Origin of the sequence: Rhodococcus sp. NPDC059968, from assembly GCF_042738615.1 — a bacterium.
Lineage (GTDB): Bacteria > Actinomycetota > Actinomycetes > Mycobacteriales > Mycobacteriaceae > Rhodococcus_F.
In genome coordinates this window covers 1-43957 of the sequence record NZ_JBHWUE010000077.1, presented here as the reverse complement: position 1 = coordinate 43957, position 43957 = coordinate 1, and the positions used below count along the sequence as shown (strand labels likewise).

General features: G+C 66.3%; 39 protein-coding genes and 3 pseudogenes. 16 read left to right on the top strand and 26 right to left on the bottom strand.

Annotation, left to right across the window (positions count from 1 at the left end):
- The coding region (locus ACFWAY_RS39700) for an FUSC family protein (RefSeq protein ID WP_378514420.1) at nucleotides 1-1239 on the top strand (1239 nt) is incomplete at its 5' end.
- Between the two features lie 166 nt (nucleotides 1240-1405).
- Here ACFWAY_RS39700 and ACFWAY_RS39695 read toward each other — a convergent pair.
- On the bottom strand, nucleotides 1406-1663 hold the full coding sequence (locus ACFWAY_RS39695; protein WP_378514419.1) for a hypothetical protein: 258 nt from the start codon (nucleotides 1661-1663) through the stop codon (nucleotides 1406-1408).
- 123 nt (nucleotides 1664-1786) lie between these two features.
- A complete protein-coding gene (locus tag ACFWAY_RS39690) occupies nucleotides 1787-1969 on the bottom strand; it encodes a hypothetical protein (protein ID WP_378514418.1) in 183 nt (60 codons plus the stop codon).
- Between the two features lie 111 nt (nucleotides 1970-2080).
- On the opposite strand from ACFWAY_RS39690, the gene ACFWAY_RS39685 reads away from it, so the two are divergent.
- Nucleotides 2081-2287, top strand: coding sequence for a hypothetical protein (locus ACFWAY_RS39685; protein ID WP_378514417.1), 207 nt, complete (start codon nucleotides 2081-2083; stop codon nucleotides 2285-2287).
- A gap of 533 nt (nucleotides 2288-2820) precedes the next feature.
- Here the strand turns inward: ACFWAY_RS39685 and ACFWAY_RS39680 are convergent.
- Nucleotides 2821-3444, bottom strand: a complete 624-nt coding sequence (locus tag ACFWAY_RS39680) for a thermonuclease family protein (protein ID WP_378514416.1) — start codon at nucleotides 3442-3444, stop codon at nucleotides 2821-2823.
- 770 nt (nucleotides 3445-4214) lie between these two features.
- On the opposite strand from ACFWAY_RS39680, the gene ACFWAY_RS39675 reads away from it, so the two are divergent.
- The 3 genes from ACFWAY_RS39675 to ACFWAY_RS39665 all read left to right on the top strand — a co-directional run bounded on the left by ACFWAY_RS39675 (nucleotide 4215) and on the right by ACFWAY_RS39665 (nucleotide 6016).
- Nucleotides 4215-4718 carry a hypothetical protein gene (locus tag ACFWAY_RS39675; protein ID WP_378514415.1) on the top strand — a complete coding sequence of 168 codons (504 nt, stop codon included), beginning with the start codon at nucleotides 4215-4217 and terminating at the stop codon, nucleotides 4716-4718.
- A 456-nt stretch (nucleotides 4719-5174) separates the two neighbouring features.
- The gene (locus tag ACFWAY_RS39670; protein WP_378514414.1) at nucleotides 5175-5639 is read left to right on the top strand and encodes a helix-turn-helix domain-containing protein; all 465 of its coding nucleotides are present in this window, start codon (nucleotides 5175-5177) and stop codon (nucleotides 5637-5639) included.
- On the top strand, nucleotides 5636-6016 hold the full coding sequence (locus ACFWAY_RS39665) for a hypothetical protein (RefSeq protein WP_378514413.1): 381 nt from the start codon (nucleotides 5636-5638) through the stop codon (nucleotides 6014-6016). Before ACFWAY_RS39670 ends, ACFWAY_RS39665 begins: the two co-directional genes overlap by 4 nt.
- A gap of 9 nt (nucleotides 6017-6025) precedes the next feature.
- Here ACFWAY_RS39665 and ACFWAY_RS39660 read toward each other — a convergent pair.
- Nucleotides 6026-6672, bottom strand: a pseudogene (locus ACFWAY_RS39660) (ScbR family autoregulator-binding transcription factor).
- Between the two features lie 629 nt (nucleotides 6673-7301).
- On the opposite strand from ACFWAY_RS39660, the gene ACFWAY_RS39655 reads away from it, so the two are divergent.
- Nucleotides 7302-7625, top strand: coding sequence for a hypothetical protein (locus tag ACFWAY_RS39655; protein WP_378514412.1), 324 nt, complete (start codon nucleotides 7302-7304; stop codon nucleotides 7623-7625).
- Nucleotides 7626-7814: 189 nt separating this feature from the next.
- Here ACFWAY_RS39655 and ACFWAY_RS39650 read toward each other — a convergent pair.
- A pseudogene (locus ACFWAY_RS39650) lies at nucleotides 7815-8047 on the bottom strand (phosphatidylserine/phosphatidylglycerophosphate/cardiolipin synthase family protein); the annotation flags it as partial.
- A gap of 969 nt (nucleotides 8048-9016) precedes the next feature.
- Between ACFWAY_RS39650 and ACFWAY_RS39645 the strand changes: the two are divergent.
- Nucleotides 9017-9766 (top strand): alpha/beta fold hydrolase, encoded by a 750-nt coding sequence (locus tag ACFWAY_RS39645; protein ID WP_378454839.1) that lies wholly within the window; start codon nucleotides 9017-9019, stop codon nucleotides 9764-9766.
- A 418-nt stretch (nucleotides 9767-10184) separates the two neighbouring features.
- On the opposite strand, the gene ACFWAY_RS39640 is transcribed toward ACFWAY_RS39645, so the two are convergent.
- The 4 genes and pseudogenes from ACFWAY_RS39640 to ACFWAY_RS39625 form a co-directional block, all read right to left on the bottom strand.
- A complete protein-coding gene (locus ACFWAY_RS39640; RefSeq protein WP_378514411.1) occupies nucleotides 10185-10583 on the bottom strand; it encodes a hypothetical protein in 399 nt (132 codons plus the stop codon).
- A gap of 200 nt (nucleotides 10584-10783) precedes the next feature.
- Nucleotides 10784-10910, bottom strand: a pseudogene (locus ACFWAY_RS39635) (transposase); the annotation flags it as partial.
- A gap of 134 nt (nucleotides 10911-11044) precedes the next feature.
- A complete protein-coding gene (locus tag ACFWAY_RS39630; RefSeq protein ID WP_378514410.1) occupies nucleotides 11045-12025 on the bottom strand; it encodes an NADPH:quinone reductase in 981 nt (326 codons plus the stop codon).
- Nucleotides 12026-12089: 64 nt separating this feature from the next.
- Entirely contained in the window at nucleotides 12090-12623 is a 534-nt protein-coding gene (locus ACFWAY_RS39625; RefSeq protein WP_378454842.1) for a PadR family transcriptional regulator, read from the bottom strand.
- 102 nt (nucleotides 12624-12725) lie between these two features.
- Between ACFWAY_RS39625 and ACFWAY_RS39620 the strand changes: the two genes are divergently transcribed.
- On the top strand, nucleotides 12726-14150 hold the full coding sequence (locus ACFWAY_RS39620; protein WP_378514409.1) for an MFS transporter: 1425 nt from the start codon (nucleotides 12726-12728) through the stop codon (nucleotides 14148-14150).
- Here ACFWAY_RS39620 and ACFWAY_RS39615 read toward each other — a convergent pair.
- The 5 genes from ACFWAY_RS39615 to ACFWAY_RS39595 form a co-directional block, all read right to left on the bottom strand.
- Nucleotides 14062-14493 carry a VOC family protein gene (locus ACFWAY_RS39615; RefSeq protein WP_378514408.1) on the bottom strand — a complete coding sequence of 144 codons (432 nt, stop codon included), beginning with the start codon at nucleotides 14491-14493 and terminating at the stop codon, nucleotides 14062-14064. The genes ACFWAY_RS39620 and ACFWAY_RS39615 overlap by 89 nt on opposite strands.
- Nucleotides 14494-14561: 68 nt before the next feature.
- Nucleotides 14562-15104, bottom strand: a complete 543-nt coding sequence (locus ACFWAY_RS39610; RefSeq protein WP_378514407.1) for a VOC family protein — start codon at nucleotides 15102-15104, stop codon at nucleotides 14562-14564.
- A 10-nt stretch (nucleotides 15105-15114) separates the two neighbouring features.
- Complete coding sequence (locus tag ACFWAY_RS39605) at nucleotides 15115-16998, bottom strand: FAD-dependent oxidoreductase (RefSeq protein ID WP_378514406.1); 1884 nt, start codon at nucleotides 16996-16998, stop codon at nucleotides 15115-15117.
- Between the two features lie 111 nt (nucleotides 16999-17109).
- On the bottom strand, nucleotides 17110-18045 hold the full coding sequence (locus ACFWAY_RS39600; RefSeq protein WP_378514405.1) for a helix-turn-helix domain-containing protein: 936 nt from the start codon (nucleotides 18043-18045) through the stop codon (nucleotides 17110-17112).
- Nucleotides 18046-18198: 153 nt separating this feature from the next.
- Entirely contained in the window at nucleotides 18199-20304 is a 2106-nt protein-coding gene (locus ACFWAY_RS39595; protein WP_378514404.1) for a 3-hydroxyacyl-CoA dehydrogenase NAD-binding domain-containing protein, read from the bottom strand.
- Nucleotides 20305-20523: 219 nt separating this feature from the next.
- Here ACFWAY_RS39595 and ACFWAY_RS39590 point away from each other — a divergent pair, with 219 nt between their 5' ends.
- The 3 genes from ACFWAY_RS39590 to ACFWAY_RS39580 all read left to right on the top strand — a co-directional run bounded on the left by ACFWAY_RS39590 (nucleotide 20524) and on the right by ACFWAY_RS39580 (nucleotide 24864).
- The gene (locus tag ACFWAY_RS39590) at nucleotides 20524-21726 is read left to right on the top strand and encodes an acyl-CoA dehydrogenase family protein (protein WP_378514403.1); all 1203 of its coding nucleotides are present in this window, start codon (nucleotides 20524-20526) and stop codon (nucleotides 21724-21726) included.
- A complete protein-coding gene (locus ACFWAY_RS39585) occupies nucleotides 21723-22922 on the top strand; it encodes a CaiB/BaiF CoA transferase family protein (RefSeq protein WP_378514402.1) in 1200 nt (399 codons plus the stop codon). Before ACFWAY_RS39590 ends, ACFWAY_RS39585 begins: the two co-directional genes overlap by 4 nt.
- 112 nt (nucleotides 22923-23034) lie before the next feature.
- Nucleotides 23035-24864: a sigma-54-dependent Fis family transcriptional regulator gene (locus ACFWAY_RS39580; RefSeq protein WP_378514401.1), complete on the top strand. Its 1830-nt coding sequence runs from the start codon at nucleotides 23035-23037 to the stop codon at nucleotides 24862-24864.
- Between the two features lie 21 nt (nucleotides 24865-24885).
- Here the strand turns inward: ACFWAY_RS39580 and ACFWAY_RS39575 are convergent, their stop codons facing one another.
- From ACFWAY_RS39575 to ACFWAY_RS39535, 9 genes are all read right to left on the bottom strand, one after another.
- Entirely contained in the window at nucleotides 24886-25914 is a 1029-nt protein-coding gene (locus ACFWAY_RS39575) for an LLM class flavin-dependent oxidoreductase (RefSeq protein WP_378514400.1), read from the bottom strand.
- Between the two features lie 54 nt (nucleotides 25915-25968).
- Nucleotides 25969-26742 carry an SDR family oxidoreductase gene (locus tag ACFWAY_RS39570; protein WP_268788901.1) on the bottom strand — a complete coding sequence of 258 codons (774 nt, stop codon included), beginning with the start codon at nucleotides 26740-26742 and terminating at the stop codon, nucleotides 25969-25971.
- Nucleotides 26743-26773: 31 nt separating this feature from the next.
- A complete protein-coding gene (locus tag ACFWAY_RS39565) occupies nucleotides 26774-27823 on the bottom strand; it encodes a 2,3-butanediol dehydrogenase (RefSeq protein ID WP_378514399.1) in 1050 nt (349 codons plus the stop codon).
- 36 nt (nucleotides 27824-27859) lie between these two features.
- Nucleotides 27860-29230 (bottom strand): NAD-dependent succinate-semialdehyde dehydrogenase, encoded by a 1371-nt coding sequence (locus ACFWAY_RS39560; RefSeq protein WP_378514398.1) that lies wholly within the window; start codon nucleotides 29228-29230, stop codon nucleotides 27860-27862.
- Between the two features lie 44 nt (nucleotides 29231-29274).
- Entirely contained in the window at nucleotides 29275-30909 is a 1635-nt protein-coding gene (locus ACFWAY_RS39555) for a flavin-containing monooxygenase (RefSeq protein WP_378514397.1), read from the bottom strand.
- 254 nt (nucleotides 30910-31163) lie between these two features.
- The gene (locus ACFWAY_RS39550) at nucleotides 31164-32207 is read right to left on the bottom strand and encodes a zinc-binding dehydrogenase (RefSeq protein ID WP_378514396.1); all 1044 of its coding nucleotides are present in this window, start codon (nucleotides 32205-32207) and stop codon (nucleotides 31164-31166) included.
- Between the two features lie 40 nt (nucleotides 32208-32247).
- Nucleotides 32248-32967, bottom strand: coding sequence for an SDR family oxidoreductase (locus ACFWAY_RS39545; protein ID WP_378514395.1), 720 nt, complete (start codon nucleotides 32965-32967; stop codon nucleotides 32248-32250).
- Nucleotides 32964-34028, bottom strand: coding sequence for a cyclase family protein (locus ACFWAY_RS39540; RefSeq protein WP_378514394.1), 1065 nt, complete (start codon nucleotides 34026-34028; stop codon nucleotides 32964-32966). The genes ACFWAY_RS39545 and ACFWAY_RS39540 overlap by 4 nt, the downstream gene beginning before the upstream one ends.
- 77 nt (nucleotides 34029-34105) lie before the next feature.
- The gene (locus tag ACFWAY_RS39535; protein ID WP_268788894.1) at nucleotides 34106-34564 is read right to left on the bottom strand and encodes a VOC family protein; all 459 of its coding nucleotides are present in this window, start codon (nucleotides 34562-34564) and stop codon (nucleotides 34106-34108) included.
- A gap of 222 nt (nucleotides 34565-34786) precedes the next feature.
- Here ACFWAY_RS39535 and ACFWAY_RS39530 point away from each other — a divergent pair, with 222 nt between their 5' ends.
- The 5 genes from ACFWAY_RS39530 (at nucleotide 34787) to ACFWAY_RS39510 (ending at nucleotide 40902) form a co-directional block, all read left to right on the top strand.
- Entirely contained in the window at nucleotides 34787-35713 is a 927-nt protein-coding gene (locus ACFWAY_RS39530) for a LysR substrate-binding domain-containing protein (RefSeq protein WP_378514393.1), read from the top strand.
- A gap of 89 nt (nucleotides 35714-35802) precedes the next feature.
- Nucleotides 35803-37248 carry an Nramp family divalent metal transporter gene (locus ACFWAY_RS39525; protein WP_378514392.1) on the top strand — a complete coding sequence of 482 codons (1446 nt, stop codon included), beginning with the start codon at nucleotides 35803-35805 and terminating at the stop codon, nucleotides 37246-37248.
- Nucleotides 37245-38147 carry an NAD(P)-dependent oxidoreductase gene (locus ACFWAY_RS39520; protein ID WP_378514391.1) on the top strand — a complete coding sequence of 301 codons (903 nt, stop codon included), beginning with the start codon at nucleotides 37245-37247 and terminating at the stop codon, nucleotides 38145-38147. The genes ACFWAY_RS39525 and ACFWAY_RS39520 overlap by 4 nt, the downstream gene beginning before the upstream one ends.
- Before the next feature lie 114 nt (nucleotides 38148-38261).
- Nucleotides 38262-39365: a mandelate racemase/muconate lactonizing enzyme family protein gene (locus ACFWAY_RS39515; RefSeq protein WP_378514390.1), complete on the top strand. Its 1104-nt coding sequence runs from the start codon at nucleotides 38262-38264 to the stop codon at nucleotides 39363-39365.
- A 169-nt stretch (nucleotides 39366-39534) separates the two neighbouring features.
- Nucleotides 39535-40902: an MFS transporter gene (locus tag ACFWAY_RS39510; protein ID WP_378514389.1), complete on the top strand. Its 1368-nt coding sequence runs from the start codon at nucleotides 39535-39537 to the stop codon at nucleotides 40900-40902.
- A 295-nt stretch (nucleotides 40903-41197) separates the two neighbouring features.
- Here ACFWAY_RS39510 and ACFWAY_RS39505 read toward each other — a convergent pair whose 3' ends face one another.
- From ACFWAY_RS39505 to ACFWAY_RS39495, 3 genes are read right to left on the bottom strand one after another with little or no spacing between them, the layout of a single operon-like run.
- Nucleotides 41198-41989 (bottom strand): 2-keto-4-pentenoate hydratase, encoded by a 792-nt coding sequence (locus tag ACFWAY_RS39505; protein ID WP_378514388.1) that lies wholly within the window; start codon nucleotides 41987-41989, stop codon nucleotides 41198-41200.
- Nucleotides 41986-42606: a cysteine hydrolase gene (locus ACFWAY_RS39500; RefSeq protein ID WP_378514387.1), complete on the bottom strand. Its 621-nt coding sequence runs from the start codon at nucleotides 42604-42606 to the stop codon at nucleotides 41986-41988. Before ACFWAY_RS39500 ends, ACFWAY_RS39505 begins: the two co-directional genes overlap by 4 nt.
- Nucleotides 42607-42617: 11 nt before the next feature.
- The gene (locus ACFWAY_RS39495) at nucleotides 42618-43823 is read right to left on the bottom strand and encodes a phospholipase (protein ID WP_378514386.1); all 1206 of its coding nucleotides are present in this window, start codon (nucleotides 43821-43823) and stop codon (nucleotides 42618-42620) included.
- Nucleotides 43824-43957 lie beyond the last annotated feature (134 nt).

Genomic DNA, 43957 nt, shown 5'->3' with positions numbered 1-43957 from the left:
ACCACGGCACTGGGATCGTGCCTGCAGAACAATCCGTCGGACGACCAACTCCGCGCTGCCCGACGCCTCGCCGCCGCGGCCGCAGACAAGTCCGACCCATCGACTCCGGCGGGTATCGCGACCGCCGTCGCGATGCGAGCAGTGCAGGCACACATCGCGATCCATCACATCACCCACAATGCCCTGCGCACAGAACCGGGGCCGAGGAAGAAACCGGACGAGGGCGAAGAAACGGACACCGGATGGAATCCGAGCACCAAAGCCGCGATCCAGGTAGCCGTCGCGACCAGCGCTGCAACGATTCTCGGTGAGCTCATCTCGCCCGACCGCTGGTACTGGGCGGTCCTGACGGCCTTCCTCGTTTTCACCGGAGCGTCTACCCGCGGTGAGATTCTCTCGCGCGCAGGCCACCGCGTCGTCGGCACCATCGCGGGAGTTCTTGCAGGAGTTGTGTTGTCCGCGTTGGTCGGAAACAACCAGCCATTGCAGCTGCTCCTGCTCGTCGTCTGCGTATTCTTCGCGTTCTACCTCGTCACGGTTGCCTACGCATTGCTCTCCTTCTTCGTCACCGTCATGCTTGCGATGCTGTACGGTTTGCTCGGCACATTCAGCATCGAGGTACTCGAACTGCGCATTTATGAAACGGCGGCCGGCGGAATCGTCGGAATAGCGGCGGCGTACTTCATCTTCTCCACCGGAACGAGATCGACACTGATCTCGAAGATCGACGATTACCTCGATCAGATGACTGCCATCATCGACACCGGTATCGGAGCCGTCGTCCAACCAGGCCACGAGACTGACCTCGTCGCCGACATCCGGAAGCTGGACAACGCGCTGAAGGACCTTGTCACGGCGGGCAAACCCTTGGAAATGGGACCGACGACGCGGACTCGTCGGGGAGCGAAACGGTTGTTGCGGATCATGACGGTCAGCAATCGGTCGTCTCATGCACTCGCCCGAGCGGGGGTGAGCGCCTCTCGCGGCGAACCGGACAGCGAACCGTCGCAGGCGACCGCGAAGGCGTTGCGCCAAGCAGCCGACGTCACTCAGGCAACCATCGCCGACGTCAAACGCGCACTCGCCGGCGAGCACGTAGAGCCTCCAGAGAAACTCACCGAAACCTCGGCACCTGATGTGATGCTGCAGTCGACCACCACGCCGGGGCCGGTTCGCAGCGCCGTCCGCTCGCTCGGCACCCTCAACCGCACGATGGGGGAGGCATTGACGCGTGTCTGATGGCGTCGTGCATACCCCCTCCGAAGCACAAAGCAAGCCAGTGGAAGGGGGAAGCGGCGGCTTGGATCGCGCGGCTCGTCCAGCGCGAATCGATGACCGTGACGGTATGCGGCTGCCTCGGGGGTGGGTGTCGGGTGCTGACAATGCCGGGCCTGGACCGCCCCGTTCAACGCATGGAAACGAGCACGATGACGGCAGTCAGCACGGCGACGATTAGTTCGATGGCCCCGAGGATCAGTGCGGCAACGGCCAGACCGGAGCCGGTTTCGTGTTTGCGCCCGCCGGTCTCGACGTAACCGATCGCGCCGAATACCAGCGCCGGGACGAATAGCCCTGTCAGGGCGCAGAACAGTGCAACGATCGCGCAAATGTTGGTGCGCTCGGGCGCCTCGATACTGAGGTTGGTCTCGTCGAATGCCACCACGGGCAAATTCCTCTCACTCATTGGTGCAGAAGGTACGGCCGGGTCGGACCACTGAGCCCTCGCCGCAACCGGTCACGCTGTCATGCGTGAACTGGGTGCCGGAGTCGCAGCGGAGGAAGGTGTTCACCGTGCCGTGGTGGGTGGGTGCCGTCGGTACTCGTGGCGGACGATGGCGGTGGCACTGACCGCCCATGCACCGATCCCGATGACGGACATGGTGGGTGACCATGTGGTTGCTGTCAGATAGATGTAGTACACCCCGGTCGCCGTGACGAGGCCGGTGGTCGGCGCAGTCAGTCGTGTCATTATTCTCGTTTCGCTTGGTGCTCTGCGATGTGCTTTCGATTGTGTCAGGGCATCGGTGTCGTCATGCGCCGGGATCGTGTGTTTGCTGGGGTTTGCTGATATGACTTCTGGATGCGAGTGCTGGCGGTGGCGGCGTTGGTCGCCGGAATGGTGTGCGTTCTGGTCGGGTCGTGGTGGTGGGCGGCCGGGTGGATAGTGGCCGGTCTGATCCTCAATGGTGTTGCGCGTGAGCAGGCCGCGAAGCGGTGGGCGGCGCGTGCGGCGGGTGTCCAGCCGCCGCGCCCCCTCCTCGAGTTGTTCGGCGGCTGGGGAGAGTAGCCGCCATCGCGCCGGGGATTGGGGCTGGCGTTACGTCCGCGCCGCGGAGTGGCGCCCCGATGCGCTTGCTCTGTGTCATTCATGTGAATGACAGAGGGGCGCAGGGGGAGTGCCCGAATCCCGCACCACCGATCCAGAGGAGTTCGTGTTCTGCGTGGTGCAGTGGGTGTCCGAGCGGACTTCGTTGCGTCTGCATCCACCGGAGCGGCCGGATTTTCCGAGGTCCGTCCTGGGCCACCCAGTCTCAACTGTTGAACGACGTCGATGGCGGGTGGGCCGATGCGTGGCTGAGCGCCACCCGGACGGCAGTTGGCGGCGGCCGGCGCCATGGACATGCTGCCGCCCGGCCCGTAAACGGTCCCCCCGAACCCGGAACGGGTATCGGCGGACGGATCGGCGCGTTCGTAAACGAACACGAACGCGCAGTGGGGCGCATCTCATGGTAGGCGCGCCCCACTGCCGGTGTTCGGGTTGAGCGAGCAGGTCACGCGGTACGGCGTGACTGCTCGATCGTCACCACCCAGCGGCTGGTTTTAGCTCGCGGCCCTCCACCGGTTGTGTCCGTCGGAACCGGGTGCGCAGACCATCGGAGTTCCGGTGCTGGTGACGCCGGTGCCGCCGCTGCAGAAGGCACCGGGTTTGACGACGTTTCCCGACGGGCCCGGGCTCGGTGCCGGGGTGGACGGTGCTGGTGCAGGGCGAGATTGCGGTGCCGGCGCGGGACTCGGTGCCGGGGTTCCGCCGTCGCAGGTCCACAGTCCGCGGTCGGCTGCGCGGGAGGCGGATTCGGCTTCGATCAACCGGTCCGATGTGCGCAAGTAGTCGACGGTGTAGGCGCGGGCAGCTCCTTCGCGGGCGGCCTTGATCGCGTAGTCACCGTCCATGTCGTTGTCGAGCGCGACGTAACGGTGGACCTGGCCCGCACTATCGGTGTCGGGTTGCGTCGACTCCGGGTTGAGTTGGATTGCCCGGCCGAGGAGGTGATCCTTCGCGAACTGGGTCGATTGGTCTGCCCAGCAGTCCTGGCCTTCGGGGGCGTCGATGCCGAGGACGGACACGGTGAGCGTCTCACCGCTGGTGGGGTGTCGGGTGACGATGGCTTCTCCATCGACGACCTCGACGACCTGGGCGGACCGGAATAGTTGCTTTCTGTGCACTGCGCGGGCGAGGCAGGAGGGGTCGCGACGGGGATTAGCTGCCGAAGAGGGTGCCCAGTTCACTGAGGTCGGGGACGATAGCGGCGGCGGGTGGTGCGGGGTCGACGCTGGGCACGGTGACGACGGTGGAGGTTTGTTGGACGGTGAATTCGGTGCCCCGGCCATTGCTCCAGGTGGTCCTCGATGCATGAGGCCAGTACGACGTAGGAGCCGTCGGGAATGTCGAGTACCGACTGGGTCGTCGTCCCCGGCTGGACCTCGCTCGTCTCGTAAAGAGTTTGACCGGCGATGAGGACTTCCCCGACGGGAGGCAGCACCCCGCCGGGGTCCGGGCGTTTGTGCGGGAAGCGTGGTGGTCACTGTAGCGATCGAGAGCACGGCCGGCCACTGTCGGGCAGTTGGGGAATGGGTCTCGGCGTTCGTCGACGACGACGACCCAGAGACCGTGGACGCGCTGCGCTCCGGCGGTGTGCGGGCGCAGTCCTTCGACCAGTTGTCCGGGCTGAGGGTGCGGGGAACTACGAGCGACGCTGACCGTCGCCAACCACGACCCACGGGCGGTGAAAGGGACGCCTCGCTACGGTGCGTCACCGTGTCGCCGACGCGGCACGGTGACGCAGGAAGCGCACTGAGCCCGATCTGCGTCGTAGCATCCGGGGGTGAAGCAACGACCGAAGTGTGGACGCCTGACGAAATCGGGTGCGCCCTGTGCAGCGTTGGTACGGCACTCGAAGCCGCTGGGGCAATTCGCGCCAGCGTGCCCCGCGCACATGAGCGAAGCCGAACGCAAGGCGGTCGCCGCGGATCCGTTGTGGACCAACGAGGGCCAGGTCCTGTGGGTGCTCGAGCGCAGTGCCGGGACCGATGACCTCGCACCCGTGTCGGCGATCGCCACAGAACTCGGCGGTCAGCCGCAGGCGGTGGTGTCCGCGCTGCGGAAACTGGCTGTCAGTGGGGCGGTTGCCGCGCATACCGTCGGTGGCCGCGAAATCTGGGGCACGGCCGCGCAGGTTCAGCGGATGGACGAGGCGAGGCGGCAGGCCGAAGCGGACCGGGCCGAGGCGGCCGAGCGAATCCACGAGCGAAATCGGGATCTGGAGGCGCTCAGATGCCGACTCGAGTCGAGCGTGGCGGGGCGAGGCATCGAGGTGACCAGCCTGTCCCGGATGTTCCCGAAAGTGTGGGACGGATCCCGTCTCGATCAGCTGATGGTGATGACCGACGATCCGGAGGTGGCAGCGTGGTTGCTCGGTAGGCTCGCCGATCCCGACTAGTGGCGGGTGCCCGGTCGGTGGCCGAGAGGAAACCGTCGCCACGGTGTCGGGGCGGTTGTGCGCCCATCACGAGTAATCGTGGTGGGCGCACCGTGATGTCGGGCGGGTGCACGCAAGCCCGCGCGCTCGCGCATCAGCTTCGCCGGGACGCCATCGTTCGCCCGGTGGCTGTGATCGCCTCACGGGTTTCGCGGATGCCCGCTCGCCTGGCTGGCACGTGTACGTTGTGCGGCCGGTAGCGCTGAACGGTGCGTCCTCTCTGCTCTGCTCGGTTGCGGAAGCACGCACCATGAGGGACCGGTGACCTGCCCGGGTTCCCGCGCCTGCTCGCCGACAGGCCGTGACGTGCTCGGGCCTAGACGTTCTCCTGTCCGATCGAGCCTGCGGTGGACGGTGTCGGGCGGGTGTGGGTATCCTGTAGTGGGATGATTCAAAATGAATCAGGAGGTGCTTGTTGTGGACACCATCGACCACAAGGCTGTCGCCGCACTCGATGCTGCGGCCGCCCGCCGCCGGGTCGCCGACCTCGACGTTCTGCGGGCGGTGGCCGAGGCGAACGCCGCCCACATCACCCAACGGGTGATCCATGAGCACATCGGAATCTCGCAACCGACGATTCATCGCATGCTGCGCACCGTGCTGGAGAACCCGGTCCTGCTCGATCGGACCCCGGCCGAGGTCATCGACCGCCGCGCCGCCGGCCAGATCAGCGATACCGAGATGATGCAGGTTCTGCTGGACTGGAACTTCACCTTCGGCCGGGTCCCGGTCAGCGGCGGCGTCTCGGCGGATGCGTACGAGCCCGGTAGCTGGGATGAGATCGAACGCGCCTACTACCGCGGACTGCTGACCGACGACGAGATCGGGCGGCTGATGGAGCGAAACAAGGACTCCCTCGAACAGGCGGCACGGTCTGCGTGAACTCTCCGGATCCGTTGCGCGGCAAGGTCGCCGCGCAGCTTATGGCTATGTCCGTGCCCGGTGGCCCTCTGCACACGAAATCCGACGCGAGCACGATGATCCGTTTCGCGGCATCCCCGGCCCGGCTGCGGTTCCGTCGCACGGTCATCGACCGGTATCTGGCGCGGGAAACTCCGCTGCGGGAGGGACGTTCGGCGATCCTCACCGCCGGCGCACCTGGAGCCTGGACAAGCAGCCTGCTCCGCGACCATATCCCCGACCTGGACGGGTACCGGAGCCTCGACGCCGGTATGGTCAAGGATCACCTGATCGAACAAGCACTCCGCGAGGGCTCTATCCTGCGTTCCGTTACACCGAGGATCCTCGACGCTTCCTGACAGCATCTTTCACGGCAGGCCCACCGTGGGCAGCCTCCGGGTGACGAATTGTCGAAAGTAGTCGACCTTCGGGGTGGTCACCAGCACCGGGAGCAGCAGATCCCACGCCATAGCCGTCCGCGTCGGCAGGGTGGCGGGGGTGTCGGTGGCCGTCGCCAGGAGGCGTGCCCCGGCGAAGAGTTCCACCAGGAGCCGACCGACTGCGTCCGGATCGGCGTCCTCGCGCAGGTCACCCTCGTCGATTGCTCGGCGGGCGAGGAGTTGGTAGGTGGATATCCAGGTCGCAAAGGTGTCCGTCTCCGAACTTCGGTAGTCGCCCATTTCGGTGATGAGGCGGAATGTTGCGCCCATCACCGGGTCGGTGAGGGCGGCGTCGACCGTGACGAAGGAGATGCCGATCATGGCCTCGAATGCCGGTGTGGGGGAGGCGAGGTACGGGGTGCACACGGCAGTGAACCGCCTCGTGCCCTCCTCGATGACGGCGCGGGCGAGTTTTTTTTGGAGGCGTAGTGAAAGTACAGGGCCCCCTTGGTGGCCAGGGCCTGGGTGAGGATCTCGCTCAGCTTCGTGTCTGTGTAGCCGTGGCGGGTGAATACCTCGGCCGCGGAATGGAGCAATGCGCGACGAGTGACTTCCGCCCGCTTCTGGGTGGCCATTCACCTGCCCTTCGAGTAACGAGATCATCTGGCCGGACGGCTGTCGTGAACCGTCCTGAATGGGGTTGAACGACGCCCTGCACAATGCATACCCGATGTGGAGGTTCGTCGCATGATGTTCGGCGTGTCCCCCTCTGTCGGGTCTCGCAGAAGATGACGCGCCGCCCGATTCCAGTCTTCGTCGGACTGGCCCCACGGGGTCGTCCCCAGGGGTGAGGCCGGACGGGCGACGACGATCAGGGCGGTGACCAGCGTCCGCACCCCGTTAGATCGAACACACTTTCCTAGATCGAACACACTTTCCGGTTTTATGTCGGGGTCCGTTGGACCCGACTCGGTCCGGCTCATCAGGTCGTAGGATCTGCTCAGCGGGCTGGGGCAGGCGCTTTCGGTCAGCTGGACCGGTGCGTTCTCGGCTGAGGAGTAGACCAGTCGGATGCGGGTATCCGATGGGCGTGCTGCCGCGTGACCTCGGAACGTCAAACCCCGCGACGGCCAGACCCTCCGGCCGCCGGACCCCTTCGGTCGGAGGGTTCACATCTGGCTCTGATTCTCTTGCTGATGGAGGCCGTGGGTCCGGATCGGATTCGACTCTCCGCGAACGATGGCTCCTGTAGTACCGGATTGCGGTGCCGGGGTCTGCATTCTGGCGGGAGGACGGCCGGTTGATCTCCGTGGCGCATCGACGGACCACTCGCAAGGAAGGGGCGGGTGGTTTGCCGAGTTCGAGTGTCGCGGCGGAGGTGGACCGTTTCCGGGCCGGCGAGGTGGACGCGCACACCGTCGATGAGGTCCTGCACCACTATCACCTCGCGGCGAAGGAACTGTGGACGGTCTGCTGGTCCGGTTCCGGCGCCCAGGTCGAGTTGACCGCGCGTTCGTTGGAAAAGCGCGTGGCCGAAGGCGAGAGGATCGACTGGTGGGAACGCGCCGCACCTCGCCGCCGGGAGTAGTTCCTGTTTGTTGGTGCTCTTTTCCGCTGACGCGAGGGTTCGGTGCCTGTGGGACGGTGAAGGTCCGTCGCCGTATTGTGGTCAGCGCCGCTCGCTCCCAGACTCGGGCGGTCTCGACCCCGCCGGCCGGTACACATTGCGACTCGCGATTGGCCGCCGGGGCAGGGACCGGCACTGACACGCCGGTCTGTAGGAGGGCTTCGTAGAGACGATGAGCGCCCGCTTACTGGTGGCGATCACGTTGGCCTGCGGGTTCGGCGACGACAGCACCCGGAGACCGGCGTCCACGTAGTGCGCGAGTGCAATCGGCAATGTCGCGTGTGCGCGCACCGCGGCCCGGGAGGCATTGTCGAGGACGTCGCCGGCACGCAGGGGCCGCAGTTCGGGTGCGTCGTGTCCCGCGTTCGGATGGCGCGGGTGATCTGCGGCCAGCGGCTCGGCCAGTGGAATGTGGTCCTATGTCTCGGACGGTAGCGAGGTCCGTGGCCCGCCGTGTCGAACTGGACGGAATGTCGATCCAAGGGGTTGCACCGCCCGTAGTACGCTGACCGCGGTTTGTGGGGTTCTCTACGGCGCTCGTCGTCACCGCCGAGGTCGAATCGAGGTTCGCCGCCCACCTGCGCGCACCCGGCGTATGCGTGACGACCGGGCGGACAGTGCCGATAGAGGCAACCGCCGAACCGCCGAATGTACCGTCATCGGCGGTGTGGTTCGGGATGTTCTCGGCCGAGTGTGTCTGCACGATGTCCTCACTCAGGGGGCAACCCCCGTCCCGTAGAGGTAGTCCGTTGACCATCTCCGCAACGGGACGGTAAGTGGGACATCACCAATGCGAATCCTGATCGTCCAGGGGCTGGTCCGTGTCACTCATGATTTGTGCGGGGTGACTGCTGTAAAAAGACTTTTTCGCAACGTCTCGATCAAAACCCAGCTGAGCACACTTTTTGCTCTGCAGAGTGCAGTCGGAGCGCCTCGATCGAGGATTTCGCGCAGGTAGGGACCGAAAAGGCAGTGAAGAGACGGCGCCGGCGACGTTCGGCGGGCGGGGTCTCCGGGGCGTAAGCACCCTCTGTAGGCAGCCCCACACAGCGGTTTCCAGCCTTGCGCGCCCACCCACGCACAACGAACGCCCCCCGTTCGGCGAGGGGCGTTCGTTGCTCTCGGCGCACGATCGCGAAAAGTAATCGAGAGATCCCTGCCGCGCTACGTAATACGCCGATAAGAGAGTTATTATGTCAACTGAAGCCCTCCATTATTTCATCAGATGCATTCCTTTCGTCGCACGGTGAGTACGGGGACTGTACGGTTCGACGGGCATCCGGGGTGTTGACCTGGTTATTTGCGGTTGAGGGCCGCCACCGATGTTCGAGTTTGATGCAAAGGGGAAGCGCGTGACTGTGTGCCTCGTCCACGGCAACCCCGAGACCGCCGCCGTCTGGAACAGATTGGCTCCGCTCCTCGATCGCGGACCCGTCGTACGCCTGTCCCCACCGGGTTTCGGTGCCCCGGTGCCCCCGCGGTTTACGGCCACGGTGGAGGAGTACCGCCGTTGGCTGGTCACCGAGTTAGAGCGCTTCGGGCAGCCGGTCCACCTGGTGGGTCACGACTGGGGCGGTGCCCACGTGATGAACGTCGCGATGACACGGCCAGAACTGGTGCGCAGTTGGGTGTGCGACGTCATCGGCCTCTTCGACCAGGATTTCCGGTGGCCCGATCGGGTGCAGGTGTGGGCGACCCCGGGAGCCGGCGAGGAGGCGGTAGCGGCGATGATCGACCCGCCGGTCACCGAACGTGCTGCGGCACTGGTGCAGAAGGGAATGCACCCAGACGTTGCCTTACCTGTCGCAGAGGGGCAGAACGCCGCCATGGGCGAGTGCATCCTTCGCCTGTACCGCGACGCCACCCAGCCGTCCATGGCCGAGCTAGGCCGCAATCTCGAGCGAGCCGCCGCGCGGCCAGGCCTGTCGGTCATCGCCACCGAGGACTCCTACGCCACCGACGAGCATCGTCGCCGCGCAAGCGCGCGCGCCGGTGCTGAGATCGCAGAGCTCGCCGGACTCGGCCACTGGTGGTTCACGCAAGACCCACAACGGGGCGCCGCGACCATCAATGACTTCTGGGCAGGAGTGGGACGACAGTGATACCCAGGATGACGATCAGCAACAAGCTCTCTGCGCGCTGTCAGCGTCGTCGCCGCGCCGGCGATCGCTGACCCCTCGCCACCCCCAGGCGCCCACTACGACGGAATCGAATATGCGGCTTTACCGGAACCGGGTGGAGTGCTTGCGCACCAGTTCTTTTGGGACAACCCCGCCAGGGCTCCCTGCCCCTATGTCTTTACGAACTCACGCAACGTATCTCCAGGATCGGGTTCAGTGGAACCCGCCGACCCGGTGGTGTGTGTCAAGCCGGCGGGGCGCCCACACCGCACCGTGTGACCCCCGATGATCATCCGGGTCGATGACACAACACCCAACCGGGCTGGCCAGCACATCAACCCGGCCGCCGCTAAGCCATGCCCCAATTGACGCGCGGATCTGGCCTGGGACACCACGGTGTTCACGATGGATCGTCGGGAACCGCCACAGACCCGAGCCGGACCGTCGGTCGGTGTCGGGAATCCAGTGCCCGGAGCCGGGCGGCGTCTTCGCTCAGTGCCTTCTGCAGGTGGGGTCGTACGTTCCAGTGCGAGCCTTGTTGTACGAGGTCGGCGGTGTTCTCGACGAGCCGCACCGCTCGGATGAGTAGTGGCTCCGGCACCCAGACGGTGGGAAGGTCATCGTCGTGACCTCGGGTCAGGACGCCGAGGGTGGAGAGGGGTATGGCGACGGTGCGGGGCAGGGTCAGCAGGTCGGCGACGGGTGCCTCTTCTTTGATGCTAAGGGCCAGTTCACGGGCGAGCGTGCGCAGTGCTTCCTGATCGAAATACTGACGCGCGGTGCGTTCTGTGATGCGCATTCGCTCCGCTACGCCACTCGTTCGGTGAGCAGATCCTCGAGTCGGTCCGCGGGGGACGGTCAGGCCGATTCGTGCCAGCTCACCACCGAGGGCGGACGCCGTCGTACTCACCCACGGGTCAAGTCCCGGGGCGTGGTGTACGAGGTCGCCGCGTGATTGCTCGGTGGGCGGTGGTGCCGGCGCGCATCGAGCCCGAGCTAGCGGCGAGCTTCGCTCCACTCGTCATGCTGCTCGGCGAGAACCGCTCCGACGAACCGGATCAGCGCGGTGCGGTTGGGAAGATCCGCCGTGGTCGGACCTCTGGCGGATCTCCTTCAGCCGCTCCTTAACCGGCCTTCGTGGGCATTGGCCGATTGGTGATATGGAGTCAGCGGTCGAGTCGGTGGAGAAGGCCGCTCGGGGTGCCTGCGACGCGGTGGTGGCATCCGACGTGCGTAGAGGACGCCCTTCCTGTCATTCGTTCAGTCCGGCACATCCAGCAGAATGCGGGTGTGGGTGCCGCGGTCGACGAGGTCGTGGGCGCGCGCGGCCTGATCAAGGGGGACGGGTTCGTCGATGGCGATCGACAGGGCGCCGTCCGCCGCTGCGGCGGTCAGTTCGGTGGCGGCCTGTTGTTTGGCCTCAGCCGAAAAGTCGTCACTGCCCAGCAAGCGAATGGTGATGTTGTCGAACAGCATCGGCCAGAACGGGAAGTTGGGCCGCCCCTCGCCGGTGCCGTAGGCGGCGATCACGGTGTTGTTCTTCGCGACCGCGGCGTCGAGGTCGACGTTGTCGGAGAAGGCGACCTCGACGATGCGATCGACCCCGCCCGGCGCATGATCGCGGATCTCGCCCGCGGGGTCGGGACCACCCAGTGCGACGACCTGCTCGACGCCGCGGCCGTGGGCGTTCTCGAGGTCGACGCGATGACGCACCGTCCCGATGACGGTCGCTCCGCCCCACGTAGCGAGTTGCGCTGCAAGACTTCCGACGCCGCCGAGCACGCCGTGCACCAGGACGGTGCTGCCCCGGACCGAGCCGTCACCGAAGACCGCGCGGTGGGCGGTGATGCCGGGGATACCCAGGCCGGCGCCGACATCGTCCCCGACGGTCTCGGGAAGAGCCACGGCCTGACCGGCAGGGACAACCGTGAACTGGGCTGCGGTGCCGAACGCGCGGTAGGACTGCGCACCGAACACCCAGACCCGTTCGCCGATGCGAGCAGAATCGACACCTGCGCCGACCTTGTCGACCACGCCGGCGCCGTCGCTGTGCGGGATGACCCGGGGGAAGGGCATCGCCGACCCCAGCCAGCCCCGACGCTTCTTGGTGTCGCCGGGATTGATCCCGGAACGGGTCACTCGCACCCGAACCTCACCGGGGCCGGGTTCGGGGGTCGGCAGTTCCCCGAATCGCAGCACCTGCTCGGCCGGGCCCTGCGTGTCGTACCAGACTGCCAGCACGGGGAGTCCTTTCTCTCGCACGCCACAGGAGTGACGCGCACGCGATTATGTTGCGGCGGACGTTCTACTTGGGATCGACTTCCGGTTCGGCAAGGATTTCGTGCAGCCAGGCTCGCTCGGCGGTACTGGTCGCCCGGGCCACTTGGAGCATCCCGCGGCGGTAGGGGTCACCGACCTCCTCGGCGCGCAGCGGTCGGTCGCCCTCGTAGAAGAAGCTGGCCGGTTCCTCGAGGAACGCCAGGCGCCGCCGCAGCACCGCCGCCCGAGCGGCGGGGTCGGGCAACCGGGACAGGAAAGCCAGGATGGTCATGAACTTGGTGTTGTCGGTGATCTCGTGTTCGTCCGGTTCCCGCAGGCGGCGCAGCAGTTCGCTCCGGCCGCCGGCGGTCAGGTGCAGCACCTGCCGTGGGGCCGCCGCGGAGCCGGGTTCGGCCCGCTGTTCCAGAAGCCCTTGCCGCACCAGGCGTTTGATCGCCGGGTACAGGCTGCCGTCACTGACCGGGCGGGTGTAACCGGACAACTGGGTGACGCGGCGGCGCAGCTCGTAACCGTGCAACGGACCGTCGGTGAGGAAACCCAGAATGGTCAACTCCAGCATGCTGCCAGAGTACACCTCGAAACGAGATACCTCGATACGAGGTATCGTTTGCCTGCGCAAACTCGGCGCCTGACTCTTCGACACCCCGGAGTGCACTTCCTCATGACGATCAATTCCGCTGTCCCCGACCCTCAGGGGCCGCCCGCCGCAGGCGACGCGGCCACCGACCACCCACTCCCGCGGGCCTCGATCGTGGTCGCGGCCCTTTCGACCATCGTCGAGTGGTACGACTTCACGCTGTACCTGTTCATGGCCACGGTTCTTTCCCGCGTGTTCTTCGGCGACGGACCGCAATCGATCCTCACCACGCTCGCCGTCTTCGCGATCGCCTACGTAATGCGCCCGATCGGAGCGCTCGTGTTCGGATACTTCGGTGACAGACTCGGCCGGCGCCCTGTCCTGCTCGGGTCGATGACTGTGATGACCATCGCGATGCTCGCGACCGCGCTGTTACCCACCCAGACGCAAGTCGGGTCCACCGCCGGCGTCCTGCTGCTGTTGTTGCGGTGCGTGATGGGGTTCTCTGTGGGCGGGGAGTACACCGGCGTGATGACCTACCTCGTCGAGGGTGCGGCTCCGGGCCGTCGCGGGTTGGTGGCGTCACTGGCTGCCGCGGCGAGTGAGATCGGTGGTCTGCTCGCCGCCGGGGTTTCCGCACTGACCGTGTTCTTCGTCAGTGGTGACGCGCTGGAGGAGTGGGGCTGGCGCATCCCGTTCCTGGTCGGAGCCGTCCTTGCGGCCGGCACCGTGGCCGCTCGGTCGATCATGCAGGAGTCCCCGGCTTTCGAGCGGTTGCGGCAATCCGGGTCGGTACCTTCGCGCCCGCTCGGCTCCATTCTGCGATCTCACCGGCCCGCGCTGTATCGAACGTTCGCGATCTCCGCGTTGGCCTCGGTGACCTACTACGTCGGCATCACCTACGTGCCCGTATATCTGACCACCGTGAGCGGCTATGACGAACGGTGGTCACTCGGGTTGACGACGATCGCGTCGGTGGCCGTCGTCGTGGTCACCCCGATCGCCGGAGCGCTGTCCGACCGCTTCGGGCGGCGACCGACCCTGATCGTCCTCGGCGTCCTTGCGGTTGCGTTGCCCGTGAACATGTTCGGTTTCATGGCCCACGGCCCGCTCGCCCGCGCGCTGACCGGCGCGGTGATCCTGGCCTGCATCGCCGGCGGCCTCGGCGCTGTCGGGGCCGCCGCGACTCCCGAACAACTACCCGTCGCCGGCCGGCTGTCTGGTCTGGCCGTCGGCACCGTCGCAACCACCATCTTCGGTGGCCTCACCCCGTACGGCGCCCAAACCCTGGTCCAGGCCAGCGGTTCGGTGATCGCCCCCGGAGCCATGGTCACCGCTGTCGCCCTGCTGGCTCTCCCCATCCTGTGGCGCATGCCCGAGACCGCACCCGGATTTCTCGCACCCGGCCAGCGGTCGGTTGTCACGATCTGTGAAACAACTCCAACTGGATGTTGTCCGGATCGCGGAAGACGACCACCGAGTAGGGGCGTGCGCTGTCCTTGTCGATGACACCCGAGTGCGGAACACCCAGCTCACTCAGCCATGCTGCCCAGGCGTCGAGGTCGCTCCGCTGGGGCACACCCCACGCGATGTGATCCAGGCCGACACGACGTTCGTCGAATGAGCCCGCGACGACAGCCGTGTGGTGGTGCAACCCGATGAGGAAACCAGTGCGCGGATCGATCAACAACACCGCATATCCGCCCTCCTCGTCGCCATGGTGAGGAGCGACGGTCGGCAATCGCTCGAGTCCGAAGACTCGGCTGTACCAGTCATCCGACGCCTCCACGTCGGAGACCGTCGGGGAGAAGTGGTGAATTCCGGTCGTGGGCGGTGCGTCAGAGTGCGACATTCGCGATCACCCGATTTCTTTGTGGAGCACCGACGACGTGCCGTTCCTGCGGAACATGAGCCGGAACATCACGACTCCTGCCGCCGACTGTCCGTGGACTCGGTGACCGGCGGCCGCCAGCGTCGTAGTTCGGTGCCGGCTTCGTAGGCCTGCGGGGAGGGGTAGGTCACCAGCTCGACCGTGCTTCCCCACGGGGTCCGGGCGTACAGGTACCGGTTTCCGGGTCCGGCGTCGCCGCCGGGCAGGTCGCCCGGGGCGCTGAGCAGCGTCCCGCCTGCCTTCTCCAGTCTGGTAGCAGCGGCGTCGATGTCGTCGACGTAGACGCAGAAGTGTTGGATGCCGAAATCGCTCGGCAGCACGGGCTCTCGCTGTTTCGTCCCGGAGTGGACGAACAACTCGAGGTTCGGGCCGTTGCCCAGCCGCAGCATTCGAATCGACTCGATCGCGGTTCCCGGTGGAACACCGAGGCCGGATTCGATGCCGGGACCGGCCAGCGGGGCATCGATCATGTCGTAGATCATCTCGGCGCCGAACGCTTCGGCGAAGAAGGTGGTGGCTTGTTCGAGGTCCGGCACGGTGATGCCGATGTGCTCGATAGCTCGGACGGTCATGGTGTTCTCCTCAGATTCGTGCGGCTGTCCAGAAACCGGACTGGGTGGCCTCGTACAGGCGGCCGCCGCGGAAGCGGGTGCCGATCGTCTGCACACGGTCGTCGTCGACGGCAGCGGACAACACTGTGGACGGGACCCGCGGCGTGGCCGAGACGACGGTGCCGGTCTCCGGGGCCGTCGCGCCGAGTCCGATGGTGACACCGTGTTCGGTGAGCAGGCCGGTGAGGTGTTCTCGCTCCATGTCGTTGGTGTCGACGCCGACGACGTCGTTCGGGGAGAGCAGGGTCGTGCGCTTGCCCTGCTCGGCGAGCCACAAGGCCGCGAACATGGCGGTTTCGGTCTCGCCGAAGACGGTGACGTCGTCGGCCGCGGGTGCGCGCCGCTCGGTGAGCATGGTGACGGCGTCGAGGCCGTCGTGGGTGGGGATCGTGCCGGTCGCCAGCAGCACCGAGTCCCAGGCATCGACGGCGAGCGTGGTGGCGTCGGTTCCGAGCCGCAGGGTCACCTCCGACCGGTCGAGCTCACCTTCGTAGAAGGCCACAAGGTTCTCGATCTCGGAGCGGAACGCACCTGGGGCGGACCAGGCACGGAGTTGCCCACCGATGTGGTGTGCACGGTCGACCAGCTCGACGTCGTGGCCCCGGGCGGCGGCGAGCAGGGCGGCTTCGCAGCCCGACGGGCCAGCGCCGACGACGAGCACCCGTCGCCGGATCGCGGCGGGACGTCGCGCTTCTGCCGCACGTCGTTCCTGGCCGAGGGCGGGATTGATCACGCACTGGGTGCGCTTGCCGTTGAACATCCACCGCGAGATGCATTCGTTGACCGCCAGACAGCGTCGCACCCGATCGGGCTCGCCCCGACGGGTTTTCGCCACCGTCTCGGGGTCGGCGAGCTGTGCGCGGCCCAGTGCCACGAAATCGAGTTCCCCGTCGCCGACGGCCTTGTGCATGTCGTCGAGCAGCCAGGTCAGGCGACCGACGCCGATCACCGGAACGGACACCCGCCTCTTGACCGCCTTCGCGTACCCGACGAGGGATCCCGGGGCGATCATCGGCAGCAGGGTCGCGGCCGTGTCGTAGTTGCCCGCACTGACGTCGAGTGCGTCGACGAGCGGGTCGAGCATCTCGCAGAACGCGAGCCCGTCGTCGAGGCTGAGGCCACCTTCGTAGGGTTCCTCGGCGCTGAGGCGGTACAGCAACGGGACGTCCGGTCCGATCTCCGCGCGGACGGCCTTGACGACCTCGAGCGCGAACCGGGCGCGGTTCTCGAGTGGGCCGCCCCAGTCGTCGGTGCGGTGGTTGGTGAACGGGGACAAGAACTGTCCCAGCAGGTAACCGTGGGCACCGTGCAATTCGACGGCATCGAAACCCGCGGCGACGGCGCGGCGGGCACCCTGCACGTAACGATCGATGAGTCCGGGAATCTCATGTTCCTCGATGGCCCGCGGCGGCGTGCCGAACGCACTGGTGATTCCCGCGGTCGGAGCGAGGGGTGGTTCGTTGCGCTCGGTGTTGCCCTGCGAGTTCTGGCGGCCGGTGTGATGGAGTTGGACGGCGATCTTGGCGCCCTCGTTGTGGACGGCCTCGACCAGATCCGACAGGCCGGCGCGGAACCGGTCGTGATCGATGCGGATCGGGTGGCCGACGGTGCGGCCGACTTCCCAGTCGATGGACGTGTTCTCGATGATGATCAGTCCGACCCCGCCGTGGGCTCTGGCGCGGTGGTACTCGATCAGTCGTTCGTCGACCTCACCGAAGGTGCTCGCGAACTGGGTGAAGATCGGGGCCTGCACGAACCGGTTGCGCAGGGTCATCTTTCCAATCCGGCCGGGCCGGAAGAGTGGGCCGTCCTGCGGCGCGCGCACGCCGGCGGGATCGGGTGTCGTGATCGTCATGGTGGTGCCTGCCTTTGCGTCGTTGAAATGAGGCGCTGATCACAGGCTGGCACGCATCCAGGGGCCGGTCTTGGCGTGGTGAGCACGAAACTTCACCGGAAGCGCACACCCTTACGCGGCAGTGGACTGCCGCCGTGCCTCGCGTGGTGCCACGCCGAATCGGGTGCGGTACGCGCGGCTGAAGGACGACGGGCTGTCGAAGCCGCTACGGATGGCGACCTCGGCGACCGGTAGCTCCGGTCCGGAACCGAGCAGCAGGCGCTGGGCGCGCTCGAGGCGGCGGCGTCGTAGGAATTCCCGGGCGGTCTCGCCGGTGCCCTGAAAGAGCATGTGCAGATAGCGCACCGATACCGCATTCGCCCGCGCGACCATGTCCAGCGTCAGATCCGGGTCTCCGAGGTTGCGGTCGAGGAAGTCCTTGATCTGCAACAGAAGGACTTCCCTGGAGTCACTCACATCGCCGCGAGTACGCGCGAGGGCGGAATGCAGCAGATCGACCGCCATCCGGCCCGCGGTGTGCGCCGTGTCGCGGTCGAGTATGGTCTGCCGCATCGACACGTCGAGCCACCCGGTCAGCAGTCGCAGGGTCGCCGAATCCTCGATCGTGCGCACGAACACGGACTCGAGGTCGGGGACCGCTCCGGCCAGTAACGCGCGTGGGACGAACATCGTGCTCTTGACGAGCGATGCGGCACTGAAACACTCGACGGGACGCACGCCGTCCCACAGAGCGGCAGTACCCGCGGGAACTTCGGTGCTCCTGCCCTGCTGTGCCAGGATTTCCGTTCCATGATGCACCATCAGGAGCGCAACGTATTCGCCAGGCGTGTCACGTATTTCGGGAGCACGACGACGTCCACTCATGCGCCCGACACGGCAGCCGACCACCCACGGTTCACCGAGATCGACACGGGTGGTGGTGGGCGCCACTGCGGGATCGAACTCCAGGTTCCACGGCAGATGACTCGTCTTGAACGGGTTACCCGGTCCGTCATCGACGAAGGTGCCAGTGGCCGAGGGGTTGTCGTGTGCGGATATGTCGCGCATGTGTTCATCACCGTTCGCCAGAGAGCCTATTGGTGTGAACCACATCATACCGCACGTCAACTATGGCGCCCACCACGGTGACTGGTCCGTGAGCGACCCAACGGAACGGGTTCCGCCCCTCCATCGAAGGACGGAACCCGTTGCAGCCGAAGATCAGAAGCTGGTGCGACCGGCGTCGACGAGTTGTGCGAGTAGTGGTGCCGGCGTCCACGTTCGACCGTGTACGTTCTCGAAGTCGCGGATCTTCTGCAGGGTGACGTCCAGGCCGAGGGCTTCGGCGTAGTACATCGGCCCGCCGCGGAAGGCGGGGAATCCGTAGCCGTCGACGTAGACGACGTCGATGTCGGAGGCGCGTTGGGCGATTCCTTCACCGAGCAGTGTGGCGCCTTCGTTGACGAGGGCCAGTACGCAGCGGTCGATGATTTCCTCGTCGGTGATCGTGCGGCGTTCGATGCCGTCCTCGGCGGCGCAAGTGCGGATGATCTCGTCGACCGCGGGGTCCGGAACCGGTGTGCGGCTGCCCTTCTCATACCGGTAGTAGCCTGCACCGGTCTTCTGCCCGAACCGTCCGTTCTCGCAGAGGGTATCGGCGACCCGCGAATACCGGATGTCTTTCGGCCTGGTCGGGGCCAGTCGCTTGCGCGCCGCCCAGGCGATGTCGAGGCCGGCCAGGTCCGACATCGCGCACGGTCCCATGGCGAACCCGAACTGGTGCAGAGCAGCGTCGATCTGCTGCGGAGTCGCACCCTCTTCGAGGAGGAATTCGGCTTCGCGGCGGTAGGGGGTGAGCATGCGGTTGCCGATGAAGCCCTCGCACACCTTCGACAGCACCGGGGTTTTCCCGATCTGCTGCGCGAGCGTCAGGCCGGTGGCGACGACGTCGTCGGCGGTGGCTTCCCCGCGGACGACCTCGACGAGTTTCATGATGTTGGCGGGGCTGAAGAAGTGCAGACCGATCACATCGGACGGACGGCTGGTGGCACGTGCGATCTCGTCGAGGTCCAGTCGGGACGTGTTCGACGCGAGGATCGCCCCCGGCTTGCAGACGGCGTCGAGTTTGCCGAACACCTCCTTCTTCACGGCCATGTCCTCGAAGACGGCTTCGACGACGAGGTCGGCCTCGGCGGCGGCGTCGAGATCGAGGTTCGGTTCGATCAACGCGATGCGGTCGCGTGCCTGTGTCTCGGTGAGTTTGCCCTTGGTGGTGGATGATTCGTAGGTCTTGCGCACCAGGGCCGTTCCCCGGGTCAGGGCGTCCTGGTTCTGTTCGATCAACGTGACCGGGAGTCCGCCGTTCGCGAACGCCATGGCGATCCCGCTGCCCATGGTGCCGGCGCCGATGACCGCCACCCGGGAGATCGGCCGCGCGGACACGGGGGGAACGCCGGAGAGTTTGGGGGCGGTCTTCTCCGCGAAGAACACGTGCCGCAGGGCCGCGGATTCCGGGCCCGCGAGCAGGCCGAGGAAGGCGGCCCGCTCGAAGGCGAGCCCGGCGGCGGTAGGAAGCCGGGTGGCGGTCTCGACGGCGTCGATGGCGGTGAGCTGGGCCAGACCGTTGCGGGTGCTGGGCCGCACCGTACGGCGGGCGGCGTCGAAGTCGACACCTGCCGTGTCGGCCGGCGGCAGACTGTCGACCACCGGTCCCGAGGTGCTGGTGTCGACCTGGGTGCGGAGGAAGTCGAGGGCGGCGCCGAGCGGGTCGCCGTCGAAGCAGTCGTCGGCTATACCGAGTTCGGTGGCCCGGGCGCCGGACACCGGCGTGCCCTGCCGGATCATCCGCAGCGCGGCCGCGGCGCCGATCAACCGGGGCAGACGTTGGGTGCCGCCGCCGCCGGGAATCAGGCCCACGTTCACCTCGGGCAGGCCGAGTTTCGCGTCCCGGTGGGTGATGCGGTAGTGGCAGGCGAGAGCGAGTTCGAGTCCACCGCCGAGGGCGAAACCGTGGATGGCGGCGATCACCGGTTTCGGTGAACGGGTAATGGTGGTGAGGACGTCCGGCAGGGTGGGGTCAGTGGTCGCGGCGGGGGTGCCGAATTGGCGCAGGTCGGCGCCACCGCAGAATCCCTTGCCCTCGCCGACGATGACGACGGCGCGTACCCGGTCGTCGGCGGCGGCACGGCCGACGGCCACGGCGAGACCGGCGCGGACGGTGTCACCGAGGCCGCTGACGGGCGGGTTGGCGAGGCGGATGACGGCGACGCCGTCGCGTACCTCGTACCGCACTGTCGGCGACGGCTGGTGTTGCTGGGACGTGCTCATGGACCCTTTTCCTCGGATGCTGATTGCGGGCGTCGTGGTCTACTCCGATATCGCCTCTCAATCGTGTCCGATTCCGCGGCGCCGTGGTGTTCCGATTTGGAACAACCGGATGTCCCCGCGCTGACCGATCCTGGAAGCACCCACCACACGCCGCACCCGGCGTACCGAGGCTCGCCGGCCGCGTGAGCTGACGATCAGTTCGATTTTCAGGAGACAACCGTGACCGCCACCGTGACCAGTGATCCGACAGTGCAGTTGGACGACGACGACTTCCGCGACATCCTGGCCCACACCCGGGCGTTCGTCCGGAACGTGGTGGTTCCACGTGAGCAGGAGATCGACGAGACCGACGCGATCCCCGCCGAGATCCGGGCCGCGGCCAAGGACATGGGCCTGTTCGGGTTCGCCATCCCCCAGCAGTGGGGCGGCCTCGGCATGAACCTTGCCCAGGACGTCGAACTCGCAATGGAGCTGGGGTACACCACCCTGGCTCTGCGGTCGATGTTCGGGACGAACAACGGCATCGCCGGGCAGGTGCTGGTCAATTACGGCACCGAGGAGCAGCAGACGACCTGGCTCGAGGACATCGCATCCGGCGACGTCGTCGCCTCGTTCGCCCTCACCGAGGCCGGCGCCGGATCCAACCCGGCCGGGCTGCGCACCAAGGCGGTACACGACGGCGACGACTGGCTGATCACCGGAGAGAAACGCTTCATCACCAACGCCCTGATCGCGAACCTGTTCGTGGTGTTCGCCCGCACCCGGCCCGCCGACGGTGACGGCCCCGGCATCGCCGTGTTCCTGGTCCCGGCCGACACCCCCGGCGTGCAGGTCGGAGGCAAGGACCGCAAGATGGGGCACGCCGGGTCCACCACGGCGACCGTGCACTTCGACGACGTGCGGGTGCGGTCCTCGGCTCTCGTGGGTGGCAGTGAGGATGTCGGCTATCGTGCGGCGATGACGTCGCTGGCCCGCGGCCGGGTGCACGTCGCGGCGCTGGCGGTCGGGCAGGCGCAGCGTGCGCTCGACGAGTCCGTCGCCTACGCGGCGACCGCCACCCAGGGCGGCACCGCGATCGGGGACTTCCAGCTGGTGCAGGCGATGCTCGCCGACCAGCAGACCGGCGTCATGGCCGGGCGGGCGCTGGTGCGTGACGCCGCCCGGGCATGGGTCGAGGGCACCGACCGGCGGATCGCCCCGTCGGTCGCGAAGCTGTACTGCACCGAGATGGTCGGCAAGGTCGCCGACCTGGCGGTGCAGATTCACGGCGGCAGCGGGTACATGCGCGAGGTCGCCGTGGAGCGGATCTACCGCGACGTCCGGCTGCTGCGCCTCTACGAGGGCACCAGCGAGATCCAGCGCCTGATCATCGGCGGCGGCCTGGTCAAGCAGGCCCGCAACACCACAGGCGCGCAACGATGAGCAACCAGCTACCCGGTCTACTGCCCCTCGACGGAATCACCGTCGTCAGCTTCGAGCAGGCCGTCGCCGCCCCGATCGCCACCCGGCACCTGGCCGATCTGGGTGCCCGCGTCATCAAGGTCGAACGCATCGGTGAGGGCGATTTCGCCCGCAACTACGACAGCGCCGTGCACGGAATCGCGTCGCATTTCGTCTGGCTCAACCGCGGCAAGGAATCGGTGACCGTCGACCTGAAAACGGCCGAGGGTGTTTCGATCGTCCGCACACTCGTCGGCCGGGCAGACGTCGTCGTCCAGAACCTCGCACCCGGCGCCATGGACCGGCTCGGTCTGGGCGCGGAGGAACTCCGCCGGGATCGTCCCGAGCTGATCGTGGTCAACATGACCGGCTACGGCACCGACGGGCCACTGAAGGACCGCAAGGCCTACGACATGCTCGTCCAAGCCGAGACCGGGCTGTGCTCGATCACCGGCACCCCCGAGACCGCCACGAAGACCGGTGTCCCCGCCTCGGATATCGCCGCCGGCATGTATGCCCTGACCGCCGTGCAGGCGGCGCTGTTCCGGCGGGAACGGACCGGCGTCGGCGCTGTTGTGGATGTGTCGATGTTCGATGCCACCGTCGAATGGCTCGGCCACCCGATGTACCTGCAGATGTACCAGGACACGCAGGTGCAACGGATGGGACTGAGCCACGCCTCGATCTCGCCCTACGACGCCTATCCGACCATCGATGGCCGGATCCTCATCGGCGTGCAGAACGACCGCGGCTGGCGGGCCCTGGTCACCGAGGTGTTCGACCGCCCCGACCTCGTCGAGCACCCGAAGTTCGCGACCAACATCCTCCGGGTCCGGCACCGAGCCGAGACCGACGCGGTCGTCGCCGAACACACCCGTCGGTTCGACACCGACGAACTCGACAAAAGGCTCGCCGCAGCAGGGGTGCCCGCTGCACGGCTGAACGACATGCGCGATCTCATCGACCACCCGCAGCTGTCCGAGCGCGACCGGTGGAGGCAGATCGACACCGAAGCAGGCCAGGTCCGGGCCGTATTGCCACCGATGACGTTCACCGACGTCGAACTGCCCATGGGACCGGTCCCCGCCCTGGGGCAGCACACCGACACCGTGCTCACCGAACTCGGCCTCACCGACGCCACGATCGCCGGACTGCGTACCGGAGGAACCGTCGGGTAGGCACCTCACTTCTCCGATACATCGTCGGTGTTTCATATTGGAACACCAGCGCATACTTGAACTGACCGAGAATGTGATGCGGAACACTGTTGTATCGGGTAAAGGGGAGCACATGGCTCAGCGCGCCGGCGGAGGCAAATCCGGTCGCGACGCCGGTCCACTCGATCAGGAGCGGATCCGACGAGCGAAAGAGGAACTCCTCACCAAGGGATTGCTGGACTCGGATACGTTGCACTCCGGTGTCCGAGAGGTCATCGACCGTAGCTGGCGACGGTGCATCGGCGAGGAAGTGCAGTCCGTTCAGCCGCCGCACCGGGGCAGCCTGGTCACCAATTCCGCTCTCGAGGAGGCTGCGGAGCCGGTGCTGGCGCGCTTGGCGGATCATTTGGCCGACGTGCGTGTGGCGATGTTTCTCAGTGACAGCAGTGGCAACATCCTCAGCCGCAAGGCCAGCGAACCGCGCCAGCGCTCTCGACTCGACAGCGCCTACGCTGCAGAAGGATTCGACTTCTCGGAGCGCACTATCGGCACCAACGGGATGGGGACCTCCCTCGCCGAGAGGCGTCCGCTGGTGATCCAGGGCAACGAGCACTTCAGCGAGCGATTGGCCGCGTTCTCCTGTGCCGGGGCCCCGGTCTTCGAGCCCTTCACCGGTCGCCTGCTGGGGACGTTCTCACTCGCCGCCAACACCGAGGACGCGTCCCCGCTGATGGGGGCGATCACTGTCGACGTCGGACGGCAGATCGAGAGCAACCTCGCCGCGACACTCGAAATGCACGATCATGCCCTGGTCCGGTCCTACCTCTATGCGAACCGGAACAAGCGCGATCAGGTCATCGTGATCAACGAGCAGACCATGTTCGCCAACACTGCCGGCCTGTCCCATCTGGGTCCGGGCACGCACGCCATGCTGTGGCATTACCTCAACGACAACGCTCCCACCCGGGACAAGTGCCGGATGCCGATACCGCTGCAGTCCGAGTGGCACGAGGCCGAGGTGGAGATGATCGACCGTGGGTCGGGATCGAGCCCCACCTACATGATTCGAGTGCTGCCGGAACAGGACAGCGGCCTGCGACTGGACCGGGGGGAGGCCGCGACCGCGCGTCGTCGATCGCCCACGGCGACGAGATCACCCCGACCGCCGGTGCATCCGGTGCCCGCGGTCGACGAGCAGCTGTCCCTGGTGGCTCGGCACCGCGAATGTCTTGCACTCGCCGGGGGTCCGGGCACCGGGAAGCTTCACACGGCCGCTGCGTTCCTGCGCACGCACTTCGCGCAGCAGGATCCCCACGTGGTCGATGTCGCAACGCTTCTGCCGGACGAGGGACCGCAATGGTTCGTCGCGGCGACCGCTGCCCTCGAGTCGGGACGGGCGGTGATCGTGCAGCACCTGCAAGACCTCGCCCCGCTGCAGGTGAATCGGGTCAAGGCGCTCATGCGTCCCGCGGAATCGCACGTTCCGGTGGTCGTCACCGTCGATGGGGACAGCGCCCCCGCGCACGTCAGTTCCCTGATCAGTCAGATGGCCACCACGGTGGCGTTGCCCGACCTCCGAGACATGAGCGAACACATCCCCGGCCTGATCGATGCGGTCTTGTCGGAACTGGAGGGTTCTGAGCACTCGACGAAATTCTCCTCCGAGGCGCAGCAATTGCTGATTCGCTGGAGTTGGCCCGGAAATCTCGCCGAATTGCGCCGGACCGTAGAGCAACTCGTCCGCCGTGTGCCCGGCCGGGTGATCCAGATTGCCGACCTGCCGGCTCAGATTCAGGGGGCGCGGTCCGGGCGTCGGCTGTCCATGATCGAAACCTCCGAACGCGAGACGATTCTGCGGGCTCTCCAACAGTTCGCGGGCAATCGCAGCAAGGCCGCGGAGGCATTGGGAATCGGCCGGACCACGCTGTATCGAAAGATGCAGGCTCACAACATCGAGGTGTGAGCCTGCATCCTCCGGGTCATCTCAGGTTCGGGCGCTGAGTTTCTCGGTCACCACGGGGATGACCTTGTCGGCCAGGTACTGGATGCGCGCCGATCCGGATTCGACGGACTCGCCGGGCAGTTGCGCCCAGTAGTGGAAGTCGCGGATCTGGGGATAGGTGGTCGCCAGTGACACCAGTTCGTCGACCGCCATCGAGGCGTCCATCAACCGGTAGGCGCCGGCGTCGAGGATGGACTGGGTGTCGGGGAATTGTGATGGCTGATTCGGGCCCTCGAACGATCCCCACTCGATGTATTTGTTGAGTTGGTATCGGGCGTGCTCGCCCACCTGCGACCAGACCCGCTCGGGATCGTCGGCGACGATCGCCCATTGACTCGCGTAGATCCGCGCGTCGGCAGTGTTTCCGCCATGGCGTTCGACGGCGTCCAGGTAGACCTGGCAGTGGTCGTTCGACAGGGTGATCAGGCCGTCGCCGAGTCGGGCGGCCCGATCGATGCCCGGCTCGGACTGGCCTCCGATCAGCAGCCGCGGCGACACTTCCGGGAGGGGTGTCACCGGAACTCCGGGCAGCGAGAAGCGCTTGCCGTCGAAGGGTTCTCCGCTGCCGCTCCAGGCGCGTCGGATCACGGCGATGGCATCTTCGAGTAGGCTCGGGCGTTGCTTGACCGTGCGCCCGAAGGCGGCGAATTCCATTGCGCGGTAGCCCAGTCCGACGCCGAGCTCGAACCGATTGCCGGTCAGCAGCGACAGCGCCGCGGCGTCCTCGGCGAGGCGCACCGGCTCGTGCAGGCCCGCGACGATGATGTTGGTGCCGATCCGTATCTTCGACGTCCGTGCGCCGATCGTCGCGGCGACCGTCAGAGGGGAGGACGCGTAGTCGTCGTCGGCGAAGTGATGTTCGCTCAGCCACGCGGAGGTGAATCCGAGTTGCTCCGCCCAGACCACCTGGTCGATGGAATCCCGGTAGAGACTGCCGAGCGGCTGCCGCCACTGGGCCGGGTTTCGGAAGTCGTACCAGAGGCCGAACGTCGGGACGTGAGATGAGGTCATGAGGGGCTCCACAACTGTGGGGAGGGATGACGAAGTGAGGGGTGGGCGAGCGAATCAGACGAAGAGCATGCCGCCGTCGATGAGGGCGGACTGGCCGGTCATGTAGTTCGAGTCCGGTCCGGCAAGGTAGGAAACGAACCCTGCGACGTCCTCGCCCCGGGACACGCGTCCGAGCGTGATGCCAGCGGCCATGGCCTTCATGGACTCACCCTCGCCGACATTGTTGATGGCGCCGAGGTCGCGGTCGACCTCCACCCACATGTTGGTGTCGACGATGCCGGGGCAGTAGGCGTTCACGGTGATGCCGTGCTCGGCCCATTCCTGCGCGGCCGCCTGGGTGAGGGCGCGTACACCGAACTTGGACGAGCTGTAGACGCCCAGCAGGGGGAAGCCCTTGTGGCCGGCGATCGAGGACGCGCCGATGATCTTGCCGCCGGTGCCCTGCTTGATCATCTGCCGTGCCGCCTCGGTGTAGCAGAGGAAGACGCCGCGGCCGTTGACGGCGTGAACCCGGTCGTACTCCTCCGGGGTGACGTCCAGCAGCGCTTTGGTCTGCGCGATGCCCGCGTTGGCGACGAAGACGTCGAGGGAACCGAGCTGATCGGCCGTGTCCACGACCAACTGCCGGACCGAATCATGATCCGACACATCGCCGGTCAGGGCAACCGATCGTCTACCGAGCGCTTCGATGCCCTTGCGGGTGACGTCGAGCTCGTCTTTCATCGAGGGCAGGTCCGAAACGGCGACGTCGTGGCCGTCCTGGGCGAGGCGCAGGGCGATGGCCTTCCCGATGCCGCGTGCGGCACCGGTTACATGTGCAACGGTCATTGTCATTCTCCTGTAGTGAAAGTGGGTGGGATCAGAGTGTGGGATCGACGAGCAACTTCATCTTCTGGCCGGCGCGCAGCGCCTCGAACCCCTGCTCGATGACACCGCTGAGGGGCACGGTGTCGACCCATCCGGTGGTGTCGTAGTGGCCCCGGGCCATGAGCTCTATGACGGCCCGGTAGTCGTCGCCGGTGTAGCAGATCGTTCCCTGGATGCGACGCTCGCGCAGAACAAGGTTGATCAGCGGAGTGGGCAGTGGCTTGTCGTAGATCGCCACGCTGATCAGTGGTCGGCGTTCGCCGACGCACTCGAGCGCCGAGGTGACCGCCGCGGCGACCCCTGCGGCGTCGAATGCGGCGTCGACACCGTCACCGTTGGTGCGGTCGGCGATGAGTGCGGACACGTCCTGGCTCGTCGGGTCGAGTGTCCGCGCGCCGAGCGCCTCGATCGACGCGCGACGGGTCGGTGAGGGCTCGACCACGTCGATCTCCGTCAAACCCATCCCCCGCAGCGCGAACCAGAGACCGATGCCGATGGGGCCGGCGCCGTAGATCAGCGCACTACTCTGGTCGCCCACCTCACCGAGAACGGCGGCGTGGTACGCGACGGCCATGGGTTCGACGAGGGCGCCCATCACCAACGGGATGCTCTCGGGAAGGGCGTGCACCTGGTTGCGGGGGACAACGGTGTACTCGGCCATGCCGCCGTCCGCCATGAGGCCGTGGAAACCCACCGACGTGCACAGGTTGTAGCGACCGGACTTGCACGGGCGGCACTCACCGCAGCGATAGACCGGCTCGATGGCGACGTGGTCGCCCTCGTGCACATCCGTCACACCTCTGCCGACGTCGGTGACGACACCGGAGAACTCGTGCCCGATGACGAGGGGCATGGCCTTGCCGGTGAGCGGGTGCGGGTCGGATGGCGGGATGAAGATCGGCCCGTCGTAGTACTCGTGGAGGTCGGTTCCGCAGATTCCGTTGCGGCTGACCCGCACCTTGACCTGCCCGTCTCCGGGTGTCGGCTCGGGAACGTCTTCGATCTCGAGCTTCTTGTTGCCGTAGTAGACGGCAGCGCGCATGACTACTCCTGGTGTCGCAGTGGTGGGGTCGGCCGCTCAGACGATGCGGACGAGTTTCTTGTTCGCGAACTCGTCGAGGCCGAAGCGGCCGAGTTCCCGTCCGATTCCGGAGTTCTTCACGCCACCGAACGGCAGATCCGGGGCGCTTCGGATGGTGGTGTTGACCCCGACCATGCCGACGTCGAGCCGGTTGGCGACGTAGTCGGCTTCGTTCTCGTCGCGGGTGAACACCGCGCTGCCGAGACCGTACGGTGAGTCGTTGGCCAACTCGATGGCCGCGTCCACCGACTCGACTTTGTGCAGCACGGCGACCGGGCCGAACAACTCCTCGTGGAAGGCGCGCATCGCCGGGGTGACACCGGAGAGGACCGTGGCCGGGTAGTACGCGCCGGGGCCGTCCGGGACCTCACCGCCGAGGTGAACGACGGCGCCCTTGGCGATCGCGTCGTCGACCAGGGCGGTCAGATCGGCACGGGCGGCGACGGACGCCATCGGGCCGAGACGGGTGTCCTCGCTCATCGGGTCTCCGGCCCGCCATTGCGCGGCCTGTTCGACGAACGCCGGGACGAACTCTTCCCACACCGAGGCCTCGATGATCATCCGCTTCGACGACGTGCATGCCTGGCCCGCGTTCCAGAACCGGCCGGCGACCGCGGCGGTGACAGCCTTGTCCACGTCAGCGCCGGGCAGGACGATCAACGGGTCGGAGCCGCCCAGCTCGAGCACACACTTCTTCAGGTGGCGTCCGGCATGCGCGCCTACTGCGCTGCCGGCTCGTTCGGATCCGGTCAGCGACACACCCTGCAGGTGAGGGTCGGCGATCATCGTCGCGACCTGATCGGTGGTGGCGAACACGTTCTGGTAGATCGGGGCCGGCGCTCCGGCCGCGTCGATGATCTCGGCGATCCGCAGCGCCTGCTGGGGGCAGGATCCGGCATGCTTGATCAGAATCGTGTTGCCCAGCAGCAGGTTCGGCGCGACGAATCGGGCGACCTGATAGTAGGGGAAGTTCCACGGCATGACGCCCAGCAGGGGCCCGATCGGCGCGGTACGCACCATCGCCCGCCCGGTGCCGGCGATGTCGAGCTCCTCGTCGGCGAGCAGTGCCGGCCCGGCGGTGGCGTAGTAGTCGTAGATCGAGGCCGACAGCTCCACCTCCGCCTCCGCCTGTGCGATCGGCTTGCCCATCTCGAGGGTCATCAACTTGGCCAGCTCGGTGGCGTGCTGTCGGTGTAGCTCGGCCACCTTCGCGAGCACCGCCGCCCGGTCGGCCAGATCGACCTCACGCCACACCCGGTAGGCGTCGGCGGCTCGTACGAGCGCCTGATCGGCGTCGGCGTCCGACATCGTGGCGAACTCACGCACCACGGTGCCGGTGGTGGGGTCGACTGTTGCGTACTTCGTCATTCCTCGTCCTTCGTTGCAGATCGAATCCGGCCTCGCAGGGTGTGTCAGATCGCCGGCTCGAGGACGTCGTCATTGGTGGTGTAACTCGGGTATCCGGCCGACGATTCGGACGCGAGGGTCGAGCGGTATTCCTTGAGTCCGCCCAGGTAGAACAGGACCGTGCGCTTCTTGCCCGGGATGTTGGCGCCGAAGATCCAACCGGCAGCCTTCGAGAACAGGGTCTGATTGGCGATGTCCGTGCAGGTCTGCGTCCATTCGGCTTCCGTGTCGGGCTTGACGTCGATCCAGCCCGCGTCGGTCGCCGAAACGTGACGGACGGCGTCGCCGATCCATTCGACCTGAGTCTCGATCGACGGGGGAAGGTTCGTGAACGGACCGTTGGGGCCGAGGATCATGAACATGTTGGGGAACCCTGCGGTGGTCATGCCGAGGTAGCTCGTCGGCCCCTCGCTCCAATGTTCCTTCAGGGTTTCACCCCCGCGGCCACGGATGTCGACGCGCACGTAGTTTCCGTCGACGGCGTCGAACCCCGTGGCGCACACGAGGACATCGAGTTCGTGGAGGGTGCCGTCCTCGGTGACGATGCCCTTCTCCGTCACCTTCGCAATCGGGTTCTCCTTGACGTTCACCAATGTGACGTTGGGGCGGTTGAAGGTTTCGTAGTATCCCGAATCGCACAGCGGACGCCGCGCGTACAGGTCGGTGGGCGTGAGCTTGCGGGCGGTCTCCGGGTCCTTGACGACCTCGGCGATCTTGCGGCGGATGAACTTTGCCGCCTCTTCGTTCGCGTCCTCGTCGGTGGCGATGTCACCGAACGTCTCGAACATGAACCGGAACCCGCCGCCCTCGTTCCACGCCTTCTCGTAGACGGCTTCGCGCTCCGCTTCATCGATGCTGAAGGTCTCCACGGTGCTCTCCACGAAACCCATGGCGGTGCTCGAGTTGTGGACCTGGTCCCAGATGGCGTCGAAGTTGTCGCGGTGATGCTGAATCTGCTCCGGGGTGAGCTCACGGTTACCGGCGGGCACGCTGTACTGCGGGGTGCGCTGGAACGACGTCAGATGCGCAACAATCGGGGCGCTGGCGGTAATCACCTGGTTGCCGGTCGATCCGTTACCGATGACACCGACCCGCTTGCCGGTCAGGTCCAGGTCCTCGGGCCACGCGCCGGTGTGCACCAGGCGGCCCTCGAACGTCTCGATGCCCGGGAAGCTGGGCATGTTCGTCGCGGACAGCAGGCCGAGGCCGGTGACCAGGAACCGGCACCGGTACGTGACGCCGCGGTCGGTCCGCACGGTCCAGGTGCCCGAGGTCTCGTCGAATTCGGCGTCGGTCATGCCGGTCTCGAGCTGGATGCACTCACGCAGGCTGTAGCGATCGACGACGCCGTTGAGGTACTCGAGGATTTCGGGCTGGGTCACGAACTTGGTCTTCCACGGGGTCTGCTCGTAGAGGTCGCGGTCGAACGAGTACTGGTAGACGAAGCCCTCGGAGTCCGAGAGCGCTCCGGGATACTTGTTCCAGTACCAGGTTCCACCGACTCCGCCGGCCTTGTCGATGGCGACGGCGTCGAGGCCCAACTCGTTGCGCAGCTTGTACAGCATGTAGATCCCGCCGAATCCGGCTCCGACGACGAGGGCGTCGAGCTCGTGGATCTGATCGTGGGCGGCTGCATCCATGGCACATGTTCCTTCGGTCTCGCGTGGTGTGGCGTGCGCCACTTGCTTGGGACCATCATGGAAGGGGACACAGGTGCCGCAGTTGTTCCAATTTGAAACAACGGCCGAACATATGCCGTGACCTGCGCCGATGCTTGAGTTGTGCGCTCGAATTCCTCGAAACGCCGATGGCCCGGGACGTTATTACGTCCCAGGCCACCGAAGTTGACAAAGTTGTCGAGCAGGGTGAATGGGCGCGCTCTCCGGTGCTGTGGCTAGTCGATGCCCGGTATGAGCAGGACCTTGCCGGCGTTGCTCCCTTGTAGGTCCAGGGCTTCCTGGAATTTGGACAGTCCCATCCGGTGAGTGACGAGCGAGTTCAGATCGAGGCGTCCCTGTGACACCAGGGAGCCGAGGACATCCCAGGTCTCCCAGAGGGATCGGCCAAAGCTGCCTTTCAGGGTGATGCCGTGTTTGATGACATACCGGGTGATGTCGAGGGCGAAAGGTTGTCTGGGCACTCCGATACACACGGCGGTGGCCTCGCGGCGCAACGACTGCAGAATGATGTCGAGGGCGCCGGGGGCGCCGGTGCAGTCGAAACCCACATCGAACCCGTGCCGGTCGGCAGCGTCGTTCAGGCACCATTCGACCGCCGCCGCATCGGATTCGAGGGCGACGGCGCCGAGGGATTCGGCGATGCCGCGACGGAAGTCGTTCGGCTCGATCACGACGACCCGCCTCGCCCCCGACAGGTGGGCGAGCTGAACAAGTGCCAACCCGATCGGTCCGGCGCCGGCGATGATCACCGAGCGCCCGGCGAGGGTGACCTGGCTGCGCAGCATCGCATGCACCGCAACCCCGGCTGACTCGAACAGGGCACCGGTCTCGGTGGGGACGTCGTCGGGCAGTACGTAGCAGGCGTGTTCGGACACGACGGCGCGTTCGGCGAACCCACCGTCGACGTGCAGGCCGAGGAGCGCCATGTTCAGGCAGTTGTGTCCTTGGCCGATGCGGCAGTGGTAGCAGTTCCGGCAGGAGATGTGGGATTCGAGGGCGACGCGGTCGTCGAGCCGGAGGGTCTCGACGCCCGGTCCGACCTCGATGACGGTTCCGGCGACTTCGTGGCCGAGGACCACTGGCGGCTCGAGGCCGAAGGCTTTCGCGGTGGCGCTGTAGCGGACGAGTTCGCGGTCGGTGCCGCACGGTGACGCGGCGGCGACCGCGATGCGGACCTCATTGTGCGCGACGGGGCGTTCCGAGTAGTCGGTGATGTAGTCGAAGCCTTCTGCGGGGGTGGTTTTGACGATGGCTTTCACAGCGTTCTCCCTGCGGATTGGCCACCAACGAGGAGCTCGCTCAGGCGGCGGCGATGCCTGCGGTCAGACCACCGCACACGTAGAGGATCTGTCCGTTGACGAATCCGGCCCGGGCGTCGAGGAAGAACCCCGCGGTGTGAGCGATGTCGTCCGGTTGTCCGATGCGCCGAACGGGAACGGAATCGACGATTTGCTTGGTGGTTTCGGGATCGTTCGCCTTCGTGAACAACTCCGTCGCGATCGGCCCGGGGCCGATGGCGTTCGCGGTGATACCGAGCGGCCCGAGTTCGAGCGCCCACACCCCGGTCAGGCCAATGAGTCCGGCCTTCGACGCGGCGTAGGCCGTGCGCAGTTCCTTGCCCAGTGCCGCCCGGGACGTCATGTTCACGATTCGCCCGAAGCCGGCGTCGGTCATCCCGGGCAGCAGGGCCTGGGTGCACTGGACGGCGCAGCGCAGATTGAGCGCGAATGCCGCGTCCATTTCCGCGAGAGTCTGCTCGCGCAGCGGTCCGGGGAAGACGGCGCCGACGTTGTTGACGAGCCGCGTGACGGGACCGTTGGCCAGTACCTCCTCGAGTGCTGTGGCGGTGGACGCGGTATCGGCGAGGTCGGCGAGCACACTCTTGCCGATCGGGGAGGGGTCGCGGTCGATGACGACGACGTCCCATCCGCGAGCCAGACCTTCCTCGGCGATGGCACGCCCGATGCCAGAGGCACCGCCGGTCACGAGTAGACGTTCGGGAGAGGAAGACACGTTCATACCGTCGCAATCGGGGTCAGAGGCGACCCGGTTGCGCCGGGTAGCCGAAGTGGGGGAGCGGTGAGCAAGAATCGGGAGCGGTGTTGCGCCCGGAGATGGTTCGCGAGGTCGGAGAGCCACCAGAGTTCACCGAGGTGCACGCCGAGCCGGAACAGGCATAGCTCGTGCAGCGGGAGAGCGGGGGCGTCGCGGAGTTCGGTGGTCGGGGGAAACGCCTCGACCGCGTAGTTGTCGGCGGCGATCGCGGCGACTCCGCTGTCGCGGATCCAGTCGTGTAGAGCAGGGTCGGAGCCGTCGAGGACCGCGCACACTCGGAGCGCCTCCGGAGTGGGGGTCCCCTGCTGCGCGAGCACGTGCCGAGCGAAGCCGGTGTGCAACACCAGCAGGTCGCCGGGTTCGACGACGACATCGTCGGCAGCGAGGACGCGTGCGAGGTCCTCGTATCCGACGGCGATCCGTTCCGCACCGAAGTGGGCCTCGAGGTCGACCAGGACGGCGCGGCCCTGCACGCCGTGCCGCGCCATGTGGCTGATGTCGACCGGACCCGCGTGCGAGGTGGACGCACGGCCGTCCTCGGCGCCGTCGAGGCTGCCGAGGCTGCCGATTCCGGCCCCGTGGGCTCCGTCCGGTCCCACGACGTCGACACCGGCGCGCCAGCCGTTGTAATAGACCCGCTCGGGCGCACCGTCTCCGTTCGCGTCGAACAACGCACCCGCGTGACCGAAGGCATCCCATTGCGTTGAGTACTGGGTGTGCAGGACCACGAGATCGTCACTCATCACGTCGGTCGCGCCGGAATGGGCAACGGCCATGTCGCAGTTGAAATTGACCGCCCCGGCCCGCAGTGTGGGTCGCACGACGGGCGGGAACCGGTTGGCGTTGAGTGCGGTGCCGCCGGGTAGGTCGAGTGGCAAGGACAGGCTGAACACGAGGCCGTCACGGACCTCGGCGATGCCCTTGCGGACCTGGGAGGGGCCGAGCAAGTTCAGCCGTCCGAGCACATCCTCCGGGCCGAAGTCCCCCCAGTTCGAACCTTCGGGTCGGTTCCGCCAGCGGGTCATCCTCTACCTCTCCTGCTGCAGTCCAGATCCTGCGGTGTCCTAGTCCGGAAGCGAGCACGTGCCGGTCGGACGGTGGCTCATGACTCGTCGTCGGGCTCCATGACCTGATGGATCTCGATCATGTTTCCCGCCGGGTCGGTCAGGAAGATCTGGTACCAGCCCTCGACTGACCAGATGCCCCAATCGTCGAACGGAATGTTGTTGTTGCGCAGGCGCTCCATCACGGCTTGGATATCGTCGGTGCGGAAGGCGACATGTCCGCCGATGAGGGGATTCACCGTATGACCCTCTGTCAGAGCGAGATACGGCTGGCGGCGTGTGGCATGCAGCTGAAGCTCGTCCTTGTCGCCGGCATCGTAGAAGCGCGCGCGCGTCGCCCACTCCTCGTCCCCCGAATCGCCGCTGTCCGCCGACCGAGACGTCGCAATCATCGGGGGGCTGGCGATCTCGCTGAGTCCGAGGGCGTCGGAGTAAAACTTGCCCAACTCCCCCATATCGTCCGAGGTCACGTTCACGTGGTGCAGGCGCAGATACATCGTGTTTCCTTCCTTCGTGCACGGTGCGCGACGGCTCCGTGAGTATTGGCCCCTGTGCTGGGTGTGCCTCGCCGGAACGCTCGGATGTGCTCTCACGGGAGTGACCGGTGGTGGCGAGTACCGCGCCAGGTGGCGCTACTCACATGATTACCCACCTGAACCGGCAAATCCAATACGAATCCTGTGGCAACTAATATCGTCAGAGTATTAGTGTGGCATTTCATGGACCTGCGTGACCTCGAAGCATTCATCGCGGTGGCCGAAGAGCTGCATTTTGGTCGGGCCGCGGCCCGTCTGCACATGGCGCAGCCGCCGCTGAGCAATCGCATCACCCAGCTCGAAAACGAGTTCCGGCTCAAGTTGTTCCAGCGGACGACGCGCAACGTGCGGTTGACCGACGCGGGGGAGCGGCTGCTCGGACCCGCACGGCGGGCGGTGAACCAGGCGGCGTCGGTGCGGGAGCTGGCGACCGCGATCGCGTCAGGCGAGGAAGGTCGGGTCCGGATCGGCTTCGCCGGTGCGTCGAGTCAGCGAGTGCTGCCCCTGCTCACCCGTGCGGTCCGGGCAGAGCATCCCGGGATCGATCTGGTCCTGCAGTCCCAGACGTACGTCTACCGGGCGTTCGACCTGCTCGTCGCGGGCGATCTGGATCTCGCGTTCGTCCGGATACCGGTGGCGCGTCCCGAACTCAGCTATCGGGTCGTCGAGGTGGAGGAGGTGCTCTGCGCGTTGCCGGCTGGGCACCGGCTCGCCGATCGCGACAGCGTGCGCCTCGAGGACCTGATCGACGAGGACTTCGTCAGCCTCCCCGAGGACAGCGGATCGATGCTCCGGTTGACCATGTACTCGATGTGCATGTCGTCGGGGTTCCGGCCGAAGATCACCCAGGTGGCGCCGGATTCGAGCACGGTGCTCGCCTTGGTTGCGGCGGGCGCCGGGGTGACCATCACGCTGAGCTCGGTCTGTCAGGCGCAGAGCGTCGGGATCATCTACAAGCCGATCGAGGGCACCGAGCCGACTCACCTCTTCCCGGCTCTCGCCTGGCGAACCGACAACACCTCGCCCGCCTTGCAGCGCGTGCTCGCGGTCGGGGAAGCCGCCCTGCCGACACCTGATCTCGATTCATACGGTTTGGATATGAACAATTGAGAAATGAGTCTTGGACAAGATAGATCGTGAGCCGATAACTTTCTTGCGTGTGGCGGGCATCACGCTTCGCCGTTCGAGGGAGTTGGATCATGGTGAAAGCAATGGCGGACAGGGCAACGACGTACCCGGGGTCGGCAGGCGCGATGGACGGCGGCACCCTGCCGGCCATGCCGACGCGGGAGCTGCCCGCGGCGCCGCGATTGCGGAAGATCATCGGCCCGGGCGTCGTCATCGCGGCCGTCGGGATCGGCACCGGCGAGTACCTGCTGCATCCGTTCATCACGAGCCGGGTCGGTCTGACCTTCCTGTGGGCTGCCGCGATCGGACTGGGCCTGCAGTACTTCATCAACACCGAGGTCGCGCGCTACACCCTCGCGACCGGTGAAACGATCCTGACCGGATTCCTGCGGCTGTGGCGGGGCTGGGCCCCGCTGTTCATCGCGATGACGGTCATCCCGTTCGCCTGGCCGGCATGGATGACCAGTTCCGCGCAAATGCTCACCTTTCCCCTGGGCGGCGGCAACGTTCAATGGATCGCGATCGGCGGTCTCGTCCTGATCGGCGCTGTCCTGACCTTCTCACCGGTGGTGTACAAAACGGTCGAGAAGCTCGAGATGTTCAAGATCATCATGGTGCTGCTGTTCGTAGCATTCGCCGTCGTCCTGATCGGATGGCAGCCGTGGACCGACCTCCCCCACGCCACCGTCCAGGGCATCGGCCGACTGCCCCAAGAGGTACCCGTCGGGGTGCTCATGTCGGCACTGGTTTTCGCCGGCGGCGGCGGCGCCGTGAACCTCGCGGTCAGCAATTGGGCACGGGACAAGGGCTGGGGCATGGGAATACACGCCCCGCGCGTCGTCTCCCCGGTGACCGGCGAGGAAGAGGCCGGCACCGCAACCGGCTACCAGTTCGAGATCACCGACACCAGCATGTCCCGGTGGCAGCAGTGGTGGAAGTCCGTCCGCATCGAGCAGTTCGTGACGTTCTACCTCGTCACACTGGTTTCCATCGTCGTGTTCGCGCTGTTGGCATACAAGATCATCGGCGTGGGCGGCTACACCGGTCCCGCCGACCTCGGATTCATCAAGTTCGAGGGCACCGTACTCGGCGAGCAATACGGCGAATGGCTGAAGGTCCTGTTCTGGACCATCGGCGCCGTCTCGCTCGTGTTCGCCAACCTGGTGGTGGTCGACCTCGTCGCCCGCATCACCTCGAACATCCTCGCCACCACCTATCTGCGCGACCACACCACCTGGACCGAGGCCAAGACCTACATGGCCGCCGTCTGGGTGATGGTCGGGCTCGGCGCAGGAATCCTCGCACTCGGCCTCGATCAACCCCTGGTGCTGATCGCGATCGCGGCCCTGCTCAACGGGCTCGTAATGGTCGTGTACTGCGTGCTCATCATCCGAGTCAACGGAGCGCTCGACCACCGGATCGGCATCTCACGTCCCCGGCGAATCGTGCTCGCCGTGGCCTCCGTCGCCTACGCCGCCTTCACCGTCTACACCATCGTCACCTGGATCCAATCATGAGAGCAACGGACAACAGCATGAATGCAACCGAAAAGAACCTCCCCACAGTCACGTTCGTCGGAATCGGCGCCATCGGCCTACCGATGGCCCACCGCCTGGTCTCCCGCGGCTACGACGTCGCCGCGGTCGACCCGAATCCGGCAGCCCGCACACGAGCCGAAGCCGACGGCATGCAGTCCTTCGACGACATCGCCGCGACCCCGGTCAGCGACATCGTTCTGGTGCTGGTCGCCACCGGTCAGCAACTCCTCGACACGGTCAAGGCCGGAACCGCGAACCGGCAGGTCGATCACCAGACCTGGGTGATCTGCTCGACCGTCGGACCGCGCGCCGCGAAGGAGGCAGCGCAGATGCTGACCGAATCCGGCGCCGCGGTCATCGACGCGCCTGTCACGGGCGGTGTCCCGGGCGCCGAGAAGGGAATGCTGCGCTTCCTGACCGCCGGCGAAGCCGCGCCGATCGAGGCACTGCGAGACCTGTTCGCCGTGCTCGGCGAGGTCGCGCTGGTCAGCGACCGTCCAGGCGACGGTCAGGCGACCAAGATCGTCAACCAGCTCTGCAGCTCGGTCCATCTGGCCGCGGCCGCCGAAGCCATCGCCCTTGCCACCCACCTCGGCCTCGATCCGCTCAAGACCGTCGGCATCATCAGCGGCGGCTCCGGTGCCTCGTGGTTCTTCGACGAGCGCGGACCCCGCATGGCCGAACTCGGCATCGTCCCCGACGTACTCACCCGGCTGGCGATCCTCGCGAAGGACAACGGACTCGTCCACGAGGAAGCCGCCGAGCACGGTGCCCATGTCCCGCTGCTCGAAGCCGCCAGGCAGCAGTATCAGCGTGCGGCCGAGCTAGGCCTGCTCGAGGCCGACGACAGCCAGATCATCCGGACTTACCTCACCTGACGACAGCACCGAAGACCAGCCGGGCGACGAGGCCCGAACAGCAGCTCCCAAACGATTGCCGGTCCCGTCCCGACGACGGGGCCCGCCTCCCGATGCCCGAAACAGGACAAAATCATGAAAATCACTCGAGTGCGGGCGATTCCGTTCGCCATTCCATACCGCAAACCGCTGCACTTCGCCAGTGGCCACATCGACGTCGCGGACCACGTCCTGGTCGAGGTCGTCACCGAAGACGGCATCATCGGTATCGCAGAGGCACCCCCGCGCCCCTACACCTACGGCGAAACCCAGGCATCCATCGTCGCGGTGATCGAGACCGTCTTCGCCCCCGCCATCGTGGGGATGTCACTGCTCGGACGTGAACAGGTGCGGGAGAAACTGAACCGCACGGTCGGCAATCCCACCGCCAAGGCCGCCATCGACATGGCCATATGGGACGCCTGGGGCAAGACCGTGGACCGGCCGCTGCACGAGCTGCTCGGCGGCTACACCGATCACCTGAACGTGAGTCACATGCTCGGATTCGCCGACCCCGCAGTCATGGCTGACGAGGCCCTCCGCATCACCGGCGAATACGGAATCACCTCGTTCAAGATCAAGGTCGGACGGCGCCCGATCGACCTCGACATCGCCGTGTGCCGGGCGATCCGCGAGGCCGTCGGCGACGGAGCCGAACTCTATCTCGACGGCAACCGCGGCTGGACCGCGTCCGAGGCCGCGACCGCGCTGCGACGGATGGGGGATCTCGGTCTGTCCCGGGTCGAGGAACTGTGCCCCGCCGACGACGTCCTCGGCCGCCGATGGCTGGTGCGACAGTCCCCGATTCCCTTCGTGGCGGACGAAAGCGTCCCCACCCCAGCGGATGTCACCCGCGAGATCCTCGCCGGCGCGGCAACGGCTGTGAGCATCAAGACCGCCCGCACCGGCTTCTCGGACTCGCTGCGCGTCGCACACCTCGCCGAAGGCCTCGGGGTGGAGGTCGTCATCGGCAACCAGATCGACGGCCAGATCGGAACCGCCTGCTCGCTCGCCTTCGGTGCCTCCCAACGCACGACCGCACACCACGCCGCCGAGCTGTCGAACTACCTCGACATGAGCGACGACCTGCTCACCGAACGCCTGCGCATCACCGACGGGAAGATGAGCGCGCGGCCCGGTCCGGGTCTGGGCATCGCGATCGACCCGGCCAAGCTCGAGCACTACCGCACCGACAACTGAAACGAACGGTTCCCGCTACAGGCGGTGAACGCGGCCGGAAACCCTTCCGCGATTTCAGCAATTGCTCATCGGTGCCTGCCGCCCGCATACCCCTTACGCCATGCAGTCCTCGCGACGACCCGTTCCGGCACATTCGCCGCGCCGCCGCGACCTCGAGGAAGCCGATCCCATGACCAATCCCCTCATCACCGCCGACCCGGACATCGATATGGAAGCACGCATCTACAAGAAGATGCTCCTGCGAGTCATCCCGATCATCATGCTCGGCATGTTCATCTCGTACATCGATCGAGCGAACATCGGTGTCCTGGCCGGACCGATGTCCAAAGACCTCGGCCTCACCGCGGCAACCTTCGGTCTCGCCGCCGGGCTGTTCTACATCGGCTACTGCTTCTTCGAGATTCCCTCGAACATGGCCCTGTCCAAGTTCGGTGCGCGTGTGTGGCTCGCCCGCATCATGGTCACCTGGGGCATCGCCACGATGTTCATGGGCCTCGTCCAGAACGAGACGACGCTCTACATCGTGCGCATCATGCTCGGCATCGCGGAAGCCGGATTCTCGCCGGGCGCACTGCTGTTCCTCGCCTTCTGGTGCACACCGCGCATGCTTCCGCGGACGTACTCCATGCTGAATCTGGCCGTTCCCATCGCACTTGCCGTCGGGTCGGTGCTGACCTCGGCACTGCTGTCGCTGGACGGAGTGTTCGGCGTGGCGGGGTGGCGCTGGGCTTTCCTGCTCGAAGGCATACCGGCGATCGTGCTCGGAATCTACATCTTCTTCCGCCTTCCCGACGGCCCCTCGAATGCCAAGTGGCTCGACGCGTCGGAAAAGGAATACCTCGCGAAAGCAGCCGCTCAGAGTCCTGATAGCGCCGGTCACGAGATCTCGCAGCTGTGGGCAGTACTGCGGCGGCCCGCCGCGTGGGTGTTCACTGTGCTGTACTTCTGTATGACGATCGGGTACTGGACGATCGCGTACTTCCTTCCCACCATCGTCCGAGACCAGTTCGACCTAGGCGCTGCCGGTGCCGGATTCGTCTCGGCAATTCCGTGGCTGTTCGCTGCGGTCGTCATGATCTTCGTCTCGAAGAACGTGTCGCGAACCGGTGAACGAACCTGGCACATGACCCTCCTGCAACTCGCAGGTGCCCTGGGATTGGCCGTTGCCGCGCTGAGCGGCAATCCCTACCTCGCGCTGGTCGGCATCAGCCTGGCGGCGGCCGGCTTCTTCGGCTCGCTTCCGACATTCAATTCGATGCCCGCCCAGCTGTTCACCGGTGGCCTCGCCGCAGTGGCGCTCGCAATGATCAACGGCCTCGCCAGCCTCAGCGGCCTGGTCGGCCCCTATTTCTTCGGTTTGCTGAAGGACACCACCGGCTCCACGTCAACCGGACTCCTCATCATGGCGGGCTTCTTCGTCGCCGCAGCGATCCTCGCCTTCACCATGAGCCGCTGGACCGACAAGATCACCGGAGGCCTGCTGCACGTGCACATCATCGAAGACGCGGAACCGGTAGCCGTGCCCACGAAGAGTTGAAACGCACTCGGTGGCCGTGGCATACCCTCGACCACCGAGTTCCGCTCCGGGGGTGAAAGCCACGGCGCGAACCCTGTCCGCAACGATGAACAATGAACTACGCACTAAGCCACCGAAATCGCACGGTGCCTCATCTTTCGGCGAGATACTGGTCGCCCCTGGCGCTGGTTCAGGCAAAGCAGGGCATCAGGAGGCGGTACAGCGCCGCCGCGCCACGACCGCCGGTAATCCGAAGGACGCGGTGGGCCTGATCGACGACGGGGCGTCCTCACAGCGGGGCTCCGCATGTCCCTTGTCAGGCGCCGGCGATGGTGATCACACCGAGGTTGGTGAACTCGGCGAGGATCTGTTGCCCGGGTTCGACGCAGACGGCGTCGGTCATTCCACCGGTGAGGACAATCCAGCCCGCTTCGAGTGCGAGACCGCGTGCGGCGAGAGCGTTTGCTGCGAGGGCAAGCGCCTCGGCGGGGTGACCTTGGACGGCGGCGCCGGTAGCGGTGTCGACGACGACACCATTCACTGACAGGACGCATGTTTCGAGGGCGAGGTCTAGGTCGGCGGGGTGGCGTTCAATCTCGCCACGTACGAATCTCGCTGAGGAGGCGTTGTCGGCAACGACGTCCGGCAGGGTGAAACGGAAGTCGGTGTAGCGGCTGTCGATCACCTCGACACCGGCATACACGGACCGCACAGCGGCCATCGCGGACGCTGCAGTCACACCTGGACCTTCCAGCTTCTCGCCGAGGACGAAGACGATCTCGGGCTCGACACGGGGGTGGATGAGTTCGTGGGTCGGAACCGGTGCCCCTGCTGCGAGAACCATGCCATCGGTGAGCCACGCGGTGAGTGGTGAGCTGATGCCCATCCGCTGTTGCTTCGTGCGGGACGTGAGGCCGAGTTTGACGCCGACGAGGTTCTCACCCAGTGCCAGCTTGCGGGCGATCAGTCGGTCCTGCACTTGGTAGGCGGTCTCGAGGTCGAGCGAAGTCCAGTTGTCGGTGATGGGGTCTCGGTCGGTGCGAGTTGCCTCGGCGTCGAGGAGAACATCGGCTGCCGTCTCGACAGTCCAGAAGGAGTCGCGGCTCATACGGTCTCTTCGCGTTGTCCCGCAGTGACATCGGCTGTGGTGACGATCTCCGCGATGTTCGTCAGGGCGTAACCGACCGCCGCCGCTTGCCAGTCCGCGCTCAGGCTCGACGTGGCGTCGGCAGGGAGGATTGCGCGGTAGCCGTGGTCGGCTGCGTCGCGGATGGTGTGCTCGACGGCCATGTTCGTCCACACGCCCGAGACGACGACGTCGGTGACGCCGAGGTTTCGCAGCAGACTGTCGAGCGGTGTCCCGTTGAAGCAGCTCATCCGGTTACGCAACAGTACGGGCTCGTCGTCCCGAGCCTCGAGTCCGTCCAGCGCCTGGGCGCCCCACGAGCCGAGGCGGAGTGAGTCCGGACCGATCATCCGGAAGATCGGGGCGTTGCGGCCGCCGAAGGGGCGACCGGGAAACGACACGATGTGGTTGTGGAGTACGGGTACGGATTTCGTTCGAGCCCAGTCCAGCAACTCGCCGACGTGGGTGAGTAGTTGTTGTTCCTCCGCGTGTGCGGCGGCGCCGAAGGACGCGTACGCGCCGTCCCGGTGAACGTTGTCGTTTTGAAGGTCGATCAGGACGAGTGCGGTGCGGTCCAGGTCGAGCGTGAGGTTGGTCATGAGGCGTCTCTCTATTGGATGCGGCTCGGCAAGGGGAGGTTCTCGGAGGAAGGCGAGTCGATGAGCCGACCGGTGGCGTAGGCATGGCTTGCCGCGACGACGCCCTGGATTGTTGCGAGCTCGTCGTCGTCGCGGGGTCCGTAGACCATCACGAAGCCGGGTGACAGCCGGGTTCCCGCCCACGGATGCATCCGCCCCCACCCATGGGCTACGAGGTCGGCCGCGAGGTCGGCTGGCAGGGTGAGGTGCAAGGAGCCGTCGTACTGCGGATGCAGATGCGCGAACTCTCCTGCCGACGGAACGAGATACGCCTGCTCATCGAGCCCTCGGTCTTCGAGACTGAATGCAACTGCTCCGGGGACCGAGATGTGTGAGGCGCCGACGGTGACGCCGGCCATCTCACGGACGTGCGCGAGCAAACGTTCCTGCAGATCGACGGGGGCAATGTCAGTGCTCTGCTGCTGCGGGATCGACCACGAAACACGCGGGTGGGGGCCACGACGTTCCGGTAGCCGACCGCCTGGGACGGTCGGCCACTGGACGCCGGCTCGCGGGCCGCCGGAAGGCACGCGTTGGTGCTTCACGAAGCGCAGTCGATGCTCAATCCATTCGCGCAGAGCTGACACCACGGTTTCGGACAGCCCATGTCCGCCGGGGTCGCGGTGCGCTTCTGTGGGTGCACCGGACTCGCTGAGTAGGTAATTCCAGGTGCGCTCGAGCAGCTCGGCCGGGATGACATGGTCCTGATCCCCTTGGGCGACGAAGACCGGAAGGTGAGCGAGACGGGCCGGCTCCACCGAAAGGCCCGCGTCGAAGGGCAGTGTCCCGTACAGGACAGCCGCGCCGGTGAAGCGGGCAGGGTCGTCGAGGATCAGGCCGCCGGCGAAGGCCGCTCCGCCGCTGAAACCGACGAGAATCACCGGACGCCCGATCGGTGCGACGGAGTCGAGCCAGCTCCGGAACCACTTCATGGACACGGTGAGAGACGCCGCAAGGGGCCGGCCGATCCCACGATTGGCAAACCAGGCGAAGCCAGATCCCTCGGCAAGTGGGGCGCGCACCGCAGCGTAGGCGACGTCTCCCGGCAAGTGGGGTGCCAGCGAGAGGATCTCGCGCTCGTTCGACCCACGGCCGTGGAGGAGCACGACCAACGGCGCGGCCGGGTCGGCGGAGCCATACGTGGCGGTGACGGGTTGGCCGAAGGCTACTGCGCTCATGATTGCTCGATGTCGTCGACGGTCACTCGGTGTCCACCTTCTAATCCGAAAATGAGGTGACGTGCCTGCGGTGCCGGCACGTGTGTTGTCCCGGCGGAACGTAGCGGAGCCGGGAAGGTCGTGGTGGTGTTGTT

Excerpts from the sequence above, each read along its gene's own strand:
- ACFWAY_RS39555 (WP_378514397.1), bottom strand. The coding sequence starts at position 30,909 with ATGGATGCAGCCGCCCACGATCAGATCCACGAGCTCGACGCCCTCGTC.
- ACFWAY_RS39500 (WP_378514387.1), bottom strand. The coding sequence starts at position 42,606 with ATGACCAACCTCACGCTCGACCTGGACCGCACCGCACTCGTCCTGATC.
- ACFWAY_RS39515 (WP_378514390.1), top strand. The coding sequence starts at position 38,262 with ATGAAAATCACTCGAGTGCGGGCGATTCCGTTCGCCATTCCATACCGC.
- ACFWAY_RS39535 (WP_268788894.1), bottom strand. The coding sequence starts at position 34,564 with ATGTATCTGCGCCTGCACCACGTGAACGTGACCTCGGACGATATGGGG.
- ACFWAY_RS39640 (WP_378514411.1), bottom strand. The coding sequence starts at position 10,583 with ATGCGCATCACAGAACGCACCGCGCGTCAGTATTTCGATCAGGAAGCA.
- ACFWAY_RS39525 (WP_378514392.1), top strand. The coding sequence starts at position 35,803 with ATGGTGAAAGCAATGGCGGACAGGGCAACGACGTACCCGGGGTCGGCA.
- ACFWAY_RS39610 (WP_378514407.1), bottom strand. The coding sequence starts at position 15,104 with ATGACCGTCCGAGCTATCGAGCACATCGGCATCACCGTGCCGGACCTC.
- ACFWAY_RS39685 (WP_378514417.1), top strand. The coding sequence starts at position 2,081 with ATGCGAGTGCTGGCGGTGGCGGCGTTGGTCGCCGGAATGGTGTGCGTT.
- ACFWAY_RS39510 (WP_378514389.1), top strand. The coding sequence starts at position 39,535 with ATGACCAATCCCCTCATCACCGCCGACCCGGACATCGATATGGAAGCA.
- ACFWAY_RS39580 (WP_378514401.1), top strand. The coding sequence starts at position 23,035 with ATGGCTCAGCGCGCCGGCGGAGGCAAATCCGGTCGCGACGCCGGTCCA.
- ACFWAY_RS39530 (WP_378514393.1), top strand. The coding sequence starts at position 34,787 with ATGGACCTGCGTGACCTCGAAGCATTCATCGCGGTGGCCGAAGAGCTG.
- ACFWAY_RS39625 (WP_378454842.1), bottom strand. The coding sequence starts at position 12,623 with ATGCTGGAGTTGACCATTCTGGGTTTCCTCACCGACGGTCCGTTGCAC.
- ACFWAY_RS39585 (WP_378514402.1), top strand. The coding sequence starts at position 21,723 with ATGAGCAACCAGCTACCCGGTCTACTGCCCCTCGACGGAATCACCGTC.
- ACFWAY_RS39620 (WP_378514409.1), top strand. The coding sequence starts at position 12,726 with ATGACGATCAATTCCGCTGTCCCCGACCCTCAGGGGCCGCCCGCCGCA.
- ACFWAY_RS39505 (WP_378514388.1), bottom strand. The coding sequence starts at position 41,989 with ATGAGCCGCGACTCCTTCTGGACTGTCGAGACGGCAGCCGATGTTCTC.
- ACFWAY_RS39570 (WP_268788901.1), bottom strand. The coding sequence starts at position 26,742 with ATGACCGTTGCACATGTAACCGGTGCCGCACGCGGCATCGGGAAGGCC.
- ACFWAY_RS39605 (WP_378514406.1), bottom strand. The coding sequence starts at position 16,998 with ATGACGATCACGACACCCGATCCCGCCGGCGTGCGCGCGCCGCAGGAC.
- ACFWAY_RS39545 (WP_378514395.1), bottom strand. The coding sequence starts at position 32,967 with ATGAACGTGTCTTCCTCTCCCGAACGTCTACTCGTGACCGGCGGTGCC.
- ACFWAY_RS39560 (WP_378514398.1), bottom strand. The coding sequence starts at position 29,230 with ATGACGAAGTACGCAACAGTCGACCCCACCACCGGCACCGTGGTGCGT.
- ACFWAY_RS39540 (WP_378514394.1), bottom strand. The coding sequence starts at position 34,028 with ATGACCCGCTGGCGGAACCGACCCGAAGGTTCGAACTGGGGGGACTTC.
- ACFWAY_RS39615 (WP_378514408.1), bottom strand. The coding sequence starts at position 14,493 with ATGTCGCACTCTGACGCACCGCCCACGACCGGAATTCACCACTTCTCC.
- ACFWAY_RS39495 (WP_378514386.1), bottom strand. The coding sequence starts at position 43,823 with ATGAGCGCAGTAGCCTTCGGCCAACCCGTCACCGCCACGTATGGCTCC.
- ACFWAY_RS39565 (WP_378514399.1), bottom strand. The coding sequence starts at position 27,823 with ATGCGCGCTGCCGTCTACTACGGCAACAAGAAGCTCGAGATCGAAGAC.
- ACFWAY_RS39690 (WP_378514418.1), bottom strand. The coding sequence starts at position 1,969 with ATGACACGACTGACTGCGCCGACCACCGGCCTCGTCACGGCGACCGGG.
- ACFWAY_RS39600 (WP_378514405.1), bottom strand. The coding sequence starts at position 18,045 with ATGCGCGACATATCCGCACACGACAACCCCTCGGCCACTGGCACCTTC.
- ACFWAY_RS39595 (WP_378514404.1), bottom strand. The coding sequence starts at position 20,304 with ATGAGCACGTCCCAGCAACACCAGCCGTCGCCGACAGTGCGGTACGAG.
- ACFWAY_RS39575 (WP_378514400.1), bottom strand. The coding sequence starts at position 25,914 with ATGACCTCATCTCACGTCCCGACGTTCGGCCTCTGGTACGACTTCCGA.
- ACFWAY_RS39520 (WP_378514391.1), top strand. The coding sequence starts at position 37,245 with ATGAGAGCAACGGACAACAGCATGAATGCAACCGAAAAGAACCTCCCC.
- ACFWAY_RS39675 (WP_378514415.1), top strand. The coding sequence starts at position 4,215 with ATGAGCGAAGCCGAACGCAAGGCGGTCGCCGCGGATCCGTTGTGGACC.